The organism is Vibrio sp. 10N.286.51.E5 (assembly GCF_041469125.1).
Taxonomy (GTDB): Bacteria; Pseudomonadota; Gammaproteobacteria; order Enterobacterales; family Vibrionaceae; genus Vibrio; species Vibrio crassostreae_C.
This window is the reverse complement of record NZ_JBFRJZ010000055.1, coordinates 1-57,671: the sequence shown is the minus strand read 5'-3', so window position 1 is coordinate 57,671 and position 57,671 is coordinate 1. Positions and strand designations below refer to the sequence as shown.

At 45.5% G+C, this 57,671-nt stretch carries 49 protein-coding genes and 1 other RNA gene; 40 read left to right on the top strand and 10 right to left on the bottom strand.

Translation table 11 applies throughout. The features are described 5' to 3' along the window. The first annotated feature begins 16 nt into the window (after positions 1–16). The 25 genes from pepB to ureG all read left to right on the top strand — a co-directional run bounded on the left by pepB (position 17) and on the right by ureG (position 25,712). Complete coding sequence (gene pepB, locus AB4161_RS18920) at positions 17–1,312, top strand: aminopeptidase PepB (RefSeq protein ID WP_017062517.1); 1,296 nt, start codon at positions 17–19, stop codon at positions 1,310–1,312. 105 nt (positions 1,313–1,417) lie between these two features. Then, positions 1,418–1,852, top strand: coding sequence for a nucleoside-diphosphate kinase (gene ndk / locus AB4161_RS18915; protein ID WP_016797173.1), 435 nt, complete (start codon positions 1,418–1,420; stop codon positions 1,850–1,852). Between the two features lie 441 nt (positions 1,853–2,293). Further along, positions 2,294–3,436 carry a bifunctional tRNA (adenosine(37)-C2)-methyltransferase TrmG/ribosomal RNA large subunit methyltransferase RlmN gene (locus AB4161_RS18910; RefSeq protein ID WP_017062516.1) on the top strand — a complete coding sequence of 381 codons (1,143 nt, stop codon included), beginning with the start codon at positions 2,294–2,296 and terminating at the stop codon, positions 3,434–3,436. 440 nt (positions 3,437–3,876) lie between these two features. Continuing rightward, on the top strand, positions 3,877–4,833 hold the full coding sequence (gene rodZ, locus AB4161_RS18905; protein WP_372083909.1) for a cytoskeleton protein RodZ: 957 nt from the start codon (positions 3,877–3,879) through the stop codon (positions 4,831–4,833). Between the two features lie 7 nt (positions 4,834–4,840). Then, positions 4,841–5,962 (top strand): flavodoxin-dependent (E)-4-hydroxy-3-methylbut-2-enyl-diphosphate synthase, encoded by a 1,122-nt coding sequence (gene ispG, locus AB4161_RS18900; RefSeq protein WP_009848294.1) that lies wholly within the window; start codon positions 4,841–4,843, stop codon positions 5,960–5,962. 70 nt (positions 5,963–6,032) lie between these two features. Next, entirely contained in the window at positions 6,033–7,301 is a 1,269-nt protein-coding gene (gene hisS / locus AB4161_RS18895) for a histidine--tRNA ligase (RefSeq protein WP_017062514.1), read from the top strand. 79 nt (positions 7,302–7,380) lie between these two features. Then, on the top strand, positions 7,381–7,995 hold the full coding sequence (locus AB4161_RS18890; protein ID WP_017062513.1) for a YfgM family protein: 615 nt from the start codon (positions 7,381–7,383) through the stop codon (positions 7,993–7,995). A 10-nt stretch (positions 7,996–8,005) separates the two neighbouring features. Next, positions 8,006–9,166 (top strand): outer membrane protein assembly factor BamB, encoded by a 1,161-nt coding sequence (bamB, locus tag AB4161_RS18885; RefSeq protein ID WP_372083908.1) that lies wholly within the window; start codon positions 8,006–8,008, stop codon positions 9,164–9,166. Between the two features lie 158 nt (positions 9,167–9,324). Next, positions 9,325–10,806 (top strand): ribosome biogenesis GTPase Der, encoded by a 1,482-nt coding sequence (gene der, locus AB4161_RS18880; protein WP_017062511.1) that lies wholly within the window; start codon positions 9,325–9,327, stop codon positions 10,804–10,806. A gap of 131 nt (positions 10,807–10,937) precedes the next feature. After that, positions 10,938–11,840 carry an alanyl-tRNA editing protein gene (locus AB4161_RS18875; RefSeq protein WP_372083907.1) on the top strand — a complete coding sequence of 301 codons (903 nt, stop codon included), beginning with the start codon at positions 10,938–10,940 and terminating at the stop codon, positions 11,838–11,840. A gap of 289 nt (positions 11,841–12,129) precedes the next feature. Further along, positions 12,130–13,119, top strand: a complete 990-nt coding sequence (locus AB4161_RS18870; protein WP_372083905.1) for a sensor domain-containing diguanylate cyclase — start codon at positions 12,130–12,132, stop codon at positions 13,117–13,119. 36 nt (positions 13,120–13,155) lie between these two features. Further along, positions 13,156–13,383, top strand: a complete 228-nt coding sequence (locus AB4161_RS18865; RefSeq protein WP_017056199.1) for a zinc ribbon domain-containing protein — start codon at positions 13,156–13,158, stop codon at positions 13,381–13,383. A gap of 294 nt (positions 13,384–13,677) precedes the next feature. Beyond that, positions 13,678–14,964: an urea ABC transporter substrate-binding protein gene (urtA, locus tag AB4161_RS18860; protein ID WP_017069306.1), complete on the top strand. Its 1,287-nt coding sequence runs from the start codon at positions 13,678–13,680 to the stop codon at positions 14,962–14,964. Positions 14,965–15,124: 160 nt separating this feature from the next. Beyond that, a complete protein-coding gene (gene urtB / locus AB4161_RS18855) occupies positions 15,125–16,753 on the top strand; it encodes an urea ABC transporter permease subunit UrtB (protein WP_372055855.1) in 1,629 nt (542 codons plus the stop codon). A 10-nt stretch (positions 16,754–16,763) separates the two neighbouring features. Continuing rightward, complete coding sequence (urtC, locus tag AB4161_RS18850; protein WP_372083902.1) at positions 16,764–17,936, top strand: urea ABC transporter permease subunit UrtC; 1,173 nt, start codon at positions 16,764–16,766, stop codon at positions 17,934–17,936. Then, complete coding sequence (urtD, locus tag AB4161_RS18845; RefSeq protein WP_017062506.1) at positions 17,933–18,775, top strand: urea ABC transporter ATP-binding protein UrtD; 843 nt, start codon at positions 17,933–17,935, stop codon at positions 18,773–18,775. Before urtC ends, urtD begins: the two co-directional genes overlap by 4 nt. A gap of 1 nt (position 18,776) precedes the next feature. After that, positions 18,777–19,472: an urea ABC transporter ATP-binding subunit UrtE gene (urtE, locus tag AB4161_RS18840; RefSeq protein ID WP_372083900.1), complete on the top strand. Its 696-nt coding sequence runs from the start codon at positions 18,777–18,779 to the stop codon at positions 19,470–19,472. Next, on the top strand, positions 19,469–20,416 hold the full coding sequence (locus tag AB4161_RS18835) for an urease accessory protein UreD (protein ID WP_017062504.1): 948 nt from the start codon (positions 19,469–19,471) through the stop codon (positions 20,414–20,416). The genes urtE and AB4161_RS18835 overlap by 4 nt, the downstream gene beginning before the upstream one ends. A gap of 133 nt (positions 20,417–20,549) precedes the next feature. Continuing rightward, positions 20,550–20,852, top strand: a complete 303-nt coding sequence (ureA, locus tag AB4161_RS18830) for an urease subunit gamma (protein WP_004735119.1) — start codon at positions 20,550–20,552, stop codon at positions 20,850–20,852. 11 nt (positions 20,853–20,863) lie between these two features. Next, positions 20,864–21,199, top strand: a complete 336-nt coding sequence (locus AB4161_RS18825) for an urease subunit beta (protein WP_017062503.1) — start codon at positions 20,864–20,866, stop codon at positions 21,197–21,199. Positions 21,200–21,238: 39 nt separating this feature from the next. Continuing rightward, a complete protein-coding gene (gene ureC / locus AB4161_RS18820; RefSeq protein WP_017084416.1) occupies positions 21,239–22,942 on the top strand; it encodes an urease subunit alpha in 1,704 nt (567 codons plus the stop codon). A 77-nt stretch (positions 22,943–23,019) separates the two neighbouring features. Continuing rightward, entirely contained in the window at positions 23,020–23,472 is a 453-nt protein-coding gene (gene ureE, locus AB4161_RS18815) for an urease accessory protein UreE (RefSeq protein WP_048614367.1), read from the top strand. A 235-nt stretch (positions 23,473–23,707) separates the two neighbouring features. After that, positions 23,708–24,304 carry a HupE/UreJ family protein gene (locus AB4161_RS18810; protein WP_017079882.1) on the top strand — a complete coding sequence of 199 codons (597 nt, stop codon included), beginning with the start codon at positions 23,708–23,710 and terminating at the stop codon, positions 24,302–24,304. 42 nt (positions 24,305–24,346) lie between these two features. Beyond that, positions 24,347–25,027: an urease accessory protein UreF gene (locus AB4161_RS18805; protein WP_136974075.1), complete on the top strand. Its 681-nt coding sequence runs from the start codon at positions 24,347–24,349 to the stop codon at positions 25,025–25,027. Positions 25,028–25,073: 46 nt separating this feature from the next. After that, positions 25,074–25,712 (top strand): urease accessory protein UreG, encoded by a 639-nt coding sequence (gene ureG, locus AB4161_RS18800; RefSeq protein ID WP_017062498.1) that lies wholly within the window; start codon positions 25,074–25,076, stop codon positions 25,710–25,712. Between the two features lie 93 nt (positions 25,713–25,805). Here ureG and xseA read toward each other — a convergent pair whose 3' ends face one another. Continuing rightward, entirely contained in the window at positions 25,806–27,152 is a 1,347-nt protein-coding gene (gene xseA, locus AB4161_RS18795; RefSeq protein ID WP_065584650.1) for an exodeoxyribonuclease VII large subunit, read from the bottom strand. Between the two features lie 269 nt (positions 27,153–27,421). Here xseA and guaB point away from each other — a divergent pair, with 269 nt between their 5' ends. The 5 genes from guaB to AB4161_RS18770 all read left to right on the top strand — a co-directional run bounded on the left by guaB (position 27,422) and on the right by AB4161_RS18770 (position 35,779). Further along, positions 27,422–28,885: an IMP dehydrogenase gene (gene guaB / locus AB4161_RS18790; RefSeq protein ID WP_017062496.1), complete on the top strand. Its 1,464-nt coding sequence runs from the start codon at positions 27,422–27,424 to the stop codon at positions 28,883–28,885. 378 nt (positions 28,886–29,263) lie between these two features. After that, positions 29,264–30,817: a glutamine-hydrolyzing GMP synthase gene (guaA, locus tag AB4161_RS18785; protein ID WP_372083899.1), complete on the top strand. Its 1,554-nt coding sequence runs from the start codon at positions 29,264–29,266 to the stop codon at positions 30,815–30,817. A gap of 324 nt (positions 30,818–31,141) precedes the next feature. Then, positions 31,142–32,854, top strand: a complete 1,713-nt coding sequence (locus tag AB4161_RS18780; protein WP_372083897.1) for a chitinase — start codon at positions 31,142–31,144, stop codon at positions 32,852–32,854. A 274-nt stretch (positions 32,855–33,128) separates the two neighbouring features. Next, positions 33,129–34,679 (top strand): Na+/H+ antiporter NhaC family protein, encoded by a 1,551-nt coding sequence (locus tag AB4161_RS18775; RefSeq protein WP_372083893.1) that lies wholly within the window; start codon positions 33,129–33,131, stop codon positions 34,677–34,679. A gap of 506 nt (positions 34,680–35,185) precedes the next feature. Next, complete coding sequence (locus AB4161_RS18770; RefSeq protein WP_010440610.1) at positions 35,186–35,779, top strand: acetate uptake transporter; 594 nt, start codon at positions 35,186–35,188, stop codon at positions 35,777–35,779. 145 nt (positions 35,780–35,924) lie between these two features. On the opposite strand, the gene AB4161_RS18765 is transcribed toward AB4161_RS18770, so the two are convergent. From AB4161_RS18765 to AB4161_RS18750, 4 genes are all read right to left on the bottom strand, one after another. Next, positions 35,925–37,472: a sodium:alanine symporter family protein gene (locus tag AB4161_RS18765; RefSeq protein WP_017069529.1), complete on the bottom strand. Its 1,548-nt coding sequence runs from the start codon at positions 37,470–37,472 to the stop codon at positions 35,925–35,927. A gap of 455 nt (positions 37,473–37,927) precedes the next feature. Beyond that, positions 37,928–39,298 (bottom strand): MBL fold metallo-hydrolase, encoded by a 1,371-nt coding sequence (locus AB4161_RS18760; RefSeq protein WP_372083892.1) that lies wholly within the window; start codon positions 39,296–39,298, stop codon positions 37,928–37,930. Between the two features lie 147 nt (positions 39,299–39,445). Further along, a complete protein-coding gene (locus tag AB4161_RS18755; protein ID WP_061019473.1) occupies positions 39,446–40,213 on the bottom strand; it encodes a 1-acylglycerol-3-phosphate O-acyltransferase in 768 nt (255 codons plus the stop codon). A gap of 196 nt (positions 40,214–40,409) precedes the next feature. Next, a complete protein-coding gene (locus tag AB4161_RS18750; protein ID WP_372083890.1) occupies positions 40,410–41,348 on the bottom strand; it encodes a hypothetical protein in 939 nt (312 codons plus the stop codon). 258 nt (positions 41,349–41,606) lie between these two features. Here AB4161_RS18750 and AB4161_RS18745 point away from each other — a divergent pair, with 258 nt between their 5' ends. The 6 genes from AB4161_RS18745 (at position 41,607) to AB4161_RS18720 (ending at position 49,510) form a co-directional block, all read left to right on the top strand. Then, entirely contained in the window at positions 41,607–43,319 is a 1,713-nt protein-coding gene (locus AB4161_RS18745; protein WP_372083889.1) for a class I SAM-dependent methyltransferase, read from the top strand. Between the two features lie 58 nt (positions 43,320–43,377). Then, the gene (locus AB4161_RS18740) at positions 43,378–44,106 is read left to right on the top strand and encodes a DUF429 domain-containing protein (RefSeq protein ID WP_372083887.1); all 729 of its coding nucleotides are present in this window, start codon (positions 43,378–43,380) and stop codon (positions 44,104–44,106) included. 81 nt (positions 44,107–44,187) lie between these two features. After that, entirely contained in the window at positions 44,188–44,997 is an 810-nt protein-coding gene (locus AB4161_RS18735; protein ID WP_372083886.1) for a M15 family metallopeptidase, read from the top strand. A 305-nt stretch (positions 44,998–45,302) separates the two neighbouring features. Continuing rightward, entirely contained in the window at positions 45,303–47,183 is a 1,881-nt protein-coding gene (locus tag AB4161_RS18730; protein WP_372083884.1) for an ATP-dependent zinc protease, read from the top strand. 259 nt (positions 47,184–47,442) lie between these two features. Next, entirely contained in the window at positions 47,443–48,507 is a 1,065-nt protein-coding gene (locus tag AB4161_RS18725; RefSeq protein ID WP_017059741.1) for an HlyD family secretion protein, read from the top strand. Continuing rightward, positions 48,497–49,510, top strand: coding sequence for a DUF2955 domain-containing protein (locus AB4161_RS18720; protein WP_017059742.1), 1,014 nt, complete (start codon positions 48,497–48,499; stop codon positions 49,508–49,510). Before AB4161_RS18725 ends, AB4161_RS18720 begins: the two co-directional genes overlap by 11 nt. A gap of 113 nt (positions 49,511–49,623) precedes the next feature. On the opposite strand, the gene AB4161_RS18715 is transcribed toward AB4161_RS18720, so the two are convergent. Both AB4161_RS18715 and yfcC read right to left on the bottom strand, forming a co-directional pair. Further along, positions 49,624–50,631: a succinylglutamate desuccinylase/aspartoacylase family protein gene (locus AB4161_RS18715; RefSeq protein ID WP_017059743.1), complete on the bottom strand. Its 1,008-nt coding sequence runs from the start codon at positions 50,629–50,631 to the stop codon at positions 49,624–49,626. Positions 50,632–50,759: 128 nt separating this feature from the next. Then, positions 50,760–52,238, bottom strand: coding sequence for a putative basic amino acid antiporter YfcC (yfcC, locus tag AB4161_RS18710; protein WP_372083919.1), 1,479 nt, complete (start codon positions 52,236–52,238; stop codon positions 50,760–50,762). Positions 52,239–52,637: 399 nt separating this feature from the next. Between yfcC and AB4161_RS18705 the strand changes: the two genes are divergently transcribed. Together AB4161_RS18705 and AB4161_RS18700 are read left to right on the top strand one after the other, a co-directional pair. Next, on the top strand, positions 52,638–53,186 hold the full coding sequence (locus AB4161_RS18705; protein WP_372083917.1) for a recombinase family protein: 549 nt from the start codon (positions 52,638–52,640) through the stop codon (positions 53,184–53,186). 42 nt (positions 53,187–53,228) lie between these two features. Further along, positions 53,229–54,161: an STM4504/CBY_0614 family protein gene (locus AB4161_RS18700; RefSeq protein WP_372083883.1), complete on the top strand. Its 933-nt coding sequence runs from the start codon at positions 53,229–53,231 to the stop codon at positions 54,159–54,161. 106 nt (positions 54,162–54,267) lie between these two features. On the opposite strand, the gene ssrA is transcribed toward AB4161_RS18700, so the two are convergent. Together ssrA and smpB are read right to left on the bottom strand one after the other, a co-directional pair. After that, positions 54,268–54,634, bottom strand: a transfer-messenger RNA (tmRNA) gene (gene ssrA, locus AB4161_RS18695). Between the two features lie 66 nt (positions 54,635–54,700). Beyond that, positions 54,701–55,186, bottom strand: coding sequence for an SsrA-binding protein SmpB (gene smpB / locus AB4161_RS18690; RefSeq protein WP_004735156.1), 486 nt, complete (start codon positions 55,184–55,186; stop codon positions 54,701–54,703). A 119-nt stretch (positions 55,187–55,305) separates the two neighbouring features. On the opposite strand from smpB, the gene AB4161_RS18685 reads away from it, so the two are divergent. Continuing rightward, positions 55,306–55,734 carry an SRPBCC family protein gene (locus tag AB4161_RS18685; RefSeq protein ID WP_010438915.1) on the top strand — a complete coding sequence of 143 codons (429 nt, stop codon included), beginning with the start codon at positions 55,306–55,308 and terminating at the stop codon, positions 55,732–55,734. Between the two features lie 3 nt (positions 55,735–55,737). Next, positions 55,738–56,046: an RnfH family protein gene (locus tag AB4161_RS18680; RefSeq protein WP_016796754.1), complete on the top strand. Its 309-nt coding sequence runs from the start codon at positions 55,738–55,740 to the stop codon at positions 56,044–56,046. 145 nt (positions 56,047–56,191) lie between these two features. On the opposite strand, the gene AB4161_RS18675 is transcribed toward AB4161_RS18680, so the two are convergent. Further along, on the bottom strand, positions 56,192–57,568 hold the full coding sequence (locus tag AB4161_RS18675; protein ID WP_102319739.1) for an IS4 family transposase: 1,377 nt from the start codon (positions 57,566–57,568) through the stop codon (positions 56,192–56,194). Positions 57,569–57,671 lie beyond the last annotated feature (103 nt).

The window sequence follows — 57,671 nt, the reverse complement described above, 5'->3', positions numbered from 1 at the left end:
ATGACAAGGAGAAATCATGTCTACACAGATGTCAGTATTTTTAAGTCAAGAAGCTGCCCAGCCTCAGTGGGGAGCAAGAGCTATTTTATCGTTCTCAGAAGCGGGAGCGACAATTCACATTGGTGAAGGCCACGATCTAGGCGCAGTTCAACGTGCGGGTCGTACGCTTGACGGACAAGGTATCGCATTCGTTTCACTTCGTGGTGAAGGTTGGGATCTAGAAAGCGTTTGGGCTTTCTACCAAGGCTACCGTGGACCAAAGAAAAAGAATGCATTGGAATGGGATGCACTTTCAGAAGCCGATCAAACTGAGCTTGAAGCTCGTATTCGCGCAACTGACTGGACGCGTGACATTATCAATAAAACCGCTGAAGAAGTGGCACCTCGTCAACTTGCGACAATGGCTGCAGAATACATCAAGTCAGTGGCGCCAGCGGGCACTGTTAAAGCGAAGATCGTTAAAGACAAGGATCTACTAACCGAAGGTTGGGAAGGCATCTACGCGGTCGGCCGTGGCTCTGAGCGTACATCAGCAATGCTGCAACTGGACTTCAACCCAACAGGCGATGAAAACGCACCTGTATTTGCCTGTTTAGTCGGTAAAGGTATTACGTTCGATTCGGGCGGTTACAGTATCAAGCCAGGCCAATTCATGACAGCGATGAAAGCTGACATGGGTGGCGCAGCAACGATTACTGGTGGTTTAGGTCTTGCGATTGAACGCGGTCTTAACAAGCGCATTAAGCTTATTCTATGTTGCGCAGAGAACATGATCTCTGGTCGCGCATTGAAGCTTGGCGATATCATTACCTACAAAAACGGTAAAACAGTTGAGATTATGAACACTGATGCGGAAGGTCGCTTAGTGCTAGCTGATGGCCTGATGTACGCAAGTGCACAAAGCCCTGAGCTGATCATCGACTGTGCAACGCTAACAGGCGCGGCTAAAAACGCATTAGGTAACGACTACCACGCACTATTAAGCTTCGATGATGAGTTGTCTCACCAAGCGCTAACAGCGGCAAACCAAGAGAAAGAAGGCTTATGGCCACTGCCTCTTGCTGATTTCCACCGTGGTATGTTGCCTTCAAACTTTGCTGATCTTTCAAACATCAGCACAGGCGATTACACACCGGGTGCAAGTACAGCAGCGGCATTCCTTTCTTACTTTGTAGATGATTACAAAAAAGGTTGGATTCATATGGATTGCGCGGGTACTTACCGTAAGTCAGCAAGTGACAAGTGGGCGGCAGGCGCAACGGGTATGGGCGTTCGCACACTGGCTCGTCTTCTTATCGACCAAGCAAAATAATAATAAGGGTGAGCGGTATTTTGTGCCGCTCATTCATAAAGCTCAGATCGAAAGATCTCAGTAATTTCAGTATTTAATAACAAAAAATGAAGTGAAGGAATCCCTATGGCTCTAGAAAGAACGTTCTCAATTGTTAAGCCGGATGCAGTTAAGCGTAACCTTGTTGGTGAAATCTACCACCGTATCGAAAAAGCAGGCCTAGAAATTATTGCTGCTAAAATGGTTCGTCTTACTGAAGAGCAAGCGAGTGGCTTCTACGCTGAACATGAAGGCAAAGAGTTCTTCCCAGCTCTTAAAGAGTTTATGACTTCTGGTCCTATCATGGTTCAAGTGCTTGAAGGCGAAAACGCTATCGCTCGTTACCGTGAACTTATGGGTAAAACAAACCCAGAAGAAGCGGCATGCGGTACTATCCGTGCTGACTACGCAATCAGCATGCGTTACAACTCAGTTCACGGCAGCGACAGCCCTGAGTCTGCAGCTCGCGAAATCGAATTCTTCTTCCCAGAATCTGAAATTTGCCCACGCCCAGCTCAATAATCGGCACTGCAAATTATTCTAAAGGCTTCACCTCGGTGAGGCCTTTTTTGTAAGTGGATTTTACGCTCTCGATAATCAATTTAGTCGTCATTCTCGAAAGCGACGAAGGAGCGTAATCGGGAATCTGTTTTTGTTATTGGAGATTCCAGATACTTCGTTCCTCAGTTCTGGAATGACGGGGAACTTTGGAGCAACCATCTCGTGGTAAATATTATCGAGCAATTGGTGATTATTTACGTCATTCCCGAAAGCGACGAAGGAGTGTAATCGGGAATCTTTGTTTAAATTGGGTAATCTCAGGCCGATAAATACAATTGTTCAAATTTTAATCGCTTAAGTTTGAACGTCTTAATAAACACAGGGTTTTACAATGCTTGTTGAAGTTGCGTAAAGCCTGTATAATTCGCGCCCTTAATTATTGTTCCGTCATTGAGAGGCATCATGACCACAGCTAAAGTCAATCTACTCGATTTTGATCGTAAAGGTCTTCGTAAATTTTTCACAGAAGAACTGAATGAGAAAGCGTTTCGAGCAGAGCAAGTGATGAAGTGGATTTATCACTTCGGTGTCGATGACTTCGAACAAATGAACAACATCAACAAAAAGTTACGTGAGAAACTTCAACGTCGCTGTGAGATTGTTGCACCTGTTGTTTCTGAAGCTCAACACTCTTCAGATGGCACAATTAAATGGGCGATGAGCGTTGGCGACCAAGACGTTGAAACGGTATACATCCCAGATGGTGACCGTGCGACGCTATGTGTATCTTCACAGGTTGGTTGTGCACTTGAATGTAAGTTCTGTTCTACAGCTCAACAAGGCTTCAACCGTAACCTAAAAGTTTCAGAGATTGTTGGCCAAATCTGGCGTGCATCTCGCGAAATCGGCCTAGAAAAAGAAACCGGTCGTCGTCCAATTACTAACGTTGTAATGATGGGTATGGGCGAGCCTCTATTGAACATGAAGAACCTAATGCCATCATTAGAAATCATGCTTGATGATCTAGGTTTCGCACTGTCTAAGCGTCGTGTAACCGTATCAACTTCTGGTGTTGTTTCTGGCCTTGACCAAATGACAGACAACATCGATGTCGCATTGGCTATTTCTCTACATGCGCCAAACGATGCACTACGTAGCCAAATCATGCCGATCAACGACCGTTGGGATATCCAAGACTTCCTAGCATCTGTTCGTCGTTACATTGCATCTTCAAATGCTAACCGCGGTAAAGTAACGGTTGAGTACGTGTTATTGGATCATGTGAATGATGATATGGACCACGCACGTGAACTTGCTGAGCTAATGAAAGAGACGCCTTGTAAGATCAACTTGATTCCATTCAACCCTTACCCGGGGTCGCCTTATAAGAAGCCAAGCAACTCTCGTATTGATCGCTTCCAAAAAACGCTGATGGAATACAACTACACAGTAACCGTTCGTAAGACTCGTGGTGATGATATTGATGCCGCGTGTGGTCAGTTAGTCGGTGATGTGATTGATAGAACCAAGCGTACTAAAATGCTTAAAGCAGCCTCTGAAGCGAACTTGATTGCCGGTGGTGTGATTGAAGTAAAAGCGGTATAAAACGCGATTAGAACCTAAACAAGCCAGAAGTCTTACTTCTGGCTTGTTGCTTTTCTGGGGTGCAGTTTTTGATTTTTTGGACTTCTTGCCCACGCTTTCTTACATTTTTCGTCAAATTTTGGACAAAACCATGAGCTGACGGTAAATTTTGTTTAAAGTGTTTTTGCCTTGTAATGGCATTAGCTTATGATTAACTAATCTTAAATTAATTTAAGTGCTCGCTTGCTACTGATCATCAATATGTCTATTTAGGTTGGCTACTTGATAAACTAGCTTCCTGAGAAGGTCATCCATAATAAATGAATGATGTTCGCCTTTAAGGGTTGATGATTTAGATAGCAGGAAAAATTCCACATAACGTGGGTTGTTAGATTGAGCTTAAACGACAATAAGAAAACGCTCTCCTCAACCTGCGATAATACTTTAGAAGTTCACTCTCTATGAACACAGAACAAGATACACAAGCGCAAGAAAACGTAGCTCCAGCTTTGGAAGCGGGAACGCTGCTTAAGAACAAACGAGAATCTCTTGGTTTAACGCAAAAGCAGATTTCTGATCGCTTGAAACTTCGCGTTACTCTGATCCAACAAATTGAAGAAAACCAATTCGAGTCAGATCAAGTGGCGACGTTTATGCGTGGCTATATTCGTTCATACGCGAAATACGTCAATCTTGACGAAAAAGTCGTATTGAGTGCGCTGCATCATGCCGGTGATGCTCAGCATCAAGAGCAAGAAATGCTGAGTTTTTCTCGTAAGACCAAAACCGAGAAGCACAACAGCCGTATTATGATCCTGACTTGGAGCATTTTTGCGGTCATTGCGGGTATCTCCTCACTTTGGTGGTGGCAGAACCAACAGCAAGACACCCTATCTCAATCTTTAGCGAATACTGAAAGCTCAGAAGAGCTAGCGGTAGAAGAATCACTTGCCCCTGAATTCACCTCTTTAGAAGTGATTGAAGCTGAAAAAAACGAAGCGGGTGCTTCTGTTGTTGAAGGTGCTGAAGGCCTTGCTGCGATAAGCGATGCGGAAGAAAGTTCAGATGCTGTTACTCCAGCTGACGAAACTTCTGCACAACAAACAACAGAGACTGAACCAACTGCTGAAGCTGCTGCGAATTCAGAAACGGTTGAAGCTAGCACGGCTTCTGAAGCTGTGGCCAACGAGCTAGTGATGCAGTTCTCTGCTGATTGCTGGATCCAAGTAAAAGATGCAACGGGTAAAACCTTGTCGACTGGCATCAAAAAAGCAGGTCAGTCGTTAAATCTATCAGGAACTGCGCCATATAAAGTGATTCTAGGTGCGCCAGAAGGCGTATCAATGACATTTGCAAGTGAACCTGTCGACCTTTCTGGGTATACTTCAGGCAAAGTAGCTAGAATAACCTTACCTTAGAGTTAATATGCAACACGAATCTCCTATTATTCGTCGCAAATCAACCCGTATTTATGTGGGTGATGTGCCGATCGGTGATGGTGCACCAATTGCTGTGCAATCCATGACCAACACAAGAACAACAGATGTAGCCGCGACCGTTGCTCAAATTAGAGCTCTGGAAAAAGTTGGCGCTGATATCGTTCGCGTATCTGTACCGACTATGGATGCAGCTGAAGCCTTTAAGCTAATCAAGCAGCAGGTCTCTGTTCCTTTGGTTGCTGATATTCACTTCGACTACCGTATCGCACTTAAAGTGGCGGAATACGGCGTTGACTGTCTGCGTATCAACCCAGGTAACATCGGTAACGAAAGCCGTATCCGCTCAGTTGTTGATTGTGCACGTGATATGAATATTCCGATTCGTATTGGTGTTAACGGCGGTTCTCTTGAGAAAGAGATCCAAGAGAAATACACAGAACCTACAGCAGAAGCGCTTGTTGAGTCAGCAATGCGTCATGTAGATATCCTAGACCGTCTGAACTTTGATCAATTCAAAGTCAGCGTGAAGGCTTCTGATGTATTCCTTGCTGTCGGTTCTTACCGTTTGCTGGCTAAGCAGATTGATCAACCTCTTCACCTTGGTATTACCGAAGCGGGTGGTGCGCGTGCAGGCTCTGTGAAGTCAGCGGTAGGTTTAGGTATGCTTCTTTCTGAAGGTATCGGCGATACGCTGCGTATATCGCTAGCGGCTGATCCGGTTGAAGAGATCAAAGTTGGCTTTGATATTCTTAAATCTTTGCGCATTCGTTCGCGTGGCATCAACTTCATTGCGTGTCCGAGCTGTTCTCGTCAAGAGTTCGATGTTATTAACACCGTTAATGCCCTTGAAGAGCGCCTAGAAGACGTGATCACTCCAATGGACGTATCTATCATCGGTTGTGTGGTTAACGGCCCTGGTGAAGCTGAAGTGTCTCACTTAGGTTTAGCTGGTAGTGCACGTAAGAGTGCCTTCTACGAAGATGGTAAGCGTCAGAAAGAGCGCTTCGACAACGATGACCTTGTCGACAAACTTGAAGCTAAGATTCGTGCAAAAGCGTCAGTGCTTGATAAAGCAAATCGCATTGATGTAGAAAACTTAGAAGATTAATACAACGCGATGGGGTGTGATTGTCTATTCGCACTAACACCTGGTCGTGAGAAATTACGGAATAAATACTGTGGCTAAAAATATTCAAGCAATTCGAGGCATGAACGACTGCCTTCCAACTCAATCACCACTGTGGCAGAAAGTAGAAAGCGCAGTTAAAAACGTGGTGAGTGCATACGGTTACAACGAAGTACGTATGCCTATCGTTGAAGAAACAAACCTATTTAGCCGTGCAGTTGGTGAAGAGACAGACGTTGTTTCTAAAGAGATGTACACCTTTGACGACCGCAATGGCGATAGCCTAACGCTGCGTCCAGAAGGCACAGCAGGTTGTGTTCGTTCATGTATTCAAAACAGCCTTATCAACCGTGATGAACAGCGCCTATGGTACATGGGCCCTATGTTCCGTCACGAGCGTCCTCAAAAAGGTCGTTACCGTCAATTCCACCAATGTGGTGTTGAAGTGTTTGGCCTAGACGGTCCAGACGTTGACGCAGAACTTATCATGATGACAGCACGTCTATGGCGTGAGCTAGGCATCGACAAGCACGTTCGCCTAGAGCTGAACTCAATCGGTTCTCAAGAAGATCGCGTTAGCTACCGCACTGCGTTAGTGGCTTTCCTTGAGCAACACATTGATGTGCTTGACGAAGACTGCAAACGTCGCATGCACACTAACCCTCTACGTGTACTTGATACTAAGAACCCTGACGTTCAAGCTATCTTAGGTGACGCACCTCGACTATCTGAATATCTAGGTGAAGAATCGAAGCAACATTTTGCTGGTTTGTGTGAACTTCTTGACGCTGTTGGTATCGAATACCAAGTTAATGAGCGTCTAGTACGTGGCCTAGATTACTACAACCGCACCGTATTTGAGTGGATCACAGATAGCCTTGGTGCTCAAGGTACAGTATGTGGCGGCGGTCGTTACGATGGTCTTGTTGAGCAACTAGGCGGCAAAGCAACAAATGCAGTTGGCTTCGCAATGGGTCTAGAGCGTCTGGTTCTGATGATGGAAACGCTAGAGCTAACAGAAGTTCGTCGTAGCGTTGATGTATACGTAGTTGCTGCTGGCGAAGGTACTATGATCGCGGGCATGCAGTTAGCGAATCAGTTACGCGACACCGTTGAAGGCGTGCGTGTAATGAACCACTTCGGTGGTGGTAACTTCAAGAAGCAATTCAAACGTGCTGACAAAGTAGGTGCTGTTGTGGCGCTGGTACTTGGTGAGAACGAAGTTGCTGACAATACAGTTGTGTTAAAAGATCTGGTTGGCGGCGAGCAAGAAACCGTGTCTCAAACGGAAGTTGCAGAGAAAGTTGCTGCGCTAATCTAATTAGCCATTGAGCAAACGCTCATAATGAATACTAACGTCAGCACTATGCTGGCGTTTAAAGAATTAAAGAGGACAGGAAGTGGAACTTTACGATAGCGAAGAGCAACAAGTTGAAGCCATTAAAGATTGGTGGAAAGAGAACGGTAAAGCCGTAATCTTTGGTGCGGTTATTGGTTTAGGTGGTCTATTTGGCTGGCGCTATTACCAAGATTCAGTAGTTGAAGCGCGTGAAGCAGCTTCAGAAAGCTACACCTCTGTAATTTCAGCTCTTGATGTTAAGGGTGTTGATGCTCAATCTGATATTCAAGCTTTCATCGACGCAAACAAAGATGCTGAGTACTCAGTACTTGCTGCTATGCAACTAGCAAAAGTACAAGTACAAGCAGGCGATCTAGCGGCGGCACTTGAACAGCTCGAGTGGGCAAAATCGGCAACTAAGGACGCGGCACTTGCGCCACTACTTACTTACCGTGTTGCACGTATTAAAGCTGAGCAAGGTGAATTTGACGCAGCACTGACTGATCTTGCTGCTATGACAGATGAATCTTGGAAAGGCCGTGTTGCTGAACTGCGTGGTGATATCTCACTTCGTAAAGGCGACACAGACGCAGCATACAGTGCTTACACAGAAGCACAGCAAGCTGTTGACGCTAGCCAAACGCTTCAAATCAAACTTGACGACCTAGCTAAATAAGGCGCTTTGAATGAAGAAGATGTTTCCAAAAGCGGCGTTGTGTGCGATTGCTCTTGGCCTACTAGCTGGCTGTGCGGGTGAAGAAGACACCGTAATCATGGCTCCAGTCCCAACGGTAAACAGCGAGTTCACTCCTAGTCAGGAATGGTCTACGTCGGTTGGTGATGGTGTTGGTCACTACTTTTCAAAACTAACGCCAGAATTGGCTTACGACAAAGTGTTTGTTGCAAGCCGTGAAGGTATGGTTAAAGCGCTTGATCCTGATACAGGTAAAGCGCTGTGGAAAGTCGATCTTGAGAAAGACGTATTGGCTCGTTTATCGGGTGGCTTAACGGCGGCTTACGGTAAAGTTTTTGTTGGTTCTGAAAATGGCGAAGTGATCGCACTGGAAGAATCGACCGGTGAAGAGCTGTGGCGTGTATCAGTCAATGGCGAGGTGCTTGCATCCCCAGCAACTGATAGCAACATGGTCATTGTTCATACCAGTCGCGGTATGTTGATCGCGTTAGATCAAGCAAGCGGTGAACAAAAATGGACCATCAGTACGGAAGTACCAAGCCTAACACTGCGTGGCGATAGCTCGCCTGTTGCAGTTTCTGGTGGTGTATTCTGGGGTACAGCAAATGGTCGTCTAGCTGCGGCTATCGTTGATCGTGGTCAGCTTATTTGGCAACAGCCAGTAGGCACACCAAAAGGTGCAACGGAAATTGATCGTTTGGTTGATGTTGATGCATCTCCAATTGTTCTTGGTGGCACCCTGTATACCGTAGGTATCAATGGTCAGCTGATTGCTATCGACCTTCGTTCTGGTAAGCCAATTTGGAAACGTAACTACTCATCAGCGATTGATTTAGCAAGTGATGGTAGCCGTTTGTTCGTTGTTACCGACAAAGACCATGTGGTTGCGGTTGATGCGCGTAGTGGTACTGAACTGTGGAGCACTCCATTGTTAGAAAACCGCTTACTGACAGCACCTGCTATTATTAATGGTTATGTAGTCGTGGGTGATACTGAAGGTTATCTGCACTGGTTGGATCGTTCATCGGGTGAGTTTGTTGCTCAACAGCTTGTCGATGATAGCGGCTTTGCGGTTGTACCAATTGAACTGCCTGAAGGCTACTTAGTGACGACTCGCAATGGCGATGTAAAGAAACTAACGATTAGCCAATAAAAGCGTGATATAATTCACAGTCGGCTCCTGGTTGGTAACAGCCAGGAGCCGTTTTGTTGTTAAAAATTAATAAACCGTGTGGTTATAGGTAAGAGTTTAAACTTGCGAACAAGTGCTTACCTATAACTACATTTAGAGAAGAAATTGTAGAGGTTGTTATGGTACCTGTTGTTGCTCTAGTAGGGCGTCCGAACGTAGGTAAATCTACGTTATTTAACCGATTGACTCGAACTCGTGATGCATTGGTTGCGGATTTCCCTGGCTTAACGCGTGACCGTAAATACGGTCATGCTCATTTTAGCGAGCATGACTTTATTGTTATTGACACTGGCGGTATCGACGGTACTGAAGAAGGTGTTGAAACTAAAATGGCTGAACAGTCGCTAGCGGCGATTGATGAAGCTGATGTCGTTCTATTTATGGTAGATGGCCGTGCGGGTCTAACACCTTCAGACGTGGCGATTGCTAAGCACCTACGTCAACTAGAAAAGCCTTCAATGCTAGTAGTAAACAAGGTTGATGGTATCGACCCTGATGCTGCAAGTGCTGACTTCTGGCAACTAGGTGTAGAAGACATGTACCAAATCGCTGCGGCGCATGGTCGTGGTGTTACTGCACTTATTGACCTTGCTCTTAACCCATTCGCAGAAGCGCTAAAAGCTGAGAATGGCGAAGTAAGCGACTTAACTGAGTTTGAAGACGAAGAAGAAGAGCAGGTTGAATTTACAGAAGAAGAAGCTGAAGCAGAATTCAAGCGTCTTCAAGATCAACCGATCAAACTAGCGATCATTGGCCGTCCTAACGTAGGTAAATCAACGCTAACGAACCGTATTCTTGGTGAAGAGCGTGTGGTTGTTTACGATATGCCAGGTACGACTCGTGACTCTATCTACATCCCAATGCAGCGTGACGAGCGTGAATACGTTCTAATCGATACTGCGGGTGTTCGTCGTCGTAAAAACATCAACGAAACGGTAGAGAAGTTCTCAGTGGTTAAAACACTGAAAGCGATTGAAGATGCTAACGTTGTATTGCTGCTTATCGATGCTCGCGAAAACATCTCTGATCAAGATCTAAGCTTGCTAGGCTTTGCGTTGAACGCTGGTCGTTCAATTGTTATTGCCGTAAACAAGTGGGATGGCCTAGATAACGACGTTAAAGAACGCGTTAAGAAAGAGCTAGACCGTCGCTTAGGCTTCGTTGATTTCGCACGTATTCACTTTATCTCTGCACTTCACGGTACAGGTGTTGGTCACTTGTTTGAGTCTGTACAAGAAGCTTACAAGTCAGCGACTACTCGTGTTGGTACTTCTGTGCTAACTCGTATCATGAAGATGGCGACTGATGATCACCAACCGCCTATGGTTCGTGGCCGTCGTGTGAAACTGAAATACGCGCACGCTGGTGGCTACAACCCACCGATTATCGTTATCCACGGCAACCAAGTTCGTAACTTGCCAGATTCATACAAACGATTCTTGATGAACTACTACCGTCGTTCACTAGAAATCATGGGTACACCTATTCGCATTCAATTCCAGAACAGCGAGAACCCATTTGAAGCTAAGACTAACAAGCTGACAATTTCTCAAGAACGTAAACGTAAACGTATGATGAGCATGGTTAAAGGTCGTAAGTAAACCTTTCCAATAGATTTGATACCCGAGCCTGTCTCGGGTATTTTTTTAAGCAAAATTCACGTTAAGCCATAACAATACGTTTTTATCATCATGGCTCAACGAATCAGACTAGATTCCAGAAGAAGAACGATATGACTACTAGCGATTTGATTACACCTGTGTCAGCAATCACACCAACCATCACTCAATTTTGTCATCAGGCTTGGCAGCTCAATGCTAAAGCGCAGTACGTTGAAAGCGATGACAGCAAAACTTACCTGATCACCGACGTGACACCCTTCCACCCAGTGAGTCACATTTGGCCAGATCACCCTGCAGACCAAGGCTTTGTGAGTGTTGGTGACGTGCTATATCCAGTTGAAGACTGCCTTGTTGGTGCTATAGAACAATCTACTGGCAAGCTTCATATCGCAGCAGATATCCCTGTTAAGCGTGATACGGAAGGGTGGGCGTTTGTTGTTGTCCACCAGCTACCTACATCTGCTTCTATGATTAAGGTTAACGACGAAGTCGTGTTGTCGGTTGATAAAGAGTACCAAGCCAGTTTGAGCCGTGGTCACAGTGCTGGTCACATCGCTTTCCTAGCCTTGAATAAAGTATTGGCTGAAAGCTACTGGCGTAAAGATGCGGACAGAAAAGATCCGCTTGGCAGTTACGACTTCAATAGCTACGCACAAGTGACGAGCTTTGTGACTCCAGAGCTGTGTACCGATAAGTATCGCTTAGGCAAAACCCTGAAGAAGCGTGGTTTGAACGTTGCAGACATGCTAGCAAATCTTGATGACATCGAAGCTGATATCAACCAAATGCTTGCGGGCTGGCTTGCAGAGCCGACGCCAGTTGCGATGAGACTAGAAGGCGAGGCGTTAACAGACTCTCGTTACTGGGAGTGGCAGCTTGACGCAGATACTCAGGTCACTATTCCTTGTGGTGGCACACACATTGGAAATACCTCAGAACTTGGTGCGCTGTCCGTTAAGCTGACCCAGCTAGATGGCCAAAACATTGAAATGCTGACGCATGTAATTCGATGATTTAGACTACAGATCGAAATGGCTTGTGCTGTTTATTTTATTTTTACATGTTACTTTTGATATAAATGACTATTTGAAATTGAAATGCAGCATATGTAACTTATGCTTTCGGTGTGTGGTGATATAAATATTCTTTTTGGGGTAGATCGCTGATCAAAATAGATAAAGCGAAAGATCAACCTATGATCTTCGATTGTGTGTCGTACTAATTTAGTGTGTTATTATTAACCAATAACAAGCTTGCATAAGAACAAGTTGTACCCGATTACACAATTGAAAGCCTTAGTGAATGGAACAACAATTTTTATTAGAAGGTCATCGAGCCGTCAATAGCTTGCTACGGAAGCTTGCGCTTGGGATGGATCGCAAAGATTTAAATCACAAGATTATTCAGCTTACCGAGCAGCGCATGGCTTCAATTTTACTGCTCAACTCAGAGTCTAAAACGTTACACCTTGAGTATGCCCCAAACCTGCCTGATTTTTACAATCAACAGATCGAAGGGATAGGAATTGGTGCGGGGATAGGCTCTTGTGGCGAGGCAGCTGCGCTTAAGAAAGCAGTGATGATCTCCAACATAAATGCACACCCAAACTGGGCACCTTTTCTGGCCCTCACCAATCAAGCGAATTTACATGCCTGTTGGTCGGTCCCCATTATCTCGTCGCGCGGTAATGTGTTGGGTACCTTCGCTATTTATAGTCAGTACATCTCTGAACCGCATGAATTTGAGCTCGAGATCTTAGAACTACTGGCTTCCCTGTATTCGGTAGCACTAGAGAAGTTCGAGTTGGAGAATCAGCTTAACTTTTTCGCCAATCGAGATTCTTTAACCCATTGCTTGAATCGTCGTGCACTGTTCAATGAAGCCGAAAAAGTGTTGGCTAAGCGATGTTTTTCAGAAAAGGTGATGGCGTGTCTGTTTGTGGATGTCGATAAGTTCAAATCAATAAATGATACCTATGGCCACAGTTTCGGTGACGATGTGTTGCTGGCGGTTGCCGAAGTTCTTGATGAGGCAACCACAGCATGTGCCAAGATAGGGCGTTATGGTGGTGATGAGTTTGTGGTGTTCTCATGTTTTGATGATCAAGAAAGCGTTGTTAGCTTCTACCACAGCTTAGAGAAAGCACTGCAACAAGCGCTTTATATCAATGATGTGCAATTCTCGGTGAGTGTCGGGCTTTCTTGTGACAAAGATCCTCAAGGATTAGACCAGTTGATCGCACAAGCTGATAAGAACATGTACCAAATCAAGCAAGCGAAGTCTCAGCGGTAGTAGATTGTAAAAATAGTAGTGAATTAGGAAATGCTAATGAGTGAAAATATCTGCCCTAAGTGCCAGTCTGAGCTAGCTTGGGATGGCAAGTATCATTGTGAAAGTTGTCAGGCTCACTTTACTAAAGTTGGGTTTTGCCCTGAGTGCAGCAGCCAACTTGAGAAGCTTCAAGCCTGTGGTGCGGCGAGCTATTTTTGCAACGGTGATTGCAACGAGTTGAAATCAAAGTCGAGAGTAAAATTCGAATTTCAACCTGCGGAATAGCCTTAAACTACATGGTTTGAACGACCATCGGTGATGTTATACCAGAGACTCAATACTAAAGTGTTGGGTCTTTTTTGTATCTGAAGAACAGGAATGTGTCATCTTGGTTCATTCCCACCGTCACTGCACCAGTATGAAACATAGTTACATGATTGCTATGCACTCTATTGGTGTGAGTTTCTTTTAAATTCTATTAATACAATTACTTATAAATAATTTCGTTGGTTTATAAGTTTGGCACTCTTCTTGTAACTCTGTAATTGAATAACAAAAATACAATTATGGAGTAATATCATGAACAAGGTGTTCAATTTATCGCTAGCTGCACTGTGTACAACACTTTCATTTTCTTCTGCAACAGTGTTTGCTGCTGATGAGACCATCAAGGTCGGTGTTCTACACTCACTCTCTGGCACCATGGCGATCAGTGAGACAACGCTAAAAGATACCGTGCTAATGCTCATCGAAGAGCAGAACAAAAAGGGCGGTTTGCTTGGTAAGAAGCTAGAGCCTGTCGTGGTTGACCCTGCGTCAAACTGGCCGCTATTTGCTGAGAAAGCGCGTGAGCTTATCGAAAAAGAGAAAGTGGATGTGGTGTTCGGTGGTTGGACGTCGGTATCACGTAAATCCATGCTACCTGTCTTTGAAGAACTCAACAGCATCCTTTTCTACCCAGTACAGTATGAAGGTGAAGAGTCTTCTAAAAACGTTTTCTACACCGGTGCTGCGCCAAACCAACAAGCGATCCCAGCAGTGGATTACTTGATGGAAGAGCTTGAAGTCGAGCGCTGGGTACTTGCAGGTACCGATTACGTTTATCCACGTACAACCAATAAGATCTTAGAAGCCTACCTAAAAGATAAAGGTGTCGCAGAAGAAGACATCATGATCAACTACACGCCATTTGGTCACTCTGATTGGCAATCTATCGTTTCAGACATCAAAAAGTTCGGTGAAGCTGGCAAGAAAACCGCTGTGGTTTCTACTGTAAACGGCGATGCGAACGTACCTTTCTATAAAGAGCTAGGCGCTCAAGGCATTTCATCTGAAGACATCCCAGTTATTGCATTCTCTGTTGGTGAAGAAGAACTGTCAGGCATGGACACAGAACCATTGGTTGGTCATCTAGCGGCATGGAACTACTTCATGAGTGTTGATACTGAAGCTAATGAAGAGTTCGTTGAAACGTGGCAGTCGTTCATCAAGAGTGAAAAGCGTGTCACCAATGACCCAATGGAAGCGCACTATGTTGGCTTCAATATGTGGGCTCAAGCGGTCACTAATGCGGGCACAACCGATCCTGAATCTGTGCAAGATGCCTTGATTGGCGTGTCTGTACCTAACCTTTCTGGCGGCTACTCTACCATGCTGCCAAACCACCACATTACTAAACCAGTCCTGATCGGTGAAATCCAAGGCGATGGTCAATTCGATATCGTTTGGGAAACCACTGGACTAGTGGCGGGTGATGCTTGGTCGAGTTACTTACCTGAATCGGCAAAACTGTTCTCTAGCTGGTCGAAGCCATTCTCATGTGGTGCGTTTAACGTCGAAACGAAGAAGTGTTCTGGCGGTAACTAGATCGTCAATTCAGGAATATTGAGCCTTCCGGTTTGGGAAGAACGCGTCTGTTTAACGGGCGAAGCGAACGGAAGGCTCATCGTTTCAGGTAACAACCACTATCCACACATCCTCCAAGTAAAAATAACAATATCTAACTTGGTTGGTTAAGGAAGCAGGGATGAAAAACGTATTAAACGTATTTAAAGCGCTGTTGCTCATGGCAGTCAGTGCTCAGTTGGCTTTTGCTGGAATAACGGATGAAGCTAGCTTTACCAAGGCGCTAGTTGGTAAGAAAACATCGGATAAAGAATTAGCTATCGATTGGGTGATTGAGACGCAAACGGAAGATGTGTCGAAAGCTATTTTAGATGGCTGGTTAAACGGAAACCTTTACTACTTCAATGAGAAACAGAGCGAGCAGTACAAACAGCTCTACCTCATTCAAAGTATCAAAACAGCGACGTCAGCTCAGTCAGTATGGGATGATTCAACGCTTAATATCGAGAATGCGAGACAGTTTAAAAAGGTTCGTGTGAATAACAAACTTCGCGGGATATTACGCGGGGAAATAGCCTCGATTGGACTGAACAGCGGCAACCCTGATGTGCGTTATAAGGCGGTTTTGGATTTGTTAGGAACCAAAGACGCTGACATTATCGAACGACTAACTGAACTCAGAGCCAATGAATCAGATGGCAAAGTAGCTGAGCTAATGGATTTGTCGTTAGCGATTGCCACTTCTCTTAATAACAGTGCCACCATTGAAGATCGTGTGGCTTCAATTGAACGAGTTGGCGACTTCAAACACTCGGTCGTTCTGAAAACACTGAACCAACTACTGAACAGTGAGCAAGATCCAAGCATTACCGCTGCAGCAGAACGTGCGATGGATAGCTATCAACAAAGCCAAGCACTCTATTCGGGTGTAGAAACAGTATTCTTCGGTTTGAGTTTAGGCTCGGTATTGGTACTGGCAGGCATTGGCTTAGCGATTACCTTTGGTGTGATGGGCGTTATCAACATGGCTCATGGTGAGCTGATCATGATTGGCGCTTACACCACCTATGTATTGCAACTTCTGATGCCGAATCATATTGGTTTAGCGCTAATACTTTCTATTCCTGCAGCATTCATCGTTTCGGGCTTAGTGGGTATTGCGATTGAGCGAAGCGTGATTCGTCACCTTTATGGGCGTCCATTAGAGACCTTGCTCGCCACCTTTGGTATCAGCTTAATCTTGCAGCAAGCCGTTCGCTCTATTTTCTCTCCGCTGAACCGATCAGTGAGTACACCTGAATGGATGTCTGGAGCACTTCAATTAAACCCAATGTTGTCCCTGACCTACAACCGCCTTTACATCATTCTCTTCTGTGGTTTGGTGTTTATGGGCTTATTAATGGTTCTGAAAAAGACACCACTAGGTTTGCAGGTTCGTGCGGTTTCTCAAAACCGTGGCATGGCTCGTGCGATGGGTATTCGTTCAGAGCGAGTTGATGCGATGACCTTCGGTTTAGGCTCTGGCGTTGCGGGTGTTGCAGGCGTGGCACTGTCTCAACTGACCAACGTTGGCCCAAATATGGGGCAGGCGTACATCATCGACTCATTCATGGTGGTGGTATTCGGCGGTGTTGGCAACCTATGGGGCACGCTAGTCGCAGGCTTAAGCCTTGGTCTGTTCAATAAAATTTTAGAACCATGGGCTGGTGCGGTTCTCGCCAAGATTCTGGTACTGGTTTTCATCATTCTATTTATTCAAAAACGCCCACGCGGACTCTTCCCGCAACGTGGTCGTGCGGCTGAAGGTTAAGGACAACATCATGCAGTCAAAATCATTTGTACTTTCGGCAATGCGTGGTGACAAAGGTGGCCAACTGACCATCCTTGCCATTCTAGCGGCCGTTATTCTTATCCCACTGGCTAACACCATGTTACCAAGTGGGCACCCGCTCCATGTAGAGACTTTTACTATCTCGCTGATGGGCAAATATCTGAGCTACGCAATGTTGGCGTTGGCGCTCGATCTGGTGTGGGGCTATCTCGGAATCTTGAGCCTTGGCCACGGTGCTTTCTTTGCGCTTGGTGGTTATGCGATGGGCATGTACTTGATGCGTCAGATTGGTGACCGTGGGGTTTATGGTGATCCAGTCTTACCAGATTTCATGGTGTTCCTTGATTGGTCTGCGTTGCCGTGGTTCTGGCATGGCTTTGACCAGTTCTGGTTTGCTTGCCTGATGGTGGTGCTAGTGCCGGGCGCATTGGCTTACTTGTTCGGTTATTTAGCTTTCCGCTCTCGTGTGTCCGGGGTGTATCTTTCTATCATGACTCAGGCATTAACTTACGCATTGATGTTGGCATTTTTCCGCAACGAAATGGGCTTTGGTGGCAACAACGGACTGACGGATTTCAAAGACATCATCGGTCTGAGTTTGCAGAGTGATGCGGTCAAGATAGGTCTGTTTGTCGCGACTGGTATTGCGCTTATTCTCAGCTACATAGCTTGTCGCATGGTGGTGACCAGTCGATTAGGTCGTGTGGCATTAGCGATTCGTGATACGGAATCACGCACTCGCTTTATGGGCTATGACGTCGATGGCATCAAGCTGTGGGTCTTCGTTCTTTCTGCGGTTATCGCCGGTATTGCCGGGGCTTTATATGTCCCTCAAGTGGGTATTATCAATCCGGGAGAATTTGCTCCTCTTAACTCGATTGAGATTGTGGTTTGGGTAGCCTTAGGCGGTCGTGCCACTCTGTTTGGTGCCATTGTCGGTGCATTGATCATCAACTACGCCAAGAGTTGGTTTACGGTTGAGTTCCCGGAGGTGTGGCTGTTTGCTCTGGGTGGACTATTCGTACTCTCAACCATGTACTTCCCACAAGGTGTGATTGGCTTTGTCAGTGAAAAGTGGCAGCAGCTGCGCAAGGCATCAAATGGGAAAAACCAAGATAAAGATAAGGATGATCAGCACAAGGCCAAGGAGGTGATCGCATGACCACATTTAATAGCGTAAAGGAATCGGTTCAGGCGTTCACTCGTCGAGACGAAGTCTTTGATTACCTCAAACCCGATATTCATCCTGCCATCGATACTCGACATAACGTGCTGTTGTATGTCGAAGGCGTCAACAAAAGCTTCGATGGTTTCCAAGCGATAAACGACCTCAACCTCTACATCAAAGAGGGAGAGCTACGCTGTATCATAGGTCCTAATGGCGCAGGTAAAACCACCATGATGGACATTATCACAGGTAAAACTAAGCCAGACACCGGCGAGGTGTGGTTGGGTTCGAACATCAACTTATTGAAGATGAACGAAGCCGAAATCGCCAATGCAGGCGTTGGGCGTAAATTCCAAAAACCGACCGTGATTGAGTGTTTAACTGTGTGGCAGAACCTTGAATTAGCCATGGCCGGTGACCGCTCAGTGTGGGCGACGTTCACCGCTGTGATGTCTGGTGAACAGAAAGACAAATTGACCTCGGTACTTGAGCTGATTCATTTAAAAGACGAAGCGGCGAATTTGGCAGGTAACCTGTCTCACGGACAAAAGCAGTGGTTAGAGATCGGCATGCTATTGATGCAAAACCCTAAGCTGTTGCTGGTGGATGAACCCGTGGCAGGTATGACTCACCAAGAAATGGATCGCACCTCTGAGTTACTTAACTCACTGGCAGGTAAGCACTCGGTTGTGGTCGTTGAACATGATATGGATTTCGTTCGTTCGATTGCTAGCCATGTCACCGTGCTTCATCAAGGTCATGTGCTGGCTGAAGGCACTATGGATCAAGTGCAGGCTCACCCTGAAGTTAAACAAGTTTATCTCGGAGAATAGGATGTTAGAGGTTAAATCAGTTAATCAATATTACGGTGAGAGCCACACGCTGTGGGATTTGGATATGCAGATCCCAGAAGGTAAATGCACGGTGCTAATGGGGCGCAATGGCGTCGGTAAAACCACGTTGCTGCAATGCATCATGGGGTTGGTTAAGGTTGAAAGCGGTGACATCTCATTATCGGGCGAGTCGCTTTTGAAAACCGATGCGGAAGATCGCGCTCGCCAAGGCATCGGCTACGTGCCGCAAGGTCGTCAGATCTTTCCGATGCTTACCGTTCAAGAAAACCTAGAAGTAGGCTTGCCGATTCGCGAAAAGGGCGACCGTAAGATCCCTGAGTTCATCTTCGATATATTCCCAGTGTTAAAAGAGATGCTGCATCGTCGCGGAGGTGACTTATCGGGTGGTCAGCAGCAGCAACTGGCGATTGGGCGTGCGCTGGTGGTCAATCCAAAGCTATTGATCTTGGATGAACCGACAGAAGGTATTCAGCCCAATATCGTGCAAGAGATTGGTGACATCATTCGTATGCTCAACGAGAAGATGGGACTCACCGTCCTACTTGTTGAGCAGAAGCTGCCATTTGCGAGAAAGGTCGGTGACCGATTTTGCATTCTCGACCGTGGTCGTCAGGTAGCAGAAGGTGAAATGAAAGGGCTCGATGAGTCCTTGATAAAGGAGTACCTAACCGTATGAATTCTCTCTTTTCTCCGAATGAAGTAAGCAAGGCTTCTTTAGTAGAAGCTTTATCTTTGAATGAGACCATCGAACAAGATATTCGTGATGGTTGGCAAGCGAGTTTAAACCTCACCTTTGTCGATCGAGGTGATAAAACCGTATTAAAGAATCGTCAGCAGTCTGGTCCGCTTGCGGTGCAACGCCCCCTGTATCCTGATGGGGAAACGTGTCACACCTACTTACTCCATCCCCCCGGCGGAGTGGTAGGTGGTGACACTCTCAATATTAACGTGAATCTTGAGCACGGTGCTCACGCGTTGATTACCACACCCGGTGCGACCAAGTTTTATCGCTCAAACAACAAGTACGCCAAGCAGAAGCAGACCCTACGAGTGAAGAAAGATGCACGCTTGGAATGGATGCCGCAAGAGAACATCTTTTTCCCGAATGCACACGTTCGTTTAGATACTGAAATTCGCCTAGAAAAGGGTGCACAGTTTTGGGGTTGGGAGATGCACTGTTTTGGACGCCCTGCACAGAATGAGGGATTCGAGCATGGTCATCTCGTTGGGAAAACAGAAATCTATCTTGATAATCAAAGGCTTCTGACTGAAGGCTTTAATTTTCATGGTGGCGATAAGTTAATGATAAATATGGGGTTACTTGATTATTCAATGATGGGAACCTTTTATATCACCTCAAATGAGAAGCAAGATCTAGAGTTGGTACAGAGCTTGCTCATATCTATTACACAGCAAGCTTCACAGCAATCAGTTACATCAAAAACGTCGAGTGAACCCACATTAATATTGGGCGCGACTCAGATAGAAGGATTGATTGTGGTGCGAGCCTTGGGTAATTGGAGTGAAGATATCCTCCAAGCCTTTGGTCAGATTTGGCAAGCAACTCGCTCTCATTTATGTGGTACGACTCCTGATTTACCAAGGATTTGGGCGACTTAGCGATTAGCCCTATTTGTACCGAGGGCGACTTCCGGCCCTCGGTACATTTTTTCAAGCTTGCTGTGATTGAATCCCACTTACTGCTCATGCGTTTCTGAGCAATAAGAAAACAACACTAACAGCGGGCAGCTAAATGGAATTAACACCAAGAGAAAAAGATAAGCTACTTATCTTCTGCGCAGGAATGCTGGCACAGCAGCGTAAACAGAAAGGCTTAAAACTCAACTACCCAGAATCTATTGCTCTGATCAGCAGTGCCATTCTTGAAGGTGCCCGTGAGGGGAAAACCGTTTCGGAATTGATGGATTTTGGACGCACACTGCTTACCGTCGATGACGTTATGGAGGGGATCCCTTCCATGATCCCAGATGTACAAGTCGAAGCGACTTTTCCCGATGGCACCAAGTTGGTGACCGTTCATGAACCTATCGTGTAGGGAGAAGAAATATGGCTGGTTCCACAAAACAATACTCAGGATTCGTTCCCGGAAAAGTAGAAACCGCACCGGGTGACATCACTCTCAATGAAGGCCGAGACACAACGTCCGTTAAGGTGCAAAACATTGGCGATCGTCCTGTCCAAATTGGCTCTCATTACCACTTCTATGAAGCAAACCCTTCGCTGATCTTTAACCGAGAAGTCACTAAAGGCTTTCGACTCAATATTCCTGCGGGTACTGCAACCCGCTTTGAGCCGGGTCAGTCGCGTAGCGTCGAGTTAGTGCGTTACGCCGGTAAGTTAGAGATCTATGGCTTCCAAGGAAAGGTGATGGGCAAGCTCTAAGCGCTCCCACGGAATAATGAAAATAACAAAGGATTGAACATGGCGACGATATCCAGACAGGCTTATGCCGAAATGTTTGGGCCAACAGTCGGTGACCGAGTGCGTCTTGCTGACACTGATTTATGGCTAGAAGTTGAAAAAGATTACACCGTATACGGCGACGAAGTGAAATTCGGCGGCGGCAAAGTTATCCGTGATGGACAAGGGCAAAGCCAACGTCCAAGTGCCGAAACTCCAGATTTGGTGATCACTAACGCGATTGTGTTGGATTACTGGGGCATCGTAAAAGCCGATGTCGCAGTCAAAGATGGTCGAGTTCAGGCATTGGGCAAAGCGGGCAACCCAGATGTTCAACCGGGCGTTGATATTGTGATTGGCCCGGGCACGGAAATTTTAGCAGGCGAAGGTTCAATCTTGACTGCTGGTGGTATTGATTCACACATTCATTTTATTTGCCCACAACAGATTGAAGAAGCACTGGCGTCAGGTGTGACAACCATGATCGGCGGTGGCACGGGGCCAAACACAGGTACTAACGCGACCACATGCACACCGGGGCCTTGGAACATGCACCGCATGCTAGAGTCACTCGATCAATTCCCGATGAACTTTGGTTTGTTAGGCAAAGGCAATGCCAGTCAGCCAGAAGCACTACGTGAGCAAGTAGCGGCAGGCGCGGTGGGTTTGAAGTTACACGAAGACTGGGGAACCACTCCCGCTTCAATCGATACCTGTTTGAGTGTGGCTGACGAGATGGACGTACAAGTTGCGATTCATACCGACACTCTGAATGAATCTGGTTTTGTTGAATCGACACTTGGCGCAATCGGCGACCGCGTGATTCATACCTATCACACCGAAGGTGCGGGCGGTGGTCATGCTCCCGATATTATTCGTGCTGCAGGTGAGCCGAACGTTTTGCCTTCCTCAACCAATCCAACACGCCCTTACACCATCAATACCGTCGATGAGCACTTAGACATGTTGATGGTCTGTCATCACTTGTCACCATCGATTGCTGAAGATGTCGCGTTCGCAGAGTCACGTATCCGCCGTGAAACCATTGCCGCAGAAGACATTCTTCATGACTTAGGTGCCTTTTCGATGATCGCTTCGGACTCACAAGCAATGGGACGTGTAGGCGAGGTGATCACTCGAACTTGGCAAACTGCGCACAAGATGAAAGTTCAGCGCGGCAGCCTAAAAGAAGATTCAGACTACAGCGATAACTTCCGATTAAGACGCTATGTCGCTAAGTACACCATCAACCCAGCGATCACTCATGGTATGTCTCATGAAATCGGTTCTATCGAAGCAGGGAAATTAGCAGACTTAGTGTTGTGGAAGCCCGCTTTCTTTGGTGTGAAACCTAGTGTGATTTTGAAAGGCGGCATGATCGCCATGGCGCCGATGGGTGACCCAAATGCTTCAATCCCAACACCTCAGCCAGTCCATTACCGTTCAATGTTTGGTAGCTACGGCAAGGCATGTCAAAACACATCAATGTTGTTTGTTTCTAAGGAAGCCAAGGCGCAGAACATTGATAAGCAATTGGGTTTGCAGAGCTTGATTGGTGTTGTGAGCAACTGCCGAAACATCAGCAAAGCCGACATGAAGCTCAATGATTGGATGCCGAAGATTGAAGTCGACTCTCAGACGTACCAAGTGCGCGCCGATGGTGAACTACTCACGTGTGAGCCTGCTGAAGAGCTGCCAATGGCTCAGCGGTACTTTCTATTCTAAGCCTTTGACTAAAGAATCTTATTTTAGTGACCCTATTTTGAACGTTATAAATCTCACAAGGAGATTGAGGTAATAGCATGATTGAACTGACTCAACTGAATACTCAAATACAAAATGCACCGGACGGCTATTTGAGCCTGCCGATCGATAGTCGCATCAAAAGCCGCCTTAAGGTGATGCTAGATGACGGGCGCAATGCAGGGCTGTTTCTACCACGAGGTCATATCTTGCGTGGCGGCGAACAACTCTCAAGTGAATGTGGTTTAGTCGTAGAAGTGAAAGCGGCACCGGAAACTGTTTCGACTGTTTATTGTGAAGACCCACACTTGCTAACGCGAGTGGCGTATCACCTTGGTAACCGTCATGTTCCGCTGCAAGTGGAAGCGGGTTGGGTTCGTTATCAACACGACCATGTTTTAGATGAAATGGTTGAAGGCTTAGGCGCGAAAGTGACCACTGAGAAACAACCGTTTGAACCAGAAGGCGGTGCTTATGGCGGTCGCTCTGGTGGACATCATCACCATCATTAATCGAGTCATTGATGACTCACTAGACGATTTATATAACAACGATATTAATAACAATAATACCAATCACAGTAAGTAAGTGATCAACAATAGCGCAGAAAAAAGGCTTGAGAACAAGGCATAATTTTTCGATAAGTAGTTATTCTACAATCAAAAATTATAACGCAGTTATCGAGCATTTTAGCAAGCTAGGGTGAGCAATTATTTACTACGATTGGTATAAAGCAAGGAACTCGCGATGAACTTTAAAACAGCTGCAGGCTTATGCACTTTCACAATAGCTTCTCTAACAACATCAACGATGGCTTTCGCTCACCCAGGACATGGGGCGCATTCAGTTCATGAGTCTCACTCGTTTATGTCTGGCTTAACTCACCCTGTGACTGGCATGGATCATCTGATCATGCTGATCGCTTTCGGTTTATTAATTGGCGCACTGTCATTTTCCACCAAGACAAAAGCAGCTCTGATTGGCGGTGGATTGGTGTCTTTAGTGGTAGGGCTTATCGCAGGCCAAGCCCTAGGTTTCTCTGTGATTGTTGAGCCTGCCATTATCGCTTCTCTGTTTGTCGTCAGCTTATGTTTATGGCATGTATTCTCACCATCAACCAAGCGTGTAAACAGCGTATTAGTTGCTTCGATTGCTATGTTGTTTTTCCATGGTTACGCACACGGCGTTGAAGCCGCGAGCAACCTGACTCAGTTCGCAACAGGCATGAGTATCAGTGCTTTGGCTCTGATGGTTATCGGTACTTTTGTTGGTCGCGCGGTTTACTCTAAATGGTTGTCAGTCGGCGTGGCTTCAGCAAGCGCACTATTGCTGTTAGGCGCGTAGGCTCTCGAACTTATTTGATTCTGGAAGACTGAGGGCACGATTATGACCACAACAGAAAATGTAGCCGTCTATCGTCTGTTTCAATTGATCAGTCCATCGTTGCCGATTGGTGGGTTCACTTATTCGCAAGGCTTAGAGTTAGCGGTTGAAGCGGGGTGGGTGACCGATCGCAACAGCATGGAACAGTGGCTTAATACCATCGTCAGTTCCAGTGTCGCAACTTTGGAATTACCTATCTTAGAGCGTCTTTATCACGCGCTAGAAAAGGGTGAAATCGATGAGATTGAGCATTGGTGTAACTACTTATACTCAAGCCGTGAAACCAGTGAATTGCGAGCGGAAGAAAAGCAGCGTGGGCATGCATTGAACACCTTGTTGAAGCGCTTGGATATCGATATTTCGCTGGTGGATTCTGTTGATAGTCACCCAAACCAATTGTTGGGCATGTGTATGGCGGCTCAGCATTGGGGCATTGATTTAGAAAGCCTCAAGCAAGGTTACTTATGGAGCTGGCTTGAAAATATCGTTACCGCAGGCGTGAAACTGGTGCCTTTAGGTCAAACCGACGGGCAGTTGGCATTGATTAATATCACCAACACCTTTCCTGAGGTGATCGAAAAGGCCCACGCGATAGAAGATTGGATGGTAGGCAGTTTTTCGCCATCAATGGCATTAGCAAGTTCACTGCACGAAACACAATACACACGACTATTTCGTTCGTAGCGGTCAGCTCGAACGGTATAGTAAAAAGAATATAAGGAAGTAGACAATGGAAAGTTATAAGCAACCCCTTCGAATTGGTATTGGCGGCCCGGTAGGGTCTGGTAAAACAGCGTTGTTAGAGGTGCTGTGTAAAGCAATTCGAGACAAGCTGAATATTGCAGTCGTAACCAATGACATCTACACCCAAGAAGATGCAAAGATCCTCACTCGCGCTGAAGCTTTAGAACCTGACCGTATCATCGGTGTTGAAACGGGCGGTTGCCCGCATACTGCGATTCGTGAAGATGCGTCGATGAACCTAGCGGCCGTTGAAGAGCTGGCTAAGCTGCATAAGAACCTCGATGTGGTATTCGTCGAAAGTGGCGGTGATAACTTGAGTGCGACGTTCAGCCCTGAATTAGCCGATCTTACCATCTACGTGATTGATGTAGCGGAAGGGGAGAAGATCCCACGTAAAGGTGGTCCGGGTATTACGCGTTCTGATCTGCTGGTTATCAATAAGATCGATTTAGCACCATATGTGGGTGCGTCACTTGAGGTGATGGAGCAAGACACACAACGCATGCGTCCAACCAAGCCATACGTGTTCACCAACCTCAAAGAGAGCCAAGGGCTAGACTTCATCATCAACTTTATTGTGACTGAAGGGATGCTAACCATGAAGGAGCCTTCTACTACTGAGTAGGGTTGGAATAGGTTAGTTTTTTGAAAGCGTTAGATACTAAAAAGCCCTGTCGATTATCGATAGGGCTTTCTGGTTTGAAACGTTAGGTCGAACTTAAAGCTCGCTCTTAGTCACTCTTGTGGTCACTTGCGACTCAATCACACCGTCTTCAACTTGAGTGGTGATCACTTCACCGACTTCGACATCGTTAATCGATGATACCGTCTTGCTCGATTCTGAATGAGTAATGCTGTAGCCACGCTTTAGGGTTGCCAGTGGACTAACGGTCTCTAACTTCTCTGCAGCCATAGCGAGCTGGTGGCGAGTGGTTAGTAATGTCTTGTCCATTGCATCCAATAGCTTTTGCTCTGAACGTTGCAGATGCAGTTTCTGTTCGCCAAGGCGTTTCACTGGCGAGTTCAATTGAAGCTGGTGCTGTTTACGTTCAACACGCTGTGCATGCTGTTTTAGGTATTGAGTCATACCACGACGCAAACGCATATCTAGGTCATCAAGCTGCTGACTCTGCTTTTGAAGTTGGTAGCTAGGGTGTTGCTTCTCTAAGCGGTATTTCAACGTTTGAGTGGATTGCGCCTGTTTGATTAACACATGACGAATCGCACTGACTAAGCGAGCACGTTTAGACGCGAAAGCTTGTTCTTTATGACTGTTATCACGGCTAACCAATTCTGCGGCAGCTGATGGCGTTGGGGCACGCATATCGGCAACGAAATCAGCGATAGTGACATCCACTTCGTGGCCAACGGCGCTGATAATCGGGATTTGGCTTGCTGCGATTGTGCGAGCTACGATCTCGTTATTGAAGCACCATAGGTCTTCCAGTGAGCCGCCACCACGGCCGACGATTAACACATCACATTCATTGCGTTCGTTAGCGCGTCCAATCGCTTGGGCAATCTGAATCGCCGCCTCTTCGCCTTGAACCATGGTCGGGTAAACCACAACCGGTAGCGAAGGATCGCGCCTTTTTAGTACATCAAGAATATCAAACAGCGCTGCACCGGTTTTAGATGTGATAACGCCAACACGTTTTGGGTGTTCAGGAAGAGCTTGCTTACTTGATTGAGCAAACAGTCCTTCTGCGGCAAGGTTCATCTTCAGCTTTTCAAATTCTTGCTGAAGTTTACCGTCACCCTCTGGCTGCATGCTTTCGATGATCAGTTGGTAGTCACCGCGTGGCTCGTAAAGAGATAGGCGAGCTTTGACTAAAACTTGATTGCCGTTCTGAGGCTTAAAGGTCACACGGCGGTTATTGCCACGAAACATGGCGCATTTAACTTGAGCGCGAGAGTCTTTTAGCGTGAGGTACCAGTGACCAGAGACAGGTGCAGAGAAGTTTGAGATTTCACCAACGAGCCAGACTATTCCCATTTCGTTTTCTAATAGGAGACGAACCTCTGAGTTGAGGCGAGAAACAGTAAAGATGTTTGGATTAGTCATAGAAGCACTATCTTTCCTTGAAGGAAGGTCTTTCTTGGAATCTCACAGGGCGTGAGTATGGAAGATAGCGGCAATATAATACATAGCAAGGGGGTAAATGCAAATTAAAAGTACAAAAATGTGTAGCCAAGCGATTTCGTTGGCCGTATAATCCGTCCGCAATATCTAATCCAAATGCAGTTTGATTTTCCTTAATTGGCTGCCCTCATTAGGCGAAACGATGAGATTGGATTGTTTCTTTTTACTCCTATTATTGTGAGATATTGCAAATGCTAAGAATTGCCAAAGAAGCGCTGACATTCGACGACGTACTGCTAGTGCCAGCACACTCCACCGTTCTCCCTAATACAGCTGATCTTCGCACTCAGCTGACGAAGAATATTTCCCTAAACATCCCAATGATATCTGCATCTATGGATACTGTGACAGAAGCTCGCCTAGCGATTGCACTGGCACAAGAAGGCGGAATAGGCTTCATTCATAAGAATATGTCAATCGAACAGCAAGCTGAAATGGTTCGCCAGGTTAAAATTTACGAAGCTGGTGTGGTTTCTCACCCAGTAACAGTAAGCCCTGACGCGACAATCGCTGATGTTGTAGCCCTTACCCAAAAACACGGCTTTGCCGGTTTCCCTGTTGTTACTGAAACAAACGAACTTGTTGGTATTATTACTGGCCGTGACGTTCGCTTTGTTACTGACCTTTCTAAGAAAGTTGATGTAGTAATGACACCTAAAGCTCGCCTTGCTTCTGTTAAAGAAGGTGCAACTCGTGAAGAAGTTCAAGAGAAAATGCACGAAGCGCGTGTTGAAAAAGTTCTTGTTGTAAATGATGACTTCCAACTGACTGGAATGATCACTGCAAAAGATTTCCACAAAGCAGAACGTAAACCAAACGCATGTAAAGATGAGCGCGGCAGCCTACGTGTAGGTGCAGCTGTTGGTGCTGGTGCTGGTAACGAAGAGCGTGTTGCTGCTCTAGTTGAAGCTGGCGTAGACGTTCTACTTATCGACTCTTCACACGGTCACTCTGAAGGCGTACTTAACCGTATCCGCGAAACTCGCGCTGCATACCCTGATCTACAAATCATCGGTGGTAACGTAGCAACTGGTGCTGGCGCACGTGCTCTTATCGAAGCGGGTGTTAGTGCAGTTAAAGTTGGTATCGGCCCAGGTTCAATCTGTACGACTCGTATCGTTACTGGTGTTGGTGTTCCTCAAGTAACAGCAATCGCAGACGCAGCGGAAGTTGCAAACGAATACGGTATTCCAGTAATCGCAGATGGCGGTATCCGCTTCTCTGGCGATATCTGTAAAGCTATCGTTGCTGGCGCATCTTGTGTGATGGTTGGTTCAATGTTCGCGGGTACTGAAGAAGCACCGGGTGAAGTTATTCTTTACAACGGTCGTTCTTACAAGTCTTACCGTGGTATGGGTTCTCTTGGCGCTATGTCTCAAGGCTCTTCTGACCGTTACTTCCAATCTGACAACGCTGCAGACAAGCTTGTTCCAGAAGGTATTGAAGGTCGTATCGCATACAAAGGTCGTCTAAAAGAGATCGTTCACCAACAGATGGGCGGTCTACGCTCAAGCATGGGCCTAACGGGTTCTGCAACTGTTGAAGACATGCGTACTAAAGCTGAGTTTGTTCGTATCTCTGGTGCGGGCATGAAAGAATCTCACGTACACGATGTTCAAATCACGAAAGAAGCACCTAACTACCGTTTAGGTTAATAATACGTCCAAACGTTTGAATAATGTGCTGATTTAGTCGGCACATTAATATACCAATCGTAGTAAATAACTGGTCATCCTAGCTTGTTAAAAACCTCGATAACTTCGTTAGAATTTTTGATTGTAGAATAACTACTTATCAGAACTCTTTGTCGAATAGAGCAGCCTCGTTCTCAGGCTTTTTTCCTACGCTATTCCTGAACACTTACTTACTGTGATTGGTATTATATCTACCGCCTGTTTTGTTAAAAGTCCGATTGTCTCAAAACACGTGGTTAAAGATATCTAACGAAAACGTTTGCTTTATTTCTTGAAGAGTTAATCAGAGGTGAGTAAACTCACCTCCGTTTTATCACATAGCCAATAAGACTGCTTACAATGACTAAAAATATTCATGACCAACGTATTCTAATTCTAGACTTCGGTTCTCAATACACACAGCTAGTAGCTCGTCGTATTCGTGAGATCGGTGTTTACTGTGAACTTTGGAGCTGGGACGTAGAAGAAGCGGATATTCGTGAATTCAATCCAGACGGCATCATCCTATCTGGTGGTCCTGAAAGTGTAACGGAGGAGAACTCTCCACGTGCACCTCAGTACGTATTTGATTCAGGTGTTCCTGTATTCGGTATCTGCTACGGCATGCAAACTATGGCTGAGCAACTTGGCGGTAAAGTAGCAACGTCTACTGAGCGCGAGTTCGGCTACGCAGCGGTACAAGTGACTGGCGAATCTGCACTTTTCGCTGACCTTGAGTCAACTCAAGATGTTTGGATGAGCCACGGCGACAAAGTAGTTGAGATTCCAGCTGATTTCACAAAGATCGCTGAAACAGACACTTGCCCATACGCTGCAATGGCAAACGAAGAGAAGAAGTACTTCGGTGTTCAATTCCACCCAGAAGTAACACACACTAAAAACGGCCTGAAAATGCTTGAGAACTTCGTTCTTAACGCATGTGGTTGTGAAGGTCTGTGGACTTCAGCTTCAATCATTGAAGATGCAGTTGCACGTATTAAAGAACAAGTAGGTGACGACGAAGTTATCCTTGGTCTTTCTGGTGGTGTTGATTCATCTGTAGTTGCGATGCTTGCTCACCGCGCTATCGGCGACAAACTAACATGTGTATTTGTTGATAACGGCCTTCTTCGTCTAAACGAAGCTGAGCAAGTTATGGATATGTTTGGTGACCAGTTCGGCCTAAACATCATCAAAGTCGATGCAGAAGATCGTTTCCTTAAAGCTCTGGAAGGCGAAGCTGAACCAGAAGCTAAGCGTAAAATCATCGGTCACGTATTCGTAGATATCTTCGATGAAGAGTCTAAGAAACTATCTAATGCTAAATGGCTTGCTCAGGGTACTATCTACCCAGACGTAATCGAGTCTGCAGCATCTAAGACAGGTAAAGCACACGTAATCAAATCTCACCACAACGTTGGTGGCCTTCCTGATGATATGGAAATGGGTCTTGTTGAACCTCTACGTGAGCTGTTTAAAGATGAAGTACGTAAGATCGGCCTTGAGCTTGGTCTTCCATACAACATGCTTTACCGCCACCCATTCCCGGGTCCTGGTCTAGGCGTTCGTGTTCTTGGCGAAATCAAGAAAGAGTACTGTGATCTACTGCGTCGCGCAGATGCTATTTTCATTGAAGAGCTTCACGCTGCTGACCTTTACCACAAAGTATCTCAAGCATTCACGGTATTCCTACCAGTACGTTCAGTTGGCGTAATGGGCGATGGCCGTAAGTACGATTGGGTTGTATCTCTACGTGCCGTAGAAACTATCGACTTCATGACTGCTCACTGGGCACACCTACCATACGACTTCCTAGGTAAGGTTTCTAACCGTATTATCAACGAAGTTAACGGCATTTCACGTGTTGTTTACGATATTTCTGGTAAGCCACCAGCAACTATCGAGTGGGAATAATCTCTTAGAGATTTAACCAACTTTGATTAAGATCTTAAGCCTCGAACTCAGTTCGGGGCTTTTTTCTTTTCGATTGATTATATTGATTCATTACATTAAAGGCTTATGAGCAATACCTCGAAATCAAATGAACAATAACTAGAAACCAAATGAGTTGGAAACTAGATATCAGCTCAAGAAACCATGAGACGCTTTGTTGTGCTGAGCCATGTATCAAAAAGATCACTCGCACTTTTTATAAATTCACACAGCTACAGCTAGGCCATTCCACATGTGAAGCATACTCTTTGATGGACTTATTAAGGACAGATAAGAGAATCCATCATGTTAAAAATCAAATATTTGGCGACAGTACTGGGCTGCACATTAGCAGCGCAAAGTCATGCGTCTTTGAACATTCAACCTGATCCGCAAAACCCGAATGGTTACCTTGTTGAAAAGTCGGCTCTACAAGCTGTTGAACAAGCGAAAACATCCGATCCTATGTATGCGATCTGGTCACAGGCCCTTCAAACTCGCCCGAATACAATCGTTGAAGCGATTGAACCCGGTTCCCCCTCGAATCCTGAAAACATAAAGCGTGTAGAGCGCGTGTTCCCTCAATCTGAATGGGACTTCCTCACTCAGATGGCAGCGCCAGAATACACCTACACTCGCTTCTTACGTGCGATCGGTAAATTCCCAGCGTTCTGTGGAGAGTACACCGATGGCCGTGACTCCGACGCTATCTGTAAGAAATCCATCATCACGGCCTTTGCTCACTTTTCACAAGAGACGGGTGGGCACATCGCGATAGGCAACACCTCTGATAATCCATTAGCTCTAGAAGAGTGGCAGCAAGCGCTGGTGCATGTTCGCGAAATGGGTTGGTCTGAAGGCCAAGAAGGTTACACCACAGGTTGTGGTCAGAATGATTGGCAGAATGCCCGTTGGCCATGTGCTGCGGGGCAGGGTTACTTCGGACGTGGTGCTAAACAGCTTTCTTACCATTTTAATTACGGCGCGTTCTCTGAAGTGATGTTCGATGGCGATGCGACGGTGCTTCTCAACAATCCGGGCTTAGTGGCGGATTCTTGGTTGAACTTAGCGTCTGCTATCTGGTTCTTTTTAACACCACAAGCGCCTAAACCGGCAATGCTGCATGTAATTGACCGAACATGGACACCATCTCAACGTGAATTGGATGCGGGTATTGGCTATGGCTTTGGTACCACAATCAACGTGATTAATGGTGGTATTGAATGTGGCGAGCAGAACAAAGACAAAGGCCAACCCGTTAACCGTATTCGTTACTGGGAAGGGTTAGCCGCGCACTATGAAATTCCTGTAGAAGCCGATGAAGCCAATACATGTTGGCAGCAAACGCCTTACGGAAGCTTGAATCTCAACGGAGCAACGGATGTGTTGTACACCAACTGGGATGGTAACTGGAAATACTACGCAGACCGCCCAGAAGGGTATTCATTTGAGTGTGAGCTAGTGGGCTTTCAAACTGCTTATTCCGCACTGGTGGCTGGCGATTACGAGAAGTGTGTGACCAACTTTTATGGTTCTCATGCGAGTTGGCCTGAAGTGAAAGTGGTCGATAAGCTGGATCCGGTAGATCCTGGTACTGATCCGGGTGGTAATGGTTGGAGTGCGACCAAGGTTTACAACGCGGGTGACCAAGTGACTCACAACGGTGCAACCTATGAAGCGAAATGGTGGACACAAGGGGATGACCCTGCGAATGGAGGCCCTTGGAAGTTGATTGCTGGAGAGCCAACACCACCCGTCGTCACCGATCCTGCGCCAGTCGATCCTACACCTGTTGATCCTGCTCCGGTAGACCCAACACCAGTTGACCCACCTGTTACCGAGCCGCCTGTCGTCGTTGACCCATCGGTGTTTATCACATGGCAAGCGGGCGTTAGCCAAGTGAGTAACGGTGACAAGGTGACACATAACGGCAAGTGTTTCGTGGCTAAAAACGGCCCGGGTGTATGGGAAAGCCCTGTTCAGTCGAATTGGTTCTGGGATGAAATCAGCTGTAATTGATCGTTTGAATACTGAAAAGTGGTCTAACCGACGAGTTCAGTAGTACGACCATAATGATATAAATAGTCAAAAGCCGAAAGTTTCTACTTTCGGTTTTTTTTCGTTTCGAACTTGGCTATCTAAGGAGGGCTGTTGGTCTATTTGGCTATGTTGAAGCGCATTTAAAGACTAATTATCCAGTTAGAGGATAAAGTTCTGTACAAATGGTGGTTGTGAATTTATATTCAAATTTAATTTATATTTATTCTTTTTATTTTAGGGTTAAGGTGTACCTATGGAACAGACAGATATCACGTCACTCATCCCCATTGTTATTACTTTGGTGTTGTCGTTGGCGACAAGGAATGTGGTGATTGGCCTTTTTGCTGGCGTGCTGAGTGGTGTTGCGATGCTGACTGGCATGTTTAGTGAACTTAACCCGCTTGATACGTTTGGTACCATGGTGAAAGGTTACTTAGTCCCTCAACTTACCGACAGCTATAACGCAGGTGTGATCATGCTGTTGGTGTTCATAGGTGGCTTTGTTGCTCTGATGGAGAAGTCGGGTGGTGGTGTTGCGTTTGCAAAACGTGTTACTCAATGGGTAAGCAACAAATGCCAAGCTCAAATCTCAGCATGGTTGGGGGGAATCGTGATATTTTTCTCAGACTTAGGCACCCCTTTAATTGTTGGCCCTGTTTTTCGTCCCCTTTTCGATAAACTAAAACTCTCAAGACAGAAGCTAGCATTCATCATCGATTCAACCTCATCGCCAGTTGCGATCCTTATTCCTTTCATTGGATGGGGCGTTTACATCATGAGTCTGATTCAAAAAGAGTTCACGGCGTTGAATGTCAACATGTCTGATTGGGATGCCTTCATCGGTGCGATTCCTTTTCAGTTCTACGCATTCCTCGCGATTTTCATCGTTCCGCTCGTGTCCGTTAAAGGTTTAGATTTTGGGCCAATGGCAAAAGCTGAGCGTGATTGCCAGGCGGGAATTAACTCTGGCGTGAATAACGAATCACTAAATCCGTTCTCGCATAAAAATGCAAAGGCATCTTTTGTCTGGGCACCATTGTTAGTGATGCTGGTGGTGTTGTGTGCCATGCTGGTACCACAAGGTTTCCCATTCCAAAAGGTCGCAGGTTCATCGTTCAGAGCTGCTTTATCATCGGCTTACTTCTTTGCGGCGATTACCTTAATCTCGCTAATGGCTTACTACGGTGTAAGAAAGCTTTCAGATGGTGTTTCTGTGTACTTAAAAGGTATGGGAAACATGATGCCAGTCGCGATCATCTTGGTACTGGCTTGGGCATTAAGCACCGTTGGTAAAGAGTTGGGTGCAGCGGCTTATATTGCTGAGCAAGCGCAGAGCGGTTTCCCTTACTGGTTAGTTCCTGCTGTAGCCTTTTTACTGTCGGCTATTATCTCATTCGCAACGGGCTCATCGTGGGGAACCTTCGCGATAATGATGCCATTGGTTATTCCAACTGCGATTGCGATAGATGCTCCACTACTCGTCGCAATTGGTGCTGTGTTGTCTGGTGGCTTGTTTGGTGATCACTGCTCACCGATCTCTGAAACCACGATTCTTTCTTCAACCGGGGCAGGGTGTGATCAGTTTGAACACTTTAAGACGCAGCTACCTTATGCGTTGATGAACGGCTCTATCGCTTTGGTTAGTTTTGTAGTGACAGGCTTTACGGGAAGTGCATTGGTTGTGTTAGGCGCTCTTGTTGCTCAGTTGATTGTCGTGACGTTGTTAGCCAAGCGCGATGCGAGTAAAAACGCTTCTTCAGACGTTCAATCTCAAGTGTCTGAGTCTAAAGCTCAACAGGCATAATTTAAGATAACGGGTGAGTGAGTAGATACGGGATGCGAGTAAACGAGTAACGAAAAGCTCGCTCTCTTGTTCTTCATTTCACTTACTTGCATCTAAGCAAACTTCCGTCATTCCCTACAGTGAGGAACGAACGTGATAGGGAATCTCTTTAGTGCGCCAAACGTGCTTATATCGAAGAGGAGATTCCAGATATCTCGTCCCTCGATTCTGGAATGACGCTTCAATCGAGACCTGCTCCTCTTATCCCGCTTACTCGAATCTAAAGACTCTTTTCGTATCTCGCATCTCGTTACTCGCATCTTTTTCATAGCGCGACAGGGAATTTGTTCATTTATAGGTTCTATGAATTAATTAGCGTTGTTATGAAACTAATTTTCCATAAGATCATTTACACAATCTTAGTTTTCGATAACTGGATTACCTAGTTGTACGGTTTATAGATTAAAATTTTCTGATAACTTTTATTGTTTTTTTTTAATCAACCACTTTAATAAGGTAAATTCGCAATGTCGACCAAACTAGCTAACCCAGCGCCACTAGGCTTAATGGGTTTCGGTATGACCACTATTCTTCTTAATATCCACAACGCAGGTTTCTTTCCAATCGATTCAATGATTCTTGCTATGGGTATTTTTTACGGTGGTTTGAGCCAAGTTATCGTGGGCACAATGTGTTTCAAACGTGGTGACACGTTCGGTACAACTGCGTTTACTTCTTACGGCCTATTCTGGTTGTCTTTGGTTGGTTTAATCGTGATGCCTTACATGGGTCTACCTGCAAGCCCTGCAGCATTCATGGGTTGGTACCTACTACTATGGGGCATCTTCACAGGCTTCATGTTCATCGGCTCTCTATGCTACCCAGTGGCGAAGCAAGTAGTATTCGGTTCACTAACTATCTTGTTCTTCCTACTTGCAGCTCGTGATTTCACTGGCAGCGAACTAATCGGCACTATCGCTGGTTTTGAAGGTATCTTCTGTGGCGCTTCAGCTATCTACTTTGCAATGGCACAAGTAATCAACAACGAATACGGCCGCACAGTACTGCCTATCGGTGAGAAGAAAGCACCTCAAATGGCAACACAAGAAATCGCTGCTTAATACTCTAACTCGGGAACAGTTAGTTTGTTATAAGCCATTTATTGGTTATGAATAAAACAAAAGGGGTTAGCCGAAATAGCTAACCCCTTTTTTATGCGTTATTAATAGCACTATTTGTTAAAGCGATCTATTTGCTAAGGAAAGCTTAAGCTGAAGGTTGCTCTACAGGTTTAGTGTCTGCAGCTTCTGCTTCTGGAGACTTGCCTGTTTTACGCTTGTACTTCTCTTCCCAGTAAGTTGCACCTTTAATGCCTAGTTTTACAGGGTTGAATGTGTACTCAGTTACGCCTTGTTTCTGCTGTTCTTCGTAGTCAGCTAGAGCTTTAAGCGCAGGCTTAGACATGAAGAAGATGATCAGAATACCAACGATGTTTAACCATGCCATCAAGCCAACACCAACATCACCCATTGCCCATGCAAGGTTCGCTGTTTTAACTGTGCCATAGAAAACTGCAGTGATAAGAACAAGCTTAAGTACGAACATCATGCCAGGGATCTTGATGGTACGACGTAGGTAAGCAATATTCGTTTCTGCGATGTAGTAGTAAGCAAGAATCGTTGTAAATGCGAAGAAGAACAGAGCAAATGCGATGAATGGCTTACCAATGCCTGGTAGTGCACTTTCAATAGCAAGCTGTGTAAATACAGGACCATTCGCACCGATGTTTGCTGCTAGGTTCTGAACAAGGAACACACCCTCAGCGCCGCCGTGAACGTTGTAAGCACCAGTGATGATGATCATGAACGCTGTAGCAGAACATACTAGAAGAGTATCGATGTAGATAGAGAATGCTTGTACCAAACCTTGCTGAGCTGGGTGATCAACACTTGCAGCCGCTGCCGCGTGAGGACCAGTACCTTGACCCGCTTCGTTTGAGTAAACACCACGTTTAACACCCCAACCAATTGCAGCACCGAAGCCTGCCATAGGTGTGAATGCATCACCAACAATCATTGCGAAAACCGTTGGCACTTGGCTGATGTTTAGCAGAATGATAACGAACGCGATGATGATGTAAGCCAATGCCATGAAAGGAACAACGATTTGTGTGAAGTTCGCAATACGTTTAACACCACCAAAGATGATGAAAGCAAGGATGATAGCAACAACAGTACCGGTGAAAATTTTAGCGAAACTGAATGTACCGACAGCTGTTTCAATCATATCACCTGATCCAAATGCAGCTTCTACAGCATTACCAATACTGTTTGACTGAACACCTGGAAGCAAAATACCACATGCAAAAATAGTCGCGATAGCGAAGATCCATGCGTACCACTTCTGACCCATTGCTTTTTCAATGTAGTAAGCCGGACCACCACGGAACTGGCCTTCGTCTTCTTCTTTGTAGATTTGCGCTAGCGTAGATTCTGCGTAAGCAGTTGCGGCGCCAAAGAAGGCTACAACCCACATCCAGAATACGGCACCTGGGCCACCGAAACCGATAGCGGCAGCAACACCAGCAATGTTACCCGTACCGACACGGCCAGATAGCGAAACGGCTAGAGCTTGGAAAGACGAGATGCCTTTTGATGAGCTTTTACCCGATAGTAGCAAGCGCCACATTTCAAAGAAGTGACGGATTTGAACAAATCGAGTCATGATGGAGTAGAACAAACCTGCACCTAAACATAGGTAGATAAGTACTGGGCTCCAGATTATTCCATTCAAAAAATCAACGAATGACTGCATGAGTATTTTCCCTGTTAGTTTTGCTTATGATTGTTTTTCGAACAACACAATACTTCACTTGTAACCCGAGTGTTAAATTATTTAACTGCGCATTAGGATTACTGTGACATAAAGCAAGTTATAGAGGGTGTTTGTTAATGCTTAGTGCTAATTCTAGAATCGTTCCATTTAATCTGATATGCAACTAGTTGTGATTTGTTGTGTTTTGAAAAGTGAATAAATAGTGATTAATACAGAAAGGGGATCTTGAGGTGCGCATAAGAAACGAAATTGCGCAAAACAGCGGTTAAAGCCGATTAGCATAAACGGCTGACATATGGATGGTGGGATAAGTAGGTTGGAATATATCACCTGCATCAGGTGAGCTAGCAGGTCTATGAGACTATGGCTTTTGAAGGTTTGATAATTGAGGCCTTAATATCTACCTAGTAAAAGTTGTTAATTTGATGCCTGTTTCAAACAACTACGAACCCTCGCGCCTGTAATTCTTTAGCGAACTCAGACTGAGTATTTGGTTCGCCGTGAATCAAATGCACCTCTTTCGGTGGAGTCGCGATGCCCTCTATAAATTGGTAAAGATCCTCTTTATCAGCATGGGCAGAATAGCCAGACATGCCATGAATTTGAGCATTAACCTCAACGTCTTTGTTATCAATAGAAACCTGCATTTCGCCTTGTTGCAGCTCTCGTCCGAGCGTCCCGTGCGCTTGATAGCTCGCTAAAATTACATCGGTTCGTTTATCGGGAAGCAAGGCAGATAAGTAGTTCATTATCCTGCCGCCCTGACACATCCCAGAAGCTGCGACCACAATCGCGGGTTCACCTGTCGACTTTAGGCGATTCACGATTTTCTTGTGCATTCGATGCCCATCAACGGTAATGCACTGTTCAAAAGCGAGTGGGTGACGTTTCAGTTCAAGACGCTGCTTTGCTTCTTGTCCCCACAACTCTTTAAAGCGTCGGTATGAACGTGTCACTTTCTGAGCCGTCGGAGAATCGAGAATAATAGGAATATCGCTACTGAGTTGATGCTCAAAGATCAGGTGTTCGATATCAAAAAGCAATTCCTGCGTTCTGCCGATACTAAATGCCGGAATTAGAATAACGCCACCGTCGAGCAGTGAACGATCAATGATTGCTTTGAGACGCTCAGCTCGCGTAGCAATATCATCATGTGTACTGGTGCCATAAGTGGATTCGATAAACAGATAGTCGGCTTGTCGTGGTGGCTTAGGATCGGGCAGTAGTGGTGTGTTACTTGGGCCTAAATCGCCAGAGAAGACTACCACCTCTTGGTTGGGTAACTTAATCTCGATATAGGCAGAACCTAAGATGTGCCCCGCAGGTTGAAAGCGAGCATACAGAGTATTTGGCCTATCATGATCCTTTCCGTTGTTTTGCTGTTTAGACGTGATTGGAAACCACTCCCCGTAAGGCTTGGGAGCAATTAACGAATGAATCTTTTTGAGTATCAGCTTCGACGGTTTATTGCTGAGTCCTTGCAGCTTTAAGCCATCCTCAATCATTAAAGGGGCAAGTTCAGCGGTGGCTTGCGTGCAATAAATCGGTTGGTTAAACCCACTGGCGAGTAACCAAGGTAATCGGCCAATATGATCAATGTGAGTATGGGTCAGCAGCAGAGCGTTGAGGTGGGATGTTTCAAATTCAATATCAAGAGGGCGAGTGTCCGCACCTTGAAGCTTTTTACCTTGAAGATCTAAACCTTGAAACAGGCCACAATCGATGAGCACCGCTTGGCCCGAATCTCTTAGCTCGTGACAAGATCCTGTGACAGTATGTTTGCCACCATGGTGAATCACTTCCATCGTTTACTCCCATTGCTCTATAAAGCCGTTAACGCAGGTTTTTATTTTGCGGATAAGCGCCAGCAAGTAAAACAAGAACAATGAGAGTTGCGATCGTTGAGTGTCTTTTTAAGTAACTGAGCGATGACTCAGTGGTTTCGTTGCGAGTTAGTTCGTAGAAGAGCGGTCTGAATCCAATTCTGGATTTTGTTGCGCCTCTAAACGAGCCACTTCGGCATCAAGCTCTGCTATTTTCTCTGCCATGAGTGCGTGACAGCGATTGGCCAGCTCTCTTGCATCACTGAGCTTGTATCCGGATACATCGATAGGTTCCAGCATCTCGGTGATCACAATGCCATTATTGGCTCGATTAAAGTCGATCTTATTGTGTGTGGTGCTGGTACACATCGGGGTGATAGGCACGCCAGCTTCAATCGCCATTCGGAAAGCGCCCGTTTTGAATGGCAGTAGTCCACGCCCTTTACTTCGGGTTCCTTCAGGGTAAACCCAAACAGACAGATCTCTCTGATGAATCGCTTCCGCCACTTGCTTGATGGTATCGCGTGCTTTGGACTTGTCTTCGCGGTTAATCATGATGTTACCGGTGATCCAATACAGCAGGCCAAAGAAAGGTACGTACAACAAATCGCGTTTGCCCAATGAAACAGTGCGTGGTCTTAGCATTCCTGGGTCGGTTACAAAGTCTAATATGCTTTGGTGGTTAGAGATGTAGACGCTGTTTTCTGGTGTAGGGGCATTGTCTAGGCCGCGCTGCACCAGTTTTACACCGATGATCTTTTGGAGTTGGTTGAACCAACGACAGAAAACGTACACATGCTTGGGGTTCTTGGGGCTAAACAAGCAGTAAACAAAAGCACATAGAGTGGTGAAAATAATAAACACCGTAGCCAAAATAATACGAAGAACAGCAAGCACAATTCACTCCTTACTCACCGCAGATGGCAGTGATTAAATAGTTTTAGATGCTTGAAGTTTTCACTCTATTTAACCGAATTGCAACAATTAACTGTGATAGGGGGCTATTTTTAGATCTTTATATAAAACAAGGACTAACAATGGGTGTTTGACACAGTTATCGAGCTTACACGTGTTCACCAGTAATGGCTTATGATCACCAATACTGTTTATTTGGATCCGATTTTTCTACCCACTCAGGATCTTGACGCGATTCTAAGTAGAGTTGTAGGCCGTTATAAGACATGAAAGCTGCAGGGCCGCCGAGGTGCTCGAAATAGTCAAAATACTCATCTTCGAGAGCACAAAGGTGGGCTAAATCTTTAACCTTGTTAGCCAGCGCCCACTGAATGGCAAATACAGGCGCTATTGAGCCTGAAATATTCACCTTTTCGACGTTTGGGTTAAACATGGAATTAGCTTGCTCAAGCAGTATCTCTTCTTGCTCAGACTCTTGTTGTAGTACCTCTTCGACGATCTCCGAGCGCTTGGTATTAGAAACACTCTTGTTCAGCTTGGCGATTCGCAGTGCGTAGCTAAATCGGTCTGATGAAACGATGTCGACAAGCTGCGATAACAGCTCTTTGTCTACGCCTGCTGCTTTGGTGAAATAGTCGATACATGAATTGATTGAGGCATAACGAGTACCGTCAAACTCAAAGCCACTGGTTTCGTCGTATACCTCAAGTGGGATGTCATCAACCGACAAAGGCCAGCCTTTATAATCGACGCGTTGCTTGGCGATTTGATACATCTTCCAAGCGCTGCGCCCAAACCCGCCAAGTGTCGAGCCCGAGAAATCAGAATCAATAAGCTCTTGCTCCGTCCAGTTCTCACCGATGCCAAGGTGCTTAGCGTACTTGTCTATCAGAGTGTGTTTTATTTGATCGCGCACAGACCAAATTGAGGTCAGATTCTTTGAATAGTTAATTCTCGCACACTCATTACAAGCCGGCAGTGCTATCGGTGAATGGCCAATCTTGGCAACTGCCTGCGTTGTCTTAGGGAATTCAACAACGTTACTGGAAGGCTCACCACAAAACCAACAGGTGTGGCGCAGGTTGAATGGAGTATCTATGTGCGAGTATGTGTTCATTAGTTTTTATCGGCTAGGCGCTTTAGGCGAGTTATTCATCTTCAAACAATTATCTCTGTTCGCACGTCAGCTTGCACCTTGTTTGTTTTTGTTTTGCTGACGAGACTGATTCGCCTGATGAGCTTATTGGGTGGATATTGATATAAAACAGTCACTAACGATAAATATTGCTCGGTGTGGCTGAACTTGCATGAGCTGCTAGCAATCGCCTAAGCTCCCCATTACTATTGAGATAGACTCCTTACCCCAATAGCGCATATGTCCTCATCGATTCCTTTTTACGATAAAAATGCTCACACACTTTGCCAGCAGTACAACTCAGTGACGTTCGAGACGGTGCATAAAAGCTGGAAGGCTTATTGGCCTTTAGAGGGCGATAAAGTACTAGATGTCGGTGCAGGGAGCGGTCGTGATGCGCTATGGATGCACAATGCCGGAGCTGATGTTCTTGCGATAGAACCAAGTACTTCATTGCGCGAGCAAGGCTCTGAATATACAGGTCCAAGTGTTACCTGGATTGATGATTCACTTCCTTCGCTTAGCCGGACTGAAAACCTCGGAATGCGTTTTGACTTGATATTGGTGAGTGCTGTTTGGATGCATCTCGCTCCGTCTCATCGAGAGCGTGCATTTAGAAAGTTGTCTAACTTGCTGGCTCCAAATGGCAAGTTGGTGATCACTCTGCGTCATGGGGCGTTTAAAGACAGTCGACAAGGCTATGAAGTCTCGGTTGAAGAGCTCGAGCGTTTATCAAAAAACAGCGCCTTGTTGGTTCGTCATGTTGATGATAGCCAAGACACATTGAACCGCAGTGAAGTGTGGTGGCAAACCGTGGTGATGACACTGCCAGACGATGGCTCCGGTGATTTGAACAAGGTGCGCCGCATTATTGTGAATGACAATAAGTCGGCCACATACAAATTGGCCTTGTTAAGAACATTACTGCGAATTGCGGATGCGCATTCAGGCGCTGTGATTGATCGAACTGATGGAAAAATTTCTCTACCAGTGGGCTTGGTTGCTCTGTATTGGGTTAGGCAGTTTAAGCGACTGATTGATATCGACATAGAAGGCGCTGGGATTCAGCAAAATAGCAACACAACGAAGGGACTTGGGTTTGTAAAAGAGGATGGGTGGAATAAACTCAAACACCTAAGTGCTGATGACCTAGCGATAGGCACTATGTTTCTCGGCGATGAAGCCAAGGCTCTACAAAAGCTATTTTCACAAACGATCAGCACTATTAAATCAGGACCTGTGACTTTTATTTATCAAGGCTCGAAAGACAACCGACTATTCGATATATACCCACCTCAGAAACGACGGAAGAGCCGAGAATCACTGCTCATTGATAGTGAGTTCTTAGAAAGCTTTGGCTATTTCACTCTCGATGAAAGCCTGTGGGAGTGCTTTAGAATCTACCACTCTTGGATTGAACCGCTGGTGGTGAATCAATGGGTCATGGAGATGCAGCGTTTCGAGTTGAACCGACAGCGAAGTATCTCATTGCAGACGTACCACGACTGCTTGGTATGGATCGATCAAAACCACGATACTCGCGATGTGCGTAAACGTGTCGAGCAACTTAGATCTGTTCGTGCCGACATCGTCAGCGTGTGGAGTGGAAAATCATTAAAATATGAGTATCACGTTGATCACTGTTTGCCTTTCGCTTACTGGCCAAACAACGATAAGTGGAACCTCTTTCCTACTACAAGCAAAGAGAACTTAAGTAAAAGTGACAAAGTTCCTACGGCTGAAAAGCTACGCTCGTCTAAGTCGCGGATTCTAGAGTGGTGGCAACTCGCTTGGAACGATTCGGCTCATTTTGAACAACAATTCTTTTCAGAAGCCGCGCTTTCGTTACCTAACATCCCAGCGCAGTGTCGAGACTTTGAAGAGGTGTTCGATGCAATGGGCTTGCAGGTACGTGGTGTAAAAAGCAGACTGCTGATTAGTGAGTGGCACTGATCATTAAGTGGGCTAGTTATCCCAAATAGCCCTCAACAAATTAATCATCGATAACATAATGAAATACATCGGAATTGATGGCTGCAAGTCGGGTTGGATCGCTTGGATTGTCTTTGGCAATGAGCCACCTACGTTCAAAGTGGTAAACACGCTCGATGAGTTGGTTGATGATCTTACTGGAGCAACAACGTTAATCGACATGCCTATTGGCTTTAGCGATTCGCTTACTCCAGATAGATTATGCGATAAAGCGGCAAGGCGTTTTCTCACCAGCAAGCGTGGATCTTCCGTGTTTCCTGTTCCGTGCCGAGAGGCGGTTTATCAAATCGATTACATTGCGGCGTGCAGTGCCAATGTGGAGCAGCTTGATAAGAAGTTTTCTAAACAGACTTGGGGAATTGTGCCCAAGATCCGTGAGCTTGATGAGCTTATTGAATCTCACCCCAGTCTTTCTATCAGGGAATCACATCCTGAGGTGGTGTTTGCAGCTTTGAAAGGCGAACCGCTGACGTTTTCCAAACGAACGCAAGAAGGCAAAGAGGAACGGCTTTCTATTATTCAGCAGCTATCCCCTCAATGGCGTGACCGCTTGTCGTTGGCCATTTCAAATACCAAACGTAAAGACGCCGCGATAGACGATATTTACGATGCGTTCGTACTTATGTTAGTTGCCTATTACGCTCCGCAATTATCGACCTTACCTGAACTTTCTGATGTTGGTGGAGAAGCTGACAAGGATCAGAACGGACGAGTTAGAGAGATTGTTTACTGGAACAAAACACGCTAACAAAGCGTGCGCTCAACTTGGCTTAATATGCTATTTTCCAACTTCTGCTACTTTTCACTCTTACTATTTTGAGTTTTTGATATGAAACGTTTTATTGTCGGCTGTCTGGCCACTGTGCTCAGTGCAGTGAGTTATGCCCAAGTTGCCCCTATATCTCAATGGCAATGCGACATGATGAAAAAGAACAATGTCTTGAGTAGTGGTGCGCCCGTTGGTTGTGAGCGATTATCCAAAGTGGACTTCGATTTCATTAATTTCAAAGGGGAAACGCGACAGGGCAATATGATCGTGCTTGATGTGGTTGCGCCTGCTGTTGAACAAATCTTTTCAGAGCTTAAACAGCGCAATTTTCCTCTTCATTCTGCTCGCCTTATGCGTGAATTCAGAGGGGACGACAACGCCTCAATGGATGCGAACAACAGCAGCGCGTTTAACGCTCGGCCTATTACCGGAGGAGGAGGTTGGTCGAAGCATGCCTATGGTGTGGCGATAGACATCAACCCAGTTCAAAACCCTTTCTTAGAGTTCGATAGCAACGGAAGAATAACGGTAAAGCCTTCACAATCTGCGACAAGCTATGTGAACCGTACTCGCTTTCGTGCGCGTGATGAAATAGAACGCCGCGGCATGGCTGAAGATGTGGTGGAGCTGTTTGCCCATCACGGATTTATGATCTGGGGAGGGGATTGGAATAGCCCAATCGATACTCAGCATTTTGAGGTTGGATCAAGAAAGTTCGTTAGCCAACTGCTCTCTAAACCACAACCTGAAGCCAAGGTGTTATTTGAGCGCTACGTCGAATCTTATCGACAGTGCTATCTCAAAAATAAAGGTGAGGACGCAGAAAAAGCTCGGGCTATCTGCGCAAAGAAAACAGTCGGGACTTTTTAGTGCTATGTTTATCTAGAACCGTTTGTGTTTTAGCAAGTTAAACTCGCTTCAGGTGTGTTTTGAATAGCTAAGGTCAGCGCTCGTCGTTGGCCTTTTTTGTATTCATTTCTTCAATAGAACACCGAGCATTGAAAAGGTTATTGGGTATCCATTAGTCAATAATCGATAAGCGAATGCAGCGCAAAGTCATCGGTTTGTCATTGAAAAACTCATAGCGTTAACGTTATGTGAGAACCATTGCTGGTGGGGGAACTCTTCGCTGAAACGCCAGTATTATTAGTGAACTGATCACAACGGACCAACTAATGAAAAAGATACCTTTGGCTCTAACTCTTTTAAGCACTCTACTTTTTTCACAATACACTTTGGCTACTGATACTTCACATACCACTCAAAATCCAACTTACGAACTCGATGGTAAGTCGGTATTAGGTCGTACTGAGAACGTGTACTTATCTAGCGTTCAAGGGCTAAAAGACGTTCCTTTCATTGGTAAAATTGATACCGGTGCGGAAACCACTTCTATGCATGCTGAAGACATTCATGTGAAGAGCTCTAATCCCGATTACCAAAACCTCAAAGACAAAGAGTTGATGGCGGCGTTAACCGAAGACCTGTTGAACAATTCCGATGTTGATTACGATGATTGGGATGGCAGTACCTTTGCGAAATATGAAGCTGTGGTGTCCTTCAAGGTTCAAAACCCACGCACCGGAGACATGGTATTAATCGAAGCGCCTTTAGAGCGTGTCAGCATGATACGCAGCCGCACTAGCAGCACGCCTTTACTTCGTCCTACCGTAAAAATGTCGCTCACCATTGCGGAGCAAGAAGTAAAAACCGATGTTAACCTGACCGACAGAAGTCACTTCTCTGCGCCAGTATTGATCGGCAAAACCTTCCTTGCGGATAACGCGCTGGTGTTTGCAGGTTACGACTATTTACAAGAGCAAGAGAACGCAACGGTGGTTGGCCGTAAAGAGGTGGTGTCTATCTCGGGAATGGCGATGAATGCGACCTTCTCTTTAAAGAATCGCTACAGCATTTTGCATGCAAAAGACATCGACATAGACAAAAAGAACAAACAAGTGACGTTTGATATGTTCGACAACGACGGCAAGCAAAAAGAGATGACATTGCCGTTGGTTCGTATGTTAAGCGTGAGCGGTAAGAAGAGACCTTTGGTGTATGTGCCTGTTCAACTCGATGAAAACACAACTAAAGACGTTCTGGTGTACCTACGTGAGCGCTCGAGTCGTGAGTCGCAATTGAGATTTGGAACCAGCACCGCCAGCGAACTCTTCATGATCGACACCAGTGCTGAGAATATTTTATCAGAAGGTTCAGAGAACTTTAGTGATGTAGCTGAGTCTGGTGAGCCTATGATTATCTCGCCGGAAGAGGACATCACCCTAGATGATTTCCCACTAAAGGCTGTGGCTTCCTTCACTGTCAATACGCCTTTGCTGAAGGTCGACAGTTTTGAAATGACAGGTAAAGGCAAAGATGCTTCCGTTGAATTTTATCTTACGGATGTAAATGGTGAGAAGCAGAAGGTGACCAAGCCAATTATTAAGAAGCTTAAAGTCGGGGATGATACTCGTCCGGTTGTAAGTGGTGAGTTTGCGGTGTCTGGAAAAGTGCGTACGCAAGAGTTTGCCATCGATGTGCTTAATACAAATGAGAAAGAAGCGTACTTTATTTTAGGTAAGAAGATGGCAAAAGAAGGCGTTTACGTTAATACGCGTTCTGATTACCTTCTGAAAGCTGAGCCACTGTTTAAAGTAGGGCACATTGAAGTAGTAGAAGTGAACGGCATGAAGTTCCCGGCCAAGCTCGACACTGGCGCGGATGTAAGCTCAATGAACGCAGTCAACATCAAACGATTTAAGAAAGATGGCCAAGACATGGTGAGCTTTACTTATCAAAACAACCAAGGCGATAAGCAAGATTTCACCAAGCCAGTGATTGATGTAATGCGCATTAAAGCCAAGAAAGGCGAGAAGGTAAACATTCGCCCTGTAGTAGAAATGAAGGTTAAGCTCGGAGACCTAGAGAAAGAGGTGAGGGTAAACCTTCAAGACCGTTCTCGCTTCGAATACAGCATGATCCTAGGTAAGAACTTCTTGAAGCACGGCGCAGTAGTGAGCAGCGATGAAGATTACTTGTTAGGTGATATGGAGTAACCCCTAAACTTATCTAAGTTCGTAGCAGAACAGATCTAAACAGCCACACATTTCATTAATGGGATGTGTGGCTTTTTGTTGATTGTTGATTGTTGATTGTTGATTGTTAATTGTTGCCGTGACAATATTTCAAGTAATCGTTTGTTTTTACTCAAGAGACAGATCGACTAGACTACAATGAAGTGGAATTCACTTTAATTTTTTAAAACATCGTATTCGGCAGGCGAGTAAATCGTGCTGTCGGATCGAGAGAGAGAGCATGTCAAAAGCAGAAAAATCTTCGCGTAAGCTTAGTTTAATTATTATTTCGGTTATTTTAGTAGTGTGGCTTTACAGTTTGTGGGCCGACCGCGTCACACCAATGACGGGGATCGCCCGTGTTCACTCTTATATTGTGCGTATTGCTCCTGAAGTTTCTGGCAATATCACGTCTGTGCAAACTGAAAATAATCAGGTCGTTGAAACGAACCAAGTGTTGTTTGAAATTGATGCTCGAAACTATCAGATCAGTTTGCGTTCCGCTGAAGCGAATCTTGCTCAAGTCGGCCAAAATATTGGCGCAAGCACAGCGGCGGTTAACGTTGCACAAGCGAAAGTGACCGAGGCGGTTGCGGCTCGGGATAATTCTCGAGAGCAAGCGAGTCGAGTGAGTGAACTCGCCAGTAAAGGGCTGGTTAGCCGCTCTGAATTAGACAACGCCATAGAGAATCGTGATCGTGCTGAAGCGTCATTGAAAGCCGCAGAAGCCTCTTTGGTTCAGGCAAAACAAGCGTTAGGGCCAGAAGGGAGTGATAATCCACAAGTGTTGGCGGCGATTGCAGCCCTTGAGCAGGCTCAGCTCAACTTACAGAAAACCCAAGTGATGGCTCCTTCTCATGGCGTGGTGAGTAACCTACAACTGACGGTAGGCCAGCGAGCAACCGCAGGCTCACCTGTTTTGACCTTTGTTGATCCGCGAGAGGTGTGGATATCTGCGTTATACAGAGAAAACTCGCTAGAGCATATACAAGTCGGGCAAAGAGTTGAGATCGTATTGGATGCGTTACCGGGGCGAGTGCTATACGGCACGGTTGATAGCATTGGTTGGGGAACGGGTGGCAGCAATAGCACTGACCAAGAGACTGGCTTTTTAAATTCAGACACCAATTCTATTGCCGCGCAGCGCTACCCAGTCAATATTGTGTTTGATCATGGCGAGGTTCCAAGCAACATTCGTTTTGGTTCACAAGCCACAGTGGCTGTCATGACAGAGCAAAGTACCCCAGGTGAGTGGCTTGCTCAGCTTTGGATGAGAATTCTAAGCGTGTGGACTTATGTTTCATAGCTCAGCTAACTCCATTATTCGATTGGTGTTACTGCCGCTTTCGCTATTGTTCTACCATCAACAAAGTGGGCAGATGCTCGCTGTTTTGTCGCCCATATTTGTTGTGATGTTCATGACATTGATGCCATCCAAACCACCGATTAATTTAATATTAAAGGTGATTGTTGCATTAATCTTAATCAGCTTTGGTGTGGTGTTTTTTGGTAGTGTATTGGTCGACTCGCCAACCGGTTTTGTCCTCTATTGCTGGCTATTGCTGTTCTGGAGTTATCAGCGTAGCCATCAGAATACAAAAGATATCATCGCGACACTGACCATTATCGTGGTCATCGTGATGGTGGTGGTCAACAAGCAGATGCATCTCCCAATGGCGGGATTGCCCCTATTGTTCTTTGAAAAGCTGGTGATAGCTTTGATCGTCACTTACTTGGGGTTCTGGTTGTTCCCGGGGGATGAAGTGAATGTCCTTCCGACTGCGGCCGTTTCCGATGCGCCCACTACTGGTGACTATATCATGGTTGCATTTAAAGCGACCGCGGTTGTGGTTGTGCTGGCGATTTTGGTAGGAAATTCGGTGTCACAAACGATGTTGATTGCGATTACGCTTGGCAGTATGTTGAAAAGCCCATCGAATCACGACCACCGTACATTCAGCCGAAACAAGCTTGTCACCACTGGCGTTGGCATTCTGTTTACGTTACCTGTGATGATCATGATGGTGTCAGGCGCTCCAATCTTGGTTATTTATGGCGTGAGTTTGGTGTGTGGTTTGCAACTTGCGTGTTTTGCTATCAGGCGGCAGGCGAATCTGACGATTTATCAGCTCTTGTTTACTAATTTTACGACCTTGGCTTATCAGATCATCAGCCACCCAGGATCTGCGTCCCTCTCGGCACAAATGACACGTCTATTTGCCATTGTTTGTGCAGTCATGGTTGGCGCAGTGGTACTGGGCTTTCTCAGCAGTAATACTAATCATAGTCATACCGATCACAGTAAGTGATTAATATTTATAAGTAATAATAAGGGGATAGCTCTGCCGAGTTATCCCCTTTTCACAATATGGGTTAACGACTCAAATGCCATCAGTAAAGAGCCATTTGATGAAGTGACGTGTTACTTCAATAGTCTGACTAACAAAGCGCCCGGTTCACGCATCGGATCTTGATTGACACTGAGTACATAGCCATCAGCAGGGGCGTAATAACGTTGTTTTTCAGAACCAAAACTATCATATTGAATTGAAATCAATTGTTTTGATTGTACTGATTCACTGACCTTAACTTGAGGGAGAGCGAAACCACCGACATTGGCTCTAATGGTCACCGTTTCTTTGCCTTCAAAGCAGGCATAGTGAGGCTGATCTATCTTTGTAGAGATGATATTTTCCGAGTGCAGGATATTCATCACGCCATTCACTGAACGCTCAATGAGGTCGGGTTGTAAAACCTTTCCAGAACCAACCTCGACGGTGATAGCGGGCGTACCACTTTTATTGAGCTGCGTTTCTAAAACGCCATCATCACCTGGATCATCAAAAATACAGTCAGGATTGATCAATCGAGCCATTTTGATTGCTGCGGGGATTCGATAATCGGCAAAGACATACAAAGGATACTCTGCTCCGCGAGTTTGGGTATGCAGATCGATAGCAAGATCCGCATTATGGCTGAGTAGGTTCTGCCAAATTGAATGTGTAAAACGTTGTGAGGCATCACCGTTCGGGTTTCCAGGGAATATACGGTTAAGGTTTGCTGGGGATGCATCCGGATCCGATGAAATAAAATCTCGGCTGTGCATCAACATACCTGACACATTAATCATCGGAATAATGATGACTGTGCCGTGTATCTCCTCGTTTACGAGCTTTTGAATGACCTTCTGTGCGGTAATAACTCCATTTAATTCATCACCATGAACGCCTGCCGTTACCATTATTTTGCGAGCATTTTGACTTTGCTCACCGCGATAGACGACCACAGGTAAATGATGATTTTGACCAACACCGTTAGTTTGTGCCTCAAACCAGAAACGATGGCATCCCATCGGTAAGTCATCAACATTGAGTTGAGATATTACAGGGTGTCCATTTAGAACATCATTGGTATAAGTAGTTTTTCTCACACTAGTTTCCTTTGTCTCTGGTTCACAATCTATTCTGAGTCTGTGTTGGATGATTGTTATTGAAAGCTGTGATTAAAAATGGGCAGTAAACTGCCCATTGAGATACACGTAAATATTGAAAGGCGCTGTTATGCAAAACCCAGCAGGTGAGCCGCAACAATAATAACGCTCGACAAGCAGAATAGCAGCACGATAAAGCGCCAGCAGAATTTTGCCCAATCACCCCAGTCAATGCGGCATACACCTAGTGTTGCCATCAAAGAAGCTGATGTTGGGACGATGATATTGGTAAAGCCATCACCTAGCTGGAATGCTAAAACCGCGACTTGACGAGTCACACCTGCTAAATCGGCGAGTGGCGCCATTAATGGCATCGTTAGAGCTGCCTGCCCTGATCCTGACGTTACAAAGAAGTTGAAAATAGCTTGGAAGGCGAACATCAGCCAAGCAGCCATCGCTTCTGGCAATGCACTAATCACACCGCCCGCACTGCTTAAGATTGAATTCAGTACGCTTGGCTCGGTTGCATCGCTGCCGCCGCCTAAAATCAGCAAGATACCTTTAGCACTACCCACAAGAATAGCGGGCGCTAGCATCACACTTGCGCCTTCCTTAAATGAATCGGCCATGTCGTTGATGGTCATATCATTTAATCGGAAAATAACACCGATTAAGCCAGCAACAAATCCCATAGTGAAAAACTGAGAGGCAATTTCAGGAATGTACCATGCGTGAACCACTACACCCCAAATAACCCAGGTTATGCTCGCTATCACGGTGAGAATCACCAACGTATCGCCGATATTCCAACGTGATTGAGTCAAGTCTCCTTGTTGCTTCTTGAAGTAAACATCACCAGCTTTACTGTAAGATTTCGAAGGGTCTTTCTTTACCGAATTCGCATACCACATCGTAAAAGCGATGCCGAGCGCGGTGAAGAAAACCCATAGAGCGATACGCACCGATGCCCCAGATAAGACAGGTACACCAGCAATGCCTTGGGCAACAGCAACAGAAAATGGGTTCATCCAAGAAGCAGCAAAACCAATCTGAGTCGCTACGTACGTCACCATTACCGTAGTAATACCATCATAGCCAATACGTACCATTAGCGGCGCGATAATAATGGCAAAGGCGACGGCTTCTTCACCCATACCAAATACAGCCCCACCGAGCGAGAACAGTGCAAATAATACTGGAATGAAAAGAGATTGACTGCCCTTGGTTTTGTCTATGAGACGCAAGATACCGTTATCAATAGTACCTGTGCGCATCACAATGCCGAAAGCACCGCCAATCACAAGCATAAACATGATAACGCCGATTGCTGAACCCCACTTAGATCCAGACACTAAACCTTCAAATACGAAGTTCATTAAGCCGATATCACCACCGCTGGCGAATAGTCCGACAGTATTGTAAATCGGGTTGCCTTGGGGGTCGGTGTGATAGGCAAATGAAGCTGGATCTAGAACGGTACGAGTTTTCTCTGCACCATCAGAAACATAGCTGATGTCTTGTGTTTCAAACATGCCTGCAGGTATGACATATGTCATTGCAGTCGCAAGCAACGCGATAAAGAAAATTAGCACCAGAGTATCTGGCATTTTCCATGTCTTATTTTGGATGGTATCCGATGTTGTGGTTGTCGTGCTCATTGTCAGTTTTTAGCTATAATTAAGATTGGCATAAAATATCACTAATTAAGCATATAATGTCAATTTTAAGTTGGTTTTTGGCTTGTTTGGTGGTGTTATGTTCTTGTTTTTGCGTGGCATGATGGTTTTTATTTTTAACTTGTTATTGCCTGGTTTTATTTAGAGGTAAAAAGTCCTAGCTCAGGTGCTTTTTAAGCAGTGCGGTAAGTTTCATAGAGCGACTCTGGATATATAAAAAACTATACCTTATGACACTGTATCTAAGGTTGTCTCAAAAGTATTGACTTAGAGTTTTGATACATGCAATCACTGTAAGTGCTAAGAGGTTTTGAGACACTAGGAGTAAGCATGGCGAACGTAGGTTACATTCGAGTTAGTACAGCAGAGCAGTCCACCAGCAGACAGTTAGCAGATGTGAAACTGGATAAGGTGTTCGAGGAAAAGGTATCAGCTAAGACAGTAGACAGACCACAGCTACAGGCGTGCTTGGATTATGTCAGGGATGGTGATGTGCTGCATGTTCACAGCCTAGACCGTATCTGTCGTAGCGGTGCAGGTGATGCTGTAGGGCTGGTGGAGCAGATGAACCAGAAAGGTGTATCGGTACAGTTCCACAAGGAAGGAATGAGATTCGATGGTGTAATGAGTGCAGCGCAGAAAGGTGTACTAGGGATACTGGCAGCAGTGGCACAGATGGAAAGGGAATTGATTAAAGAGCGTCAGGCTGAGGGGATAGCAGCAGCGAAGGCAGCTGGTAAACACATAGGTAGACCGAAAGCACAGGTGACGAAAGAGGATGTGCAGAAGCTATTGGATAACGGTGTACCCAAAGCTAAAGCAGCCAAGGAGTTAGAGATAGGCAGGGCAACATTGTATAGGTTACTTGGTGCACAGTAGGCGGTATAATAGGAAGCAAAATAATTAAAGTAAGGAAGAAACGTGGCTGTATTTGATTTGTACTCTACGAGAAATAAGCCGAAGCACCCTGAAGTGTATCAGTATGAAATGGCTAGCCAGAAACTCAGAACGCAGTTGACACAGATTGTCTTTGCGGCAATTGGTACAAACGTGTCTGGTGGTAGTTACTACGCAACATCATCATGCCCATCTGAGGGCGTTTACGCGCAAATTTATGAAATTCTTTGTAAAGAGTATGGTGAGTATAGGCTGATGGGGTTCGAGCGTGGCTGTGACCAATGGTTGCGTAACATGTTTGATAATGCACCTTTAGAGCAGTTCCTAGACACGCTAGAGTTAAGTTGTAAGTTCATAGATTTCGTTGTTAGAAAGAACTTTTACAGACATTCTCACGATGACTCAGCAACACAGAAGCCCGATGATGCACTGAAAGAAATCAATGAGCGAATGAAGCGTGATGGGTTTGGGTTTGAATACAGCGATGGAATCCTCATTAAAGTAGATGAGCAGTTTATTCATGCAGAGGCGGTTAAACCTGCACTCTACATCTTGCAGAATTATGAAGCTCCTAGACAGGAGTTTTTAGAGGCACACGAACATTACAGGCACAGTAACTTTAAAGAGTGTTTGATGAGTTGTGGACGTGCGTTTGAAGGCATGATGAAAATTATCTGCGACAAAGAGGGATGGGAATACAATCCAAAGAAAGCAGGGGCAAGTAACTTAATAGCTCTATGTAAAGATAAAGGGTTGTTTGAAACTCATACTCAAGAGCATTTAAATGGGCTTGCTAAAACTTTAGAGTCAGGTGTACCGCCAATCAGAAATGAAAAAGCAGGACACGCTAAGCCAGAACCTATTAAAGTCTCTGAGCACATAACGAAGTACACGTTGCATTTAACGGCGGTTAATTTGGTGTTCTTGAACGATTGCTACGAGGCAATGAAGAAGTGAGATACTACGAGTGCCGCAACTGTGGCACTTTAGTGTGGCACTCATACAAAAACAGCGCTATCCCAAAAGGCGCTAACCTATTGAAATAACGCTGTTTCCAAACGTTTGGTGGAGCTGGCGGGAGTTGAACCCGCGTCCAAAAATCATTCATCATTGGTACTACATGCTTAGTCGATCTTTAATTTCACCAGCAACCTGCGAACCGACACGCTAGTTAAAGGCTAACCTGAATTATAATTCGCGCTTTTCCTCTCAGGTGGGAGAAGCCACGCTAGCTAGTTTGGGTTTGATCTCTTATTGGTCCCCGTCTTACGAGCGGAAGCTAGGGTAAGAGAGCTCTGAGCAGGTTATTAAGCTGCTAGTGCGTAGTTTTCGTCGTTTGCGACTATTTTTTTGCGGCTTTTAACGTGGCCAACCGCCCCACGGCATGCACCTCAGACTTCAAAATTCCTGTCGAATCCTAAATCAGCCCCAAGTGTTATTTGCATAGTACCAGAAAAGCTTACCCTGTCTAGCACTGTGCGTTTAAGTGCTTAAAATTAACGCAAATTACTCTTCATAATTCGTGCTTTATCTCTCGCCCAATCTTTTTCTTTCATATCAGTACGTTTATCGTGCAGCTTTTTACCTTTCGCTACGCCAACTTTAATCTTCGCCCAAGAGCGAGACCAGTAAAGTGCGGTTGCGACAAGCGTCATGCCTTCACGGTTAATACGACCGATAAGGTTGTCGAGTTCTTTTCTCGACATTAATAGTTTACGGATACGTGTTGGGTTCGCCACGATATGAGTACTCGCTTGAGTTAGCGGAGTAATCGTCATACCACTGATGAATGCTTCGCCATCTCGGATGTATACGTAGCTTTCTGCGATATTGGTTTTGCCTTCACGTAGGGATTTTACTTCCCAGCCTTGTAGCTCAAGCCCCGCTTCTATCTCATCATCGATGAAATATTCGTGGCGAGCTTTCTTATTAAGCGCAATGGTATTACTACCGGCTTTTGATTTTGATTTATTCTTTGCCATAATGGCCTCATTATACGGAATGCGCCCTAGATGGGGAATCCTTTTTATTTGCGCTCTGGCCCAATACAATTAAAATTGCAGTTTGTGTTAATGTAACGCTGTCTTTAACAGGAGTCTATATGCCAAAGGTTACTCGTTCAGCATTAGTGTCTTTTAGTGCCGACCAGATGTTCAGCTTGGTCAATGATGTTGCTCGTTATCCTGAGTTTTTGCCAGGATGTTCTGGTTCTCGTGTGATCGAATCTTCAGATTCCGCGATGGTGGCTTCGGTTGATGTCTCTAAAGCTGGTATCAGTAAAACATTCACTACGTCGAATCGAATGGCGGATGGTGCTGAAATTTTAATGGAGCTGGTAGATGGCCCGTTTAAGAAGCTGGAGGGGGGCTGGTATTTCACTCCTCTAGACGACCAAGCATGTAAGGTTGAACTTAAACTAGAGTTTGAATTTTCTAGTCGAATGATTGAAATGGCATTTGGCAAGATTTTCAATGAACTGACAAGCAATATGGTCAGTGCTTTTACTCAACGAGCGAAACAGGTTTACTAAGCCATGACTATTGAATCAGATATGATCCACGTAGAAGTTGTGTTTGCGCTTCCACATGAGCAGCGTGTATTTACCTTAGTGGTAAATAAGAACGCGACCGTTGAAGAGATTATTGCGCAGTCTGGTGTTTTAGAGTTGTATCCAGAAATCGACTTGGCGAAAAATAAAGTTGGCGTATACAGCCGCAACGTTAAGTTAGATGCAACCGTTCGAGATAAAGATCGTATCGAAATTTATCGAGCACTGTTAGCCGATCCAAAAGAAATTCGCCGTAAGCGTGCTGAACAAGCGAAAGCGGCGGCTAAATCGTAATACCAAACAAATTTGAATGATAAAGAAGCTCGTATTAGCGAGCTTTTTTTCATCTGTTTGTTAGACAATACAGTCTACAGTCTCATTTGTTAGCAGATATTAAAAAGCCTGCTCATATGAGCCTGTCTCTTGATCACAAGTCTGGTTAATCAAGAGACTTAGCGAGTTCATACCCTTCAAGGATGGTTTGTAACCTAAACCATCCTTGCCATAACGTCTTTATAGAAGCGCGCCCCGTTCGCTTGGTATTCTTCCAACCACCTAACCGAGCAATACCGTTGTAAGCCCATGATATATTAGGCGCTTCTTTCGGTAGTTCTTTCTTCTCCAACTTGAGCCACATTAACTTCCACGCTTTGCCTCTTAATACCCGCTCACAACTGGTCTTAGATAACTCGTCTGATTCATTCATAAACCTCAACTGGAGTAACCGAGTCGCGATAAAAGCCAAAATAACGCTGAGCCTCTCTAAGTTGTCCTTACTTTGCATTCTCAGTTGCTCAACCTCTGTCCCTTCACTTTTCCAGACTTTATGAAAATCTTCTATCAGCCAGCGCCGCTCATAATAACTGACGATTTTGAGTGCCTCTTCCTTGCTCGTTATCGGCTCAGAAGTCAGTAAGTGCCATACGAGCTTATCGCTACTCTCTCCTTGTTCTATACATCCCACGTAGTAAAGCGGAATGTTATCGAACTCTTTCTTGTTAGCAGGAGACTTGAGTGTCACGGGGGCATATTTGATATCTAAATGAGCCTTGCGAGCTTTACGCCCCCCTTTTTGCGGTATTTCGAGCACTTTCTCTCCGGCTGATAACAGGGTAGAGGCATAGCTATAAAGACGATTATCATGCTCTTCAATACAGCGGCTTTGCATTGAGCGAACGATGAACCTTTGTTGTTGCTCTCGCTTGTAAGTGAGGTATTCAAATAGGTCGGCTTCTCTATCGCACACAGAAATGACATCCGAAATTTTATCGCCAAGTCGCTCAGCGACATGGCGAGAGGCTTGTTCCCACTTATAACTTTCTTTCTCTTTGTATGGTCGAGTCGCATGCTGGTGCCTTTGGCCTCGCTTTTCTATATCACGAGTCCAGCGCTGTTGTTCAATTAAACCAATAACAGATTGAGTGTCGGGAGCAAAAAGTAAGGTTGAGTGTACGAACATGGCGCGATGTCGGTTGCCTTGATTGGAGTGCCCGAGTTCATCTCGAATGCTGCGATGGGAGTAACTGAGAGAAGTGGTGTCTTCTAAGGCAAGAAGTGTTTGTTGCTCTAATGCTTCTTGTGCGGTGACATAAAACCCCGCTTCTGCGATATCTTCTGCTTTGATTTGCTCATTACGGATGAAGCGATAAGCCCCTTCCATTTCAGCAGGGGAGATAATGAGTTTCGAGACGGGTACACCAGGTTGCTCGGCCAGTGAGGCTGCGAGAGTAACGAGTCTTTGAGTGCGTCTAGGGTCATTTAGGTGGGCTTGACCGAACTGTTTTTGTGCCCAGAGGGTTGGCTCTATATAGGTCATGATAATCATCCTTGTCATTGCTTAGATGATCAGATCATGAAACCTAAAAATAGTTCAAAAAAAATCCCCAAGCGTGGCTTAGGGATTTGTGTATAAGAGACAG

Coding starts and splice junctions, on each gene's coding strand:
- pepB (WP_017062517.1), top strand. CDS start 17: ATGTCTACACAGATGTCAGTATTTTTAAGTCAAGAAGCTGCCCAGCCT.
- ndk (WP_016797173.1), top strand. CDS start 1,418: ATGGCTCTAGAAAGAACGTTCTCAATTGTTAAGCCGGATGCAGTTAAG.
- AB4161_RS18910 (WP_017062516.1), top strand. CDS start 2,294: ATGACCACAGCTAAAGTCAATCTACTCGATTTTGATCGTAAAGGTCTT.
- rodZ (WP_372083909.1), top strand. CDS start 3,877: ATGAACACAGAACAAGATACACAAGCGCAAGAAAACGTAGCTCCAGCT.
- ispG (WP_009848294.1), top strand. CDS start 4,841: ATGCAACACGAATCTCCTATTATTCGTCGCAAATCAACCCGTATTTAT.
- bamB (WP_372083908.1), top strand. CDS start 8,006: ATGAAGAAGATGTTTCCAAAAGCGGCGTTGTGTGCGATTGCTCTTGGC.
- der (WP_017062511.1), top strand. CDS start 9,325: ATGGTACCTGTTGTTGCTCTAGTAGGGCGTCCGAACGTAGGTAAATCT.
- AB4161_RS18875 (WP_372083907.1), top strand. CDS start 10,938: ATGACTACTAGCGATTTGATTACACCTGTGTCAGCAATCACACCAACC.
- AB4161_RS18870 (WP_372083905.1), top strand. CDS start 12,130: ATGGAACAACAATTTTTATTAGAAGGTCATCGAGCCGTCAATAGCTTG.
- AB4161_RS18865 (WP_017056199.1), top strand. CDS start 13,156: ATGAGTGAAAATATCTGCCCTAAGTGCCAGTCTGAGCTAGCTTGGGAT.
- urtA (WP_017069306.1), top strand. CDS start 13,678: ATGAACAAGGTGTTCAATTTATCGCTAGCTGCACTGTGTACAACACTT.
- urtB (WP_372055855.1), top strand. CDS start 15,125: ATGAAAAACGTATTAAACGTATTTAAAGCGCTGTTGCTCATGGCAGTC.
- urtC (WP_372083902.1), top strand. CDS start 16,764: ATGCAGTCAAAATCATTTGTACTTTCGGCAATGCGTGGTGACAAAGGT.
- urtD (WP_017062506.1), top strand. CDS start 17,933: ATGACCACATTTAATAGCGTAAAGGAATCGGTTCAGGCGTTCACTCGT.
- urtE (WP_372083900.1), top strand. CDS start 18,777: ATGTTAGAGGTTAAATCAGTTAATCAATATTACGGTGAGAGCCACACG.
- AB4161_RS18835 (WP_017062504.1), top strand. CDS start 19,469: ATGAATTCTCTCTTTTCTCCGAATGAAGTAAGCAAGGCTTCTTTAGTA.
- ureA (WP_004735119.1), top strand. CDS start 20,550: ATGGAATTAACACCAAGAGAAAAAGATAAGCTACTTATCTTCTGCGCA.
- AB4161_RS18825 (WP_017062503.1), top strand. CDS start 20,864: ATGGCTGGTTCCACAAAACAATACTCAGGATTCGTTCCCGGAAAAGTA.
- ureC (WP_017084416.1), top strand. CDS start 21,239: ATGGCGACGATATCCAGACAGGCTTATGCCGAAATGTTTGGGCCAACA.
- ureE (WP_048614367.1), top strand. CDS start 23,020: ATGATTGAACTGACTCAACTGAATACTCAAATACAAAATGCACCGGAC.
- AB4161_RS18810 (WP_017079882.1), top strand. CDS start 23,708: ATGAACTTTAAAACAGCTGCAGGCTTATGCACTTTCACAATAGCTTCT.
- AB4161_RS18805 (WP_136974075.1), top strand. CDS start 24,347: ATGACCACAACAGAAAATGTAGCCGTCTATCGTCTGTTTCAATTGATC.
- ureG (WP_017062498.1), top strand. CDS start 25,074: ATGGAAAGTTATAAGCAACCCCTTCGAATTGGTATTGGCGGCCCGGTA.
- xseA (WP_065584650.1), bottom strand. CDS start 27,152: ATGACTAATCCAAACATCTTTACTGTTTCTCGCCTCAACTCAGAGGTT.
- guaB (WP_017062496.1), top strand. CDS start 27,422: ATGCTAAGAATTGCCAAAGAAGCGCTGACATTCGACGACGTACTGCTA.
- guaA (WP_372083899.1), top strand. CDS start 29,264: ATGACTAAAAATATTCATGACCAACGTATTCTAATTCTAGACTTCGGT.
- AB4161_RS18780 (WP_372083897.1), top strand. CDS start 31,142: ATGTTAAAAATCAAATATTTGGCGACAGTACTGGGCTGCACATTAGCA.
- AB4161_RS18775 (WP_372083893.1), top strand. CDS start 33,129: ATGGAACAGACAGATATCACGTCACTCATCCCCATTGTTATTACTTTG.
- AB4161_RS18770 (WP_010440610.1), top strand. CDS start 35,186: ATGTCGACCAAACTAGCTAACCCAGCGCCACTAGGCTTAATGGGTTTC.
- AB4161_RS18765 (WP_017069529.1), bottom strand. CDS start 37,472: ATGCAGTCATTCGTTGATTTTTTGAATGGAATAATCTGGAGCCCAGTA.
- AB4161_RS18760 (WP_372083892.1), bottom strand. CDS start 39,298: ATGGAAGTGATTCACCATGGTGGCAAACATACTGTCACAGGATCTTGT.
- AB4161_RS18750 (WP_372083890.1), bottom strand. CDS start 41,348: ATGAACACATACTCGCACATAGATACTCCATTCAACCTGCGCCACACC.
- AB4161_RS18745 (WP_372083889.1), top strand. CDS start 41,607: ATGTCCTCATCGATTCCTTTTTACGATAAAAATGCTCACACACTTTGC.
- AB4161_RS18740 (WP_372083887.1), top strand. CDS start 43,378: ATGAAATACATCGGAATTGATGGCTGCAAGTCGGGTTGGATCGCTTGG.
- AB4161_RS18735 (WP_372083886.1), top strand. CDS start 44,188: ATGAAACGTTTTATTGTCGGCTGTCTGGCCACTGTGCTCAGTGCAGTG.
- AB4161_RS18730 (WP_372083884.1), top strand. CDS start 45,303: ATGAAAAAGATACCTTTGGCTCTAACTCTTTTAAGCACTCTACTTTTT.
- AB4161_RS18725 (WP_017059741.1), top strand. CDS start 47,443: ATGTCAAAAGCAGAAAAATCTTCGCGTAAGCTTAGTTTAATTATTATT.
- AB4161_RS18720 (WP_017059742.1), top strand. CDS start 48,497: ATGTTTCATAGCTCAGCTAACTCCATTATTCGATTGGTGTTACTGCCG.
- yfcC (WP_372083919.1), bottom strand. CDS start 52,238: ATGCCAGATACTCTGGTGCTAATTTTCTTTATCGCGTTGCTTGCGACT.
- AB4161_RS18705 (WP_372083917.1), top strand. CDS start 52,638: ATGGCGAACGTAGGTTACATTCGAGTTAGTACAGCAGAGCAGTCCACC.
- smpB (WP_004735156.1), bottom strand. CDS start 55,186: ATGGCAAAGAATAAATCAAAATCAAAAGCCGGTAGTAATACCATTGCG.
- AB4161_RS18685 (WP_010438915.1), top strand. CDS start 55,306: ATGCCAAAGGTTACTCGTTCAGCATTAGTGTCTTTTAGTGCCGACCAG.
- AB4161_RS18680 (WP_016796754.1), top strand. CDS start 55,738: ATGACTATTGAATCAGATATGATCCACGTAGAAGTTGTGTTTGCGCTT.
- AB4161_RS18675 (WP_102319739.1), bottom strand. CDS start 57,568: ATGACCTATATAGAGCCAACCCTCTGGGCACAAAAACAGTTCGGTCAA.